The organism is Clostridium gelidum (assembly GCF_019977655.1).
Classification (GTDB): domain Bacteria; phylum Bacillota; class Clostridia; order Clostridiales; family Clostridiaceae; genus Clostridium; species Clostridium gelidum.
This window is the reverse complement of the sequence record NZ_AP024849.1, coordinates 1,276,372-1,330,000: the sequence shown is the minus strand read 5'-3', so window position 1 is coordinate 1,330,000 and position 53,629 is coordinate 1,276,372. Positions and strand designations below refer to the sequence as shown.

Annotated in this window: 48 protein-coding genes (1 of these 48 cut by a window edge); 8 read left to right on the top strand and 40 right to left on the bottom strand. The window is 28.6% G+C overall.

Annotated features, from left to right (window positions below; translation table 11 throughout):
* Positions 1 to 207 precede the first annotated feature (207 nt).
* The 24 genes from psyc5s11_RS06020 to psyc5s11_RS05905 form a co-directional block, all read right to left on the bottom strand.
* The gene (locus psyc5s11_RS06020; RefSeq protein WP_224036719.1) at positions 208 to 1,020 is read right to left on the bottom strand and encodes a hypothetical protein; all 813 of its coding nucleotides are present in this window, start codon (positions 1,018 to 1,020) and stop codon (positions 208 to 210) included.
* The gene (locus tag psyc5s11_RS06015; RefSeq protein WP_224036718.1) at positions 1,020 to 1,592 is read right to left on the bottom strand and encodes an RNA polymerase sigma factor; all 573 of its coding nucleotides are present in this window, start codon (positions 1,590 to 1,592) and stop codon (positions 1,020 to 1,022) included. Before psyc5s11_RS06015 ends, psyc5s11_RS06020 begins: the two co-directional genes overlap by 1 nt.
* A 121-nt stretch (positions 1,593 to 1,713) precedes the next feature.
* Entirely contained in the window at positions 1,714 to 2,397 is a 684-nt protein-coding gene (locus psyc5s11_RS06010; RefSeq protein WP_224036717.1) for a M15 family metallopeptidase, read from the bottom strand.
* A gap of 243 nt (positions 2,398 to 2,640) precedes the next feature.
* The gene (locus tag psyc5s11_RS06005) at positions 2,641 to 3,570 is read right to left on the bottom strand and encodes a DUF4367 domain-containing protein (protein WP_224036716.1); all 930 of its coding nucleotides are present in this window, start codon (positions 3,568 to 3,570) and stop codon (positions 2,641 to 2,643) included.
* A complete protein-coding gene (locus psyc5s11_RS06000) occupies positions 3,571 to 4,137 on the bottom strand; it encodes a sigma-70 family RNA polymerase sigma factor (protein WP_224036715.1) in 567 nt (188 codons plus the stop codon).
* A 280-nt stretch (positions 4,138 to 4,417) separates the two neighbouring features.
* Entirely contained in the window at positions 4,418 to 5,338 is a 921-nt protein-coding gene (locus tag psyc5s11_RS05995; protein ID WP_224036714.1) for an aldo/keto reductase, read from the bottom strand.
* A gap of 72 nt (positions 5,339 to 5,410) precedes the next feature.
* A complete protein-coding gene (locus tag psyc5s11_RS05990) occupies positions 5,411 to 6,262 on the bottom strand; it encodes a MurR/RpiR family transcriptional regulator (RefSeq protein ID WP_224036713.1) in 852 nt (283 codons plus the stop codon).
* 30 nt (positions 6,263 to 6,292) lie between these two features.
* On the bottom strand, positions 6,293 to 7,261 hold the full coding sequence (locus psyc5s11_RS05985) for a Gfo/Idh/MocA family protein (protein ID WP_224036712.1): 969 nt from the start codon (positions 7,259 to 7,261) through the stop codon (positions 6,293 to 6,295).
* A gap of 65 nt (positions 7,262 to 7,326) precedes the next feature.
* Positions 7,327 to 8,007, bottom strand: a complete 681-nt coding sequence (rpiA, locus tag psyc5s11_RS05980) for a ribose 5-phosphate isomerase A (RefSeq protein WP_224036711.1) — start codon at positions 8,005 to 8,007, stop codon at positions 7,327 to 7,329.
* 472 nt (positions 8,008 to 8,479) lie between these two features.
* Positions 8,480 to 9,364 (bottom strand): putative ABC transporter permease, encoded by an 885-nt coding sequence (locus tag psyc5s11_RS05975; protein WP_224036710.1) that lies wholly within the window; start codon positions 9,362 to 9,364, stop codon positions 8,480 to 8,482.
* Positions 9,365 to 9,469: 105 nt separating this feature from the next.
* Positions 9,470 to 10,540, bottom strand: a complete 1,071-nt coding sequence (locus tag psyc5s11_RS05970; RefSeq protein WP_224036709.1) for a response regulator — start codon at positions 10,538 to 10,540, stop codon at positions 9,470 to 9,472.
* A gap of 12 nt (positions 10,541 to 10,552) precedes the next feature.
* Positions 10,553 to 11,851 (bottom strand): response regulator, encoded by a 1,299-nt coding sequence (locus psyc5s11_RS05965; protein ID WP_224036708.1) that lies wholly within the window; start codon positions 11,849 to 11,851, stop codon positions 10,553 to 10,555.
* 25 nt (positions 11,852 to 11,876) lie between these two features.
* Positions 11,877 to 12,926 carry a sensor histidine kinase gene (locus psyc5s11_RS05960; RefSeq protein WP_224036707.1) on the bottom strand — a complete coding sequence of 350 codons (1,050 nt, stop codon included), beginning with the start codon at positions 12,924 to 12,926 and terminating at the stop codon, positions 11,877 to 11,879.
* 4 nt (positions 12,927 to 12,930) lie between these two features.
* The gene (locus psyc5s11_RS05955; RefSeq protein WP_224036706.1) at positions 12,931 to 14,070 is read right to left on the bottom strand and encodes an FIST signal transduction protein; all 1,140 of its coding nucleotides are present in this window, start codon (positions 14,068 to 14,070) and stop codon (positions 12,931 to 12,933) included.
* A gap of 47 nt (positions 14,071 to 14,117) precedes the next feature.
* Positions 14,118 to 15,314: an HDOD domain-containing protein gene (locus psyc5s11_RS05950; RefSeq protein WP_224036705.1), complete on the bottom strand. Its 1,197-nt coding sequence runs from the start codon at positions 15,312 to 15,314 to the stop codon at positions 14,118 to 14,120.
* Between the two features lie 261 nt (positions 15,315 to 15,575).
* Positions 15,576 to 16,811, bottom strand: coding sequence for a L,D-transpeptidase family protein (locus tag psyc5s11_RS05945; RefSeq protein ID WP_224036704.1), 1,236 nt, complete (start codon positions 16,809 to 16,811; stop codon positions 15,576 to 15,578).
* 223 nt (positions 16,812 to 17,034) lie between these two features.
* The gene (locus psyc5s11_RS05940) at positions 17,035 to 17,937 is read right to left on the bottom strand and encodes a chemotaxis protein (protein WP_224036703.1); all 903 of its coding nucleotides are present in this window, start codon (positions 17,935 to 17,937) and stop codon (positions 17,035 to 17,037) included.
* 312 nt (positions 17,938 to 18,249) lie between these two features.
* Positions 18,250 to 19,683: a 6-phospho-beta-glucosidase gene (locus psyc5s11_RS05935; protein ID WP_224038134.1), complete on the bottom strand. Its 1,434-nt coding sequence runs from the start codon at positions 19,681 to 19,683 to the stop codon at positions 18,250 to 18,252.
* 169 nt (positions 19,684 to 19,852) lie between these two features.
* Complete coding sequence (locus psyc5s11_RS05930) at positions 19,853 to 21,739, bottom strand: beta-glucoside-specific PTS transporter subunit IIABC (protein WP_224036702.1); 1,887 nt, start codon at positions 21,737 to 21,739, stop codon at positions 19,853 to 19,855.
* A gap of 126 nt (positions 21,740 to 21,865) precedes the next feature.
* Positions 21,866 to 22,693 carry a BglG family transcription antiterminator LicT gene (licT, locus tag psyc5s11_RS05925; protein ID WP_224036701.1) on the bottom strand — a complete coding sequence of 276 codons (828 nt, stop codon included), beginning with the start codon at positions 22,691 to 22,693 and terminating at the stop codon, positions 21,866 to 21,868.
* A 332-nt stretch (positions 22,694 to 23,025) separates the two neighbouring features.
* Complete coding sequence (locus psyc5s11_RS05920) at positions 23,026 to 23,535, bottom strand: P-loop NTPase family protein (RefSeq protein WP_224036700.1); 510 nt, start codon at positions 23,533 to 23,535, stop codon at positions 23,026 to 23,028.
* 158 nt (positions 23,536 to 23,693) lie between these two features.
* Complete coding sequence (locus psyc5s11_RS05915; RefSeq protein ID WP_224036699.1) at positions 23,694 to 25,394, bottom strand: ABC-ATPase domain-containing protein; 1,701 nt, start codon at positions 25,392 to 25,394, stop codon at positions 23,694 to 23,696.
* Between the two features lie 131 nt (positions 25,395 to 25,525).
* Positions 25,526 to 26,668 carry a toxic anion resistance protein gene (locus psyc5s11_RS05910; protein ID WP_224036698.1) on the bottom strand — a complete coding sequence of 381 codons (1,143 nt, stop codon included), beginning with the start codon at positions 26,666 to 26,668 and terminating at the stop codon, positions 25,526 to 25,528.
* Between the two features lie 30 nt (positions 26,669 to 26,698).
* Positions 26,699 to 27,934, bottom strand: coding sequence for a 5-bromo-4-chloroindolyl phosphate hydrolysis family protein (locus psyc5s11_RS05905; protein WP_224036697.1), 1,236 nt, complete (start codon positions 27,932 to 27,934; stop codon positions 26,699 to 26,701).
* A gap of 216 nt (positions 27,935 to 28,150) precedes the next feature.
* On the opposite strand from psyc5s11_RS05905, the gene psyc5s11_RS05900 reads away from it, so the two are divergent.
* Entirely contained in the window at positions 28,151 to 28,615 is a 465-nt protein-coding gene (locus psyc5s11_RS05900) for a GreA/GreB family elongation factor (RefSeq protein WP_224036696.1), read from the top strand.
* 186 nt (positions 28,616 to 28,801) lie between these two features.
* Here psyc5s11_RS05900 and psyc5s11_RS05895 read toward each other — a convergent pair whose 3' ends face one another.
* From psyc5s11_RS05895 to psyc5s11_RS05875, 6 genes are all read right to left on the bottom strand, one after another.
* A complete protein-coding gene (locus tag psyc5s11_RS05895) occupies positions 28,802 to 29,272 on the bottom strand; it encodes a MarR family winged helix-turn-helix transcriptional regulator (RefSeq protein WP_224036695.1) in 471 nt (156 codons plus the stop codon).
* Between the two features lie 21 nt (positions 29,273 to 29,293).
* A complete protein-coding gene (locus psyc5s11_RS28055; protein WP_311196441.1) occupies positions 29,294 to 29,578 on the bottom strand; it encodes a hypothetical protein in 285 nt (94 codons plus the stop codon).
* A 12-nt stretch (positions 29,579 to 29,590) separates the two neighbouring features.
* Positions 29,591 to 30,514: a cadherin-like beta sandwich domain-containing protein gene (locus tag psyc5s11_RS05890; protein WP_311196412.1), complete on the bottom strand. Its 924-nt coding sequence runs from the start codon at positions 30,512 to 30,514 to the stop codon at positions 29,591 to 29,593.
* A 51-nt stretch (positions 30,515 to 30,565) separates the two neighbouring features.
* Entirely contained in the window at positions 30,566 to 31,930 is a 1,365-nt protein-coding gene (locus psyc5s11_RS05885) for a TolC family protein (RefSeq protein ID WP_224036694.1), read from the bottom strand.
* A gap of 150 nt (positions 31,931 to 32,080) precedes the next feature.
* Positions 32,081 to 35,167, bottom strand: a complete 3,087-nt coding sequence (locus psyc5s11_RS05880; RefSeq protein WP_224036693.1) for an efflux RND transporter permease subunit — start codon at positions 35,165 to 35,167, stop codon at positions 32,081 to 32,083.
* Between the two features lie 11 nt (positions 35,168 to 35,178).
* Positions 35,179 to 36,396, bottom strand: coding sequence for an efflux RND transporter periplasmic adaptor subunit (locus psyc5s11_RS05875; RefSeq protein WP_224036692.1), 1,218 nt, complete (start codon positions 36,394 to 36,396; stop codon positions 35,179 to 35,181).
* A 369-nt stretch (positions 36,397 to 36,765) separates the two neighbouring features.
* On the opposite strand from psyc5s11_RS05875, the gene psyc5s11_RS05870 reads away from it, so the two are divergent.
* Both psyc5s11_RS05870 and psyc5s11_RS05865 read left to right on the top strand, forming a co-directional pair.
* Positions 36,766 to 37,443 (top strand): response regulator transcription factor, encoded by a 678-nt coding sequence (locus tag psyc5s11_RS05870; RefSeq protein ID WP_224036691.1) that lies wholly within the window; start codon positions 36,766 to 36,768, stop codon positions 37,441 to 37,443.
* Positions 37,436 to 38,467, top strand: a complete 1,032-nt coding sequence (locus psyc5s11_RS05865) for a sensor histidine kinase (protein WP_224036690.1) — start codon at positions 37,436 to 37,438, stop codon at positions 38,465 to 38,467. Before psyc5s11_RS05870 ends, psyc5s11_RS05865 begins: the two co-directional genes overlap by 8 nt.
* A gap of 225 nt (positions 38,468 to 38,692) precedes the next feature.
* On the opposite strand, the gene psyc5s11_RS28050 is transcribed toward psyc5s11_RS05865, so the two are convergent.
* The 4 genes from psyc5s11_RS28050 to psyc5s11_RS05845 form a co-directional block, all read right to left on the bottom strand.
* Positions 38,693 to 39,919, bottom strand: coding sequence for a cadherin-like beta sandwich domain-containing protein (locus tag psyc5s11_RS28050; protein ID WP_311196411.1), 1,227 nt, complete (start codon positions 39,917 to 39,919; stop codon positions 38,693 to 38,695).
* A 51-nt stretch (positions 39,920 to 39,970) separates the two neighbouring features.
* Complete coding sequence (locus psyc5s11_RS05855; RefSeq protein ID WP_224036689.1) at positions 39,971 to 41,275, bottom strand: TolC family protein; 1,305 nt, start codon at positions 41,273 to 41,275, stop codon at positions 39,971 to 39,973.
* Between the two features lie 156 nt (positions 41,276 to 41,431).
* Positions 41,432 to 44,518, bottom strand: coding sequence for an efflux RND transporter permease subunit (locus psyc5s11_RS05850; RefSeq protein ID WP_224036688.1), 3,087 nt, complete (start codon positions 44,516 to 44,518; stop codon positions 41,432 to 41,434).
* Between the two features lie 3 nt (positions 44,519 to 44,521).
* The gene (locus tag psyc5s11_RS05845) at positions 44,522 to 45,715 is read right to left on the bottom strand and encodes an efflux RND transporter periplasmic adaptor subunit (RefSeq protein ID WP_224036687.1); all 1,194 of its coding nucleotides are present in this window, start codon (positions 45,713 to 45,715) and stop codon (positions 44,522 to 44,524) included.
* A gap of 219 nt (positions 45,716 to 45,934) precedes the next feature.
* On the opposite strand from psyc5s11_RS05845, the gene psyc5s11_RS05840 reads away from it, so the two are divergent.
* Both psyc5s11_RS05840 and psyc5s11_RS05835 read left to right on the top strand, forming a co-directional pair.
* Positions 45,935 to 47,104, top strand: a complete 1,170-nt coding sequence (locus tag psyc5s11_RS05840; RefSeq protein WP_224036686.1) for a sensor histidine kinase — start codon at positions 45,935 to 45,937, stop codon at positions 47,102 to 47,104.
* Positions 47,105 to 47,127: 23 nt separating this feature from the next.
* Positions 47,128 to 47,796, top strand: a complete 669-nt coding sequence (locus psyc5s11_RS05835; protein WP_224036685.1) for a response regulator transcription factor — start codon at positions 47,128 to 47,130, stop codon at positions 47,794 to 47,796.
* A 122-nt stretch (positions 47,797 to 47,918) separates the two neighbouring features.
* Here the strand turns inward: psyc5s11_RS05835 and psyc5s11_RS05830 are convergent, their stop codons facing one another.
* From psyc5s11_RS05830 to psyc5s11_RS05810, 5 genes are all read right to left on the bottom strand, one after another.
* A complete protein-coding gene (locus psyc5s11_RS05830) occupies positions 47,919 to 48,968 on the bottom strand; it encodes an SH3 domain-containing protein (RefSeq protein WP_224036684.1) in 1,050 nt (349 codons plus the stop codon).
* Positions 48,969 to 49,088: 120 nt separating this feature from the next.
* Positions 49,089 to 49,394, bottom strand: a complete 306-nt coding sequence (locus psyc5s11_RS05825; protein WP_224036683.1) for a hypothetical protein — start codon at positions 49,392 to 49,394, stop codon at positions 49,089 to 49,091.
* Positions 49,387 to 49,911 (bottom strand): hypothetical protein, encoded by a 525-nt coding sequence (locus psyc5s11_RS05820; protein WP_224036682.1) that lies wholly within the window; start codon positions 49,909 to 49,911, stop codon positions 49,387 to 49,389. Before psyc5s11_RS05820 ends, psyc5s11_RS05825 begins: the two co-directional genes overlap by 8 nt.
* Positions 49,892 to 50,344, bottom strand: coding sequence for a hypothetical protein (locus tag psyc5s11_RS05815; RefSeq protein ID WP_224036681.1), 453 nt, complete (start codon positions 50,342 to 50,344; stop codon positions 49,892 to 49,894). The genes psyc5s11_RS05820 and psyc5s11_RS05815 overlap by 20 nt, the downstream gene beginning before the upstream one ends.
* Positions 50,341 to 50,853, bottom strand: coding sequence for an RNA polymerase sigma factor (locus psyc5s11_RS05810; protein ID WP_224036680.1), 513 nt, complete (start codon positions 50,851 to 50,853; stop codon positions 50,341 to 50,343). The genes psyc5s11_RS05815 and psyc5s11_RS05810 overlap by 4 nt, the downstream gene beginning before the upstream one ends.
* A 243-nt stretch (positions 50,854 to 51,096) precedes the next feature.
* On the opposite strand from psyc5s11_RS05810, the gene psyc5s11_RS05805 reads away from it, so the two are divergent.
* Both psyc5s11_RS05805 and psyc5s11_RS05800 read left to right on the top strand, forming a co-directional pair.
* Entirely contained in the window at positions 51,097 to 51,726 is a 630-nt protein-coding gene (locus tag psyc5s11_RS05805; RefSeq protein ID WP_224036679.1) for a TVP38/TMEM64 family protein, read from the top strand.
* A gap of 77 nt (positions 51,727 to 51,803) precedes the next feature.
* Positions 51,804 to 52,364 carry a class I SAM-dependent methyltransferase gene (locus tag psyc5s11_RS05800; protein WP_224038133.1) on the top strand — a complete coding sequence of 187 codons (561 nt, stop codon included), beginning with the start codon at positions 51,804 to 51,806 and terminating at the stop codon, positions 52,362 to 52,364.
* Positions 52,365 to 52,498: 134 nt separating this feature from the next.
* Here the strand turns inward: psyc5s11_RS05800 and psyc5s11_RS05795 are convergent, their stop codons facing one another.
* Positions 52,499 to 52,888 (bottom strand): DPP IV N-terminal domain-containing protein, encoded by a 390-nt coding sequence (locus tag psyc5s11_RS05795; RefSeq protein WP_224036678.1) that lies wholly within the window; start codon positions 52,886 to 52,888, stop codon positions 52,499 to 52,501.
* A 102-nt stretch (positions 52,889 to 52,990) separates the two neighbouring features.
* Here psyc5s11_RS05795 and psyc5s11_RS05790 point away from each other — a divergent pair, with 102 nt between their 5' ends.
* A protein-coding gene (locus tag psyc5s11_RS05790) for an MFS transporter (protein WP_224036677.1) crosses the window boundary here: on the top strand, positions 52,991 to 53,629 show its 5' portion. Its footprint extends 597 nt past the window's final position; the window shows 639 of its 1,236 coding nt (coding positions 1-639); it begins with the start codon at positions 52,991 to 52,993; its stop codon lies beyond the right edge, outside the window.

Here is a 53,629-nt window from a genome sequence, read left to right as displayed (position 1 = left end):
TTATCTTTGGCACCATCCTCATTTGGTACATCAATTGCAAGTCCAGTTTGATGCGTACTCGCACTTAGGATACGTTACATATTTATCAGTTTTTTTCAATATATTATCTATAATCTCTTTCATAAATAATAAAAGTGAGGCAAGTTATATTTTGTGTAACTTACCTCACTCTATTATCAATAACTTATTATGTTTATTAACTTAAACCTATTTATTTATAACAGTCTTAGCCATTTGAATCATTGCATCTCTATCTACATCATCATAAGAGTTATTTATAATGTTATATTCAATACCATTCTCATACCATTCAACACTTTGACTATTATATTCTTCAATTTCATCACTGCCAAATGCCATCTCTAAACGTCCCTCATTAATTAATTTTAAATCTTCTTCTGTTTGTTTGTAATCTTCTGGAACATCCTTACATTTAATACTATGATAATATATTTTAGTGTCATTATATTCAGTTCTATCCTTTATTTTTTCTATCATATTGTCAAACTCTGATTTATCAATTAGATCTACATACATATTTAAATTTCGATTTTTCTTAGCTCCATCTCTTTTATAAGCAAAATATGCACTTTTAGGTTTAGCGACTGTATTCCCATCATCATTTTTTAACGAATTCTCAATATAATTAAATTCATAAAATTTAAATCCGCCATTAAGGTTTTCTACATATTTAGGTAAAAAATTAACAGCACTTTTTACTATATCAGTGCTTGGAAAACTTTTAATTGCATTATTTTTGTTAGATCTTGAAACCAAAAATGCACCATTTGTTGCTGCCACAACAGTTACTGTTGTTACTACACATAGAATCCCTGCTATTATAGCTGTTCTTGCTCTTAAAAATTTAATTTTCATATTATAAAACACTCCTTTATTCTCCTTTAAGATTTCAGCTCTGATTTTAAAGAACATATCTTGTGAAGCTGAAATTTCTTCTGCTCTATTATTTAAGCAATTTTTAATTTTTTTATCTATATCTTCACTTAGTTGTTTTTTCATTAAACTTCACACTCCTTTGCCTTTACTTTGTTATATCCTTCATTATCCAATAAGCTTTCTTTTAATTTTTTTCTTGCACTATGAAGCCTTGACTTTACCGTACCCTCAAAGCATCCCATAACCTTTGCTATTTCTTTAATTGACAATCCATTGAAATAATAAAGTACTATAACTGTTTTCTGTTTTAAATCTAGATGTTCAATTTCAACATGGAGTGCTTCTTCCTCTTGATTTCTCATGTACATATTTATTGATTCATTAATACTTACATCATCTGCTTTTTCAAAAATATTTTCTATTGGCAATGCTTTCTTTTCTTTACCAACATGTTTCCAAGCAATTCTTGTAAGAATTTTAAAAAACCATGGTTTAAACTGTTCTAATTTTTTTAAGCTATTTACATTTATATAACATTTTATAAATGTTTCTTGTACAATATCTTCACTCGTAAATTTATTACCTGTAATAAGATATGAATATTTAAGTGCCCCATTTTTATATATTTCAAATATTTCACCTAAGGCATTCATATCACCAGACTGGATTTTTTTAACAAGCTCTATTTCACTCAACTTAATTTCTCCTTCTCTAAAGCTTTTTTAGATGCATCTATATATAAGAGCCTTTAACTTATCAATTGGTTCATTTATAATAAAAATTTATTTTAAAATTATTTAAGCACATGAATTCATCTTATTTATTTTTTAAATATTCTTCTAACACCATATGCTTATTATATATTTTCTTAGCTACATCTGCTCCAACATAGCGGATATGCCAAGATTCATAACTATACCCCGTTATATTTTCTTTTTCCATAGGATATCTCATAATAAATCCAAGATTTTGAGCATTGGATTTCAACCACTTTCCTTCTTTAGTTTGTCCAAAGTCTACTTTTAATTTATCTTTGGCACCATCTCCATTAGTTACATCAATTGCAAGTCCAGTTTGATGCTCACTAGCTCCAGGTTGTGCTACATATTTATCAGCTTGTTTTTTACCTACTGTTTTTACTCTTTTATCATAAACTTGTTTCTGTGTTTCATAAGATCTATAAGCTGATAACCCATATAAGTTTATCTTTTCCTTACTAGCACTCTTAAATAATTCTTCCAATGCTTTAGCCGCTTCACCCTGCATCATTTTTTCCTCATTTGATGCACATGATGCAAATTTAACATTAGGCATTATCAAATTTTTAGGTATGTAATCATTAGGTAATGTATTACTCTTATTTACTAAAATTAGGCAATCACCGGACTTTTCATTACTATTATAAGTCATACTCTTGTCCATTGGATTAGGTTTAAATATAACATAAAGTACTATTGCTACTATTAACAGTGGTAATAGTGTTACAAATAACTTCTTCAAAATTATATACCTCCATAATTTATAATTGTTATAAATCTCAAAAAATTCCCATGAGAAATTATTAGCCAAAACTTATAATAAAAGTATTCCATTATTTACAAACACCTGAAATTAAGTGTTAAAGAACAATTAAAAATAAGTCTGTAAATCCTATATCTTACTAGGATCTACAGACCTCTTAAATGTACATTTTCATGTATTTTATAATGTGTATACCTTTTATTTGGCTAACTAAATTTCTCCTTATTTAATTGATTCAGCAACTTTTATAGCTTCATCTTTACCAATGTTTTTACCAACTAAATTATATACAGTGTTATTAGCTTCCCAATCAATATTCTTACCGTCTGATAATATAGCATCTACACCATTAATATTAATTTTCTCAATATCATCTGAACCTCCTTCTGCCCTAGTTTCTTCACATGCAAATCTTTCTTGCATATATATTTCCTTTCCTGTTTTTTGATTTTTAAAATATAATTCTGCATATTTGCTATCTTTTACATTACCTGATTCGTCCTTAGTAAATTCTGCTCTATCAAATGTATATCCATTAGGTAAATATGAAGGCAATTTAACATCAAAGCAAGTGTATTGATTTAATGTACTGCTATCTGAAACACATAACGTATTCTCTTTTGCTTTCTCTTCAATTTGTTTAGCTTGTTCTTCTGTTACAATTGTTCCATTTTCGAAATCAATTTTGTAAATTTTTTCTCCATCCTTTGTGTATATACCTTGTGCATAAATATTCTTTGTTATTTTTTCAAGAGGATTTTTATTTTTATCAAGAACATTTCCTTTAAGTGAATCTGGCAACTCAACTTCCTTAAGTTCATCATCCTCTTCTTGTACCATTGTTATATGTCCTAAAGATATTGTTTTAATAATTTTGTTTACTGCAACTTGTGCAAAAGTTGTTTGCGCAAATAATGTTGATGCAATTAATAATGATGCTGCTGCGATACCTGTTTTCTTTATTTTGTTTATTTTTTTCATATTACTATCTCCTTCATTATTGAGATTTTTTAAATTGGTACTTAACACAGAATTTTTATTACTTTCTTTACTAAAATCCATATTACTTAATTGTCTAGCTAAATCTTGAAATTCATCATCTATACCTTCTATAAAATCTTCTCTTTTCCCTTGAAATTTAATTTCTTTCATTTATTTAGCCTCCTTTTCCATTTCAATTTTTAATCTTTTCATAATCCGGTGGAGCTTTACTCCTACATTACTTTCACTAATATTTAATATTTTTGCAATTTCTGTATTTTTAAGATCCCCACCAAATTTATATGCAATAATATTCCGTTCCTTTGCATCTAAAACATTTAGTGCATCTAATAATTTATTATTTCTTTCTTTATTAATCATTAAGTCTTCTGGACCTTTGTCCCTTGACATTAAATCAAGAATACTATCAATTGATATAATTTTATATCTTTTTTGTTTTCTAAAATAATCATTTATAGTGTTTCTAGCAATAGTAAACATCCAAACTTCAAATTTTGATTTTTCATTTTCATAAGTATTGAATCTTACTATAATTTTTTCAAATATATTACTAGTCAAATCTTCAGCTGCTTCCTGTGAATTAACTCTATAATAGGTATAGTTATACACTCTCTTATAATAAAGCTGAAAAATTTCTGTAAACTCTTCCCTTTTATCTATATTCTCATGTATTTTTTCATTTTGGTGTGAAAAATCCACAACGGTAACTGGTTCCACCTTATTAATCTCCTCCTCTTGCAATCTTATTTACTTAGCTAAGTTGCTTACATATGTTAATACGTTGTTTCTTACATTCCATTACAACTTTTTTAATTTGTTTGTATATTTTTAAAATTAATTCCCTTATTTCTAATATTATACATTATGATTTCTATAATATTTTATTTTTAATAATTAGCTAACTCCTATTATGCAATATATAATTACAATAAAATAAGCTATCATAAAATAGAATTTGATTCCACTTTATGATAGCTTATTATTTCTTTACTTACATTTATGGCAACTTATTACCTGCTGCTAAGTATATCTCATACCATTCTTGTCTTGTTAACTCTACATCTGATGCTTTGCATATTTCCTTAAGACGATTTGAGTTCATTGTACCTACTATTGTTTGGATTTTTGCTGGATGTCTTAATATCCATGCAGTTGCTATTGTATTATTAGTTACTCCCTTATTCTCAGCAATTTCATTTATTTTCTTATTTAATTCTGGGAATTTATCATTATCTAAAAATACCCCTTCAAAGAATCCATATTGATAAGGAGACCAGGCTTGAATTGTTATATCCTTAAGACGGCAATATTCTAATATACTTCCAGCTCTATCTATTGAAGGATCTATTTTCATATTCACATTTAATCCAGAATCTATCATTCCAGTATGCATTATACCAAATTGCAATTGATTGATAATTATTTTATTGTCTAAATATTTATTTAGCAATTCAATTTGCATTGGACTATGATTACTTACACCAAACTTTTTGACTTTGCCCTCTTTATATAATTTAGAAAAAGCTTCTGCAACTTCTTCTGGTTCCATAAGTGTATCTGGACGATGTAAAAGTAATGTATCCACATAATCTGTATTTAATCTTTTTAAACTTTTATCTACTGAATTTAAAATATGTTCTTTTGAAAAATCATACATTACTCCAGGCACTATGGCACATTTTGTTTGAATAATCATTTTTTCTCTTATAGTTGGATTCATATTAATTGCATCTGCAAAAACCTCTTCTGACTTTCCTCTTCCATATATATCAGCATGGTCAAAAAAATTAATTCCTTCATCTAGTGAAGTTTTAATTACCTTTTCTGCATCACTCTTTTCAAGTTCTGCCATTCTCATGCATCCAAGTCCAATTTCTGAAGCTTCAATTCCACTATTCCCCATATTTATATTTTTCATTTTTATCATCCTCTCAATTCTATTTCATATAAAATCCACTTAACTAATTGGTTTTACTTATTTTTCATAATTTTAAAGCTTATCATCTGCAATAGATTGTTCATGCTCACTAATCCAACTATAAGCATCTTTTTTATCTCTTGTTAAAAGTAAATATAAAGCTTCTATAACAACCATAGCAGAAACTCTTGAAAAGCTAAATTCATCTAAAAATAATTTTTCCCTTGTGGCTGTATTTATGTGATACTTACTTTCATTCGCCACTGGAGAATTTTCATGATTTGTTATAGAAATAGTAGTAGCATGTCTTTCATTTGCAATCTCTAGTAGGGTCACAAGTTTCTTTGAAGATCCAGAATTAGATATTACTATAACTACATCTTCATTAGTTAAGGTATATGCAAATGCAAGTTGAGTTTCCCATATGGTGTTTGTAACAGATGCTATTCCTAATTGATTAAATTTATAGGTTCCATCCATTGCTACAGGTATCGTATTTCCAACTGCTGCAAATTGCACAATCCTTGCATTTTTAATTGCATCTAATATGTTTTTAATATCATCTTCATTGATCATTGATATAGTTTGTTTCAATTCTTCAATTTTATTTGCTAATATATTTTGAAGCGATTGTGCTATATTATTAGAATCTAATTCATTAGATACCTTATCATTCTTTGAATTTACCATTTCCTTAGCAATATTTATCTTTAAATCGTGGAACCCTTTGAAATCACATTTTTTGCAAAACCTAACTATGGTAGCTTCACTTACATTACTTTGAGTTGCTAGTTCAGAAACTGTCATTTCAATGACCTTTTCCTTATTATTGATAACATAATCAGCAATTTTTTTTTCTGCTTCATACAAATTTTTATAAATACATAAAATCTTATCTAATACATTTTTCTCTATATCTTTCACCTGTTAATTACTCCTTTAACAACAAAGTGGCTACTCAAAAGAGTATTTTAATCCCCATTGTTTTCTAACTTCATCCATTATAGTCATTACATCAACAGATAAACCTAATGTATCATTGCTACTTTTCTTCATAATGCAATTATTCATATCTTCAACTTCATAAATTAAGGCTTTTGAAGTATCACCTTCTTCTATAACTTCTATTTTTCCGTCTGGGTAAGTAATAGTAGCAGTATCTGCCCTTGGAAAATTCCCCACAGTTATATACGCTAATTCTCCGCATACAATACCCTTCTTTGGTTGTTTTGCTCTCATAGTTAGTGAAATTACTGCCATTTCATCATCTTGATTTTTAAGTATTATACCAGATTGTTCATCTACTCCAGTCTCAAATTTTTTTACTGTAGTTAAAATTTCTTTTGGTTGACTTGAAAGGAAATATCTCGTAAATGATAAAGCATATGTACCTATATCAAGTAACGCACCTCCTGCTAAATCTGGACTAAAGAATCTATTTGTAACATCATATTCTTTAAGACTTCCAAAATTAACTTGAATCATTTTTATCTTACCAAGTTTTCCGTCATCAACAAGTTGACGTAACTTTTTATATAATGGCATATGATAAATAGTCATAGCTTCTGCAACAATTAAGTTTTTTTCTTTTGCCAAACTAACTATTTCACTTAATTGATTACCATTTACAGTAATAGCTTTTTCACAAAGCACATGCTTATTGTTTTTAAGGCTTTCCATTATATACTCATAATGATTAGAATGAGGAGTTGATATATAAACTACATCAATTTTCTCATCCTTTAGCATTTCATTGTAATCTCCATAAACTTTTTCAACATTATAATTACTAGAAAAATATTCTGCCTTTTCAAGACTTCTTGCGCCTACTGCATATATACTTCCATTAACTTCTGATATAGCCTTTGCAAAGTCTACTGCAACTGTTCCTGGACCTAGTATTGCCCAATTTATTTTATCCATATCTTTCACCTCATACTTATATTTTATTTTCTACAGCTTCAAGTTATTTATTTAATATATATAGTTTATCTTTTAGAAATTACTCTAATACCTTTTTCACCAGCAATAATTGCTTTAGTGATAACACTCGTAAACAGAGATGTTTCTATAACTCCACAAATATTTATTAAACTGTTATTAAGTTCATAAATATCCTTAACATCACTGAAATTTACATTCATCAGTAAGTTTCCATTATCGCTTATAGTAAACCCATCTTTTATATCACTGCTTCTAACTACTGGCTTTCCACCTAATTCTAATACTTTTTTTTCAACATACTTTAATGAATCCTCTAAAATTTCAAGGACAACTGGAGCTTTAAACGTTAATGATTTTTCAACTTTAGCTTCGTCTACAAGAAGAATATATTCTTCAGCCATACTAGCAATTAGTTTTTCTTTAGTATGAATTCCACCACCACTTTTTAATGCATTTAAATTTTCATCAACTTGATCACAGCCATCAAAAGCTACATCCACTTTATCCACAGAACAAGTGTGCATAACTTCTAATCCATTTTCTATGCAAAGAAACTTTGTTTTTGTTGAAGGTGTAACTATCTTAACTTTAATATTTTTATCTTCATTTATATGTTCTATTAAATATGCTATACTTCTACCTCCGCCAAGACCTATTATCATGCCATCTTTTATGTATTTCATAGCTTCTTTAGCACAACTTTTTTTTAAATCGTTATCATTCATAATGCAGCACCTCCTTATATGTATTTACATAACAAACTAATTTATTCTTTGATTAATAACAATACTATTGTATACTCTATTTTTATAATAATACGACATGTTTATTTCGTCAATATTTTTTTCACGAAATATTATTTCTCTATAGTAGGATCTATTGACACTTTCCCTTAAAATCATTAGATATAAAAAGGATGTTCTAAAGTAGTTTTAATCCACTTTAGAACATCCTTTTTCTCTTATATATTCTAAATATATTTCACATATTTTTAAGTACTTTTGCTATTGGTAATCTAATATTAATAAGTCAGTTGCTGCAATTTGCCTTTTTTATTCTTACTATTTTATTTCATGTCTATTATTATGAACAAACACATATTTTTTTGAATTAAAAAACTGAACAAAGAGAGAATTGATTCTGTTATGATTTTAGCTAACACTAAGTTAATTCCTATAGTGCATAAATAATTTAATATTATTTTTTTCTTTTAAAAATATACGCTTTTAATTCTTCTACATATTTATCTTTATCTTTTACTTTTAACGTTGGAAAGGCTTTTAAAAGACGATTATGTATTATATTACTTTTAGATTTTAAAGAATCATACTTATCGTTTAATATAATGAATTTTTCCGAAATTTTTTCCTTATAATTTTCTTTATTTACTTGAATAGATTCTGCTAATTTTTCTTTTATTTCATTAATAAGCTCAATTGGTTTACTTTTTTCTAAATATTCCATAACATCTTCTTTTGTTTCATACAGCTTACTCAAGTGAGCATAGGATACAAATTCATCCATTATATCTGACATATTGTTTAACTTCACCTTTAAATCCATTGCATAATAACTAGTTGTTCCATAATCTATAAAATAAGTTACTACTGCTATAATTGCAAGGGGCTTACCTACTGATACAGGATAAAGAGAAACAATGAAGTTAACAAAAGGTTGAATGACTAAGAATAAAGCTACTGTTAATAAACCCCAAATAATAGAATTAAATAAACAAATTCTGCCCTTAATATTGAACTTATAATTACTATAATCCCACCAAGTCGTTTTAAATATAACTTCCATTAACCATCCTGTAAAATATTCTAAAATAGACGGAACTATAATTCCCATAATAAATAATATTAAAATATTATTTTCGAATGGTTTTAATATAAAGTAAACAGCTAAAGCCCCAAATCCATAAATAGTACAAACCGGACCATTTACAAAGCCTCTATTTATAAACTTTTTATCCAAAATAGATACATAACAAGTTTCCATAACCCAACCTAAAAAGCTATACATAAAAAAACAATGAATAATATGATATAAATCAGTTCCTAATAATTCTAATTCCCACAAAAACTCACACCTCTTTTATACGTTATTTTTAATAATAGCATATAAAAGATATACTATTTATATTCATCAATTAATTTTAATATAAAATATATATTCTTCTTTATTTTAATTTGCATCTTTTATTAATTCAATCTTAATTATCAATCTATCATCAATCTTCTTTATTTTAAATGCTCCATTATATACTTTTAAATACTCATTCATAAATGTACTTACAAAATCGATTTTATCTCCATCTATAAAATGTATATCATTATCTGATGGCACTTTTTGATTTTTTAAATCCACTATATCAAATATAAATTCAATTATTTCTTTGTCCAGATTATACTTTATATCACCATAAATATTCATGGTGTAACTATTGTTAGAATTTATAATAGACATAATTATATACTTCATAAAGCAATCAACTATTATTTTGTTAGTTTTAATTTTATAGTTTTCTGGAAATTTAAGGTCCTCTTTAACTTTAAGTTGTTTATTATAATCTATTAAGGATGATGTGAAATTATCAAGTAAATTAACTACATTTAATTCTTCAATTTCAGAGGTTATATTTTGACTATAAAATTTACAAAAATCTCTTTCAAATTCATAATTAAGTTTAGTCTTATCCTCATTCATTTCATTATCAATTATTTTAAATAAATGTTCAAAAATAACCTTGCTTGTCTGCTTTATTATATTACTTTCATTTTTTGCCGATGCTATCCTATCTTCAATATTTTTTAGCATATTCTTATATGCAGCATTTTTATTTTCAAGCGCCTTTTTCAAATTTTCGCTTTCCATAACAAGAGTATAATATTGAAGGGCTTGCTCAATTACAACTTTAAATTCTTCTTCCAGCTTCCATGGTTTTGTTATAAATTTAAATATATCAACTTGATTTATAGTTGCAAGTATTTGTTGCAATTGAGTATATCCTGATAAAACTATTCTTACAGTAGTAGGAGATATTTTTTTTACCTCTTTTAACAGTGTAAGACCATCCATTTTGGGCATACGCATATCTGTAACAATAACGCTTATTGAATTATTTTTTATTATTTCAAGGGCATCTATACCATTTAAAGCAAATAAACAGTCATAGTCTTCATCAATTAGTCCACGTCTTATGGAGCTTAGAATATTTTCTTCATCATCTACAAATAAAACTTTTCTTGTACCCATTTAAAAACCTCCTCATAATTTACCTACTGGAAATTTAAATGTAAATATCGTCTTTTTACCAGGTATACTTTTAACATTAAATTCCCCATTATACTTTTCAACTATTATGTCATGTGAAATACTGAGTCCAACTCCTGTTGCACTTCCCACTTCTTTAGTTGTGAAAAATGGGTCAAATATTTTATTAAGTATATCCTCTTCTATTCCTGGACCATCATCACAAATTTCACAACACACCATATCTTTTTCCTTAAAAGTTTGTATAATTATCTCACCATCTAATCTATTTTGACTCCTTATTGCCTGTAGTGAATTTGTAATTAAGCTTAAAATCACCTGACCTATTTGACTTCTATTACATAATACCTGTGGTATAATACCATATTTTTTTTCTATTGTGGCTACGCTTTTCAAATCACAATTTAAGATTAATATAGCTTCATCAATAATCATATTTAAATCATTTATAGCCATTTCATCATCAAAACCTGTTTTAGCAAAGTTTTGAAGACTTTTTACTATTTTTGAGACACGATTTACTCCATCTGTTGAATCTTTAATAATTTCACCAATTTCAGCTATTACAAAGTTAAGCTTTAATTTCTTCTCCATATCTTTTATATTTAATATATTTTCACTGATATCAGCTTTTTCAATAGTTTTCTCCTTCGAATCTATATTATCAATTAAATCCCTATATTCTTTGATCATTTTTTGAATCCTTAATACAAAATTCGAGAGAGTTTCTAAATTACTTCCAAGATAGCCTAACGGGTTATTAATTTCGTGAGCAACTCCAGCCGCCAATTCTCCAATAGCTGCAAGTTTTTCCTTTTGTATCATATGAAATTGTGTATCCTTCAAAGTTTTATTGAGTTGTTTCAAATCTTTATTTTGTTTTTTTATTCTTTCAAACATCTCTTTTAACATAAGAGAATTATTTCTAGTTTTTACAGCTGCCTTAAATCTCGCATAAAATTCCACTTCCTTGATGGGTTTGTTTATATAATCATCGGCACCATTTTCAAAGCATTTCTTAAAACTATCACTATCTGTAAGTGATGTGAGCATAAGAATTTGAACATTATCATATTCAGAATTTGCCCTTATTTGCTTTAAAACATCAATACCATCCATCTTAGGCATTACTATGTCAAGAAGTACAATATCAAATTTATTTTCTTCCATTAATCTTTGAACTTCTGTTGGCTTATTGCAAAGAATAACTTCACATTCTATAGGGGCTTTTTTTATAAAATCATTTGCGATAGTAAGATTAAATTTATCATCATCAACAACAAGTATTTTCATAATTTCACACTCCTAAACTAATATTTCACTCATTGAAATTATCCTTACACTTTGGAATCTTTATAGGTAATGAAATAATAAATGTTGTGCCTTCTCCCAGCTTACTGTTTACCTCTATAGATCCTGAATGCTTATTTACTATTATATCGTGTGAAATACTTAATCCAAGACCGGTCCCCACGCCAACTGGTTTAGTTGTAAAAAATGGATTGAAAATATTATTTACATTTTCCTCAGAAATACCTGCTCCATTATCACTAATCTCACATTTTACATAGTCATTTTCATAATATGTATGAATTCTAATTGTACCTTGAATTCCCTTTGATTTTATTGCATGTGCCGCATTTACTAACATATTTAGAAGTACTTGATTTATTTCTCCCTCAAGTGCTCTTATTGTTGGCACTTCTTCAAGATTTTCTTCAACCTTTGCATAATACTTAATTTCATTATATGCTATAGTAATTGTTGATTTAATATTACTATTTATATCATATTCATTAAATTCTGAAGAAGATGCTTTTCTTGCAAAGCCAAGAAGGCTTTTTACAATATTTTCTATTCTATTTATACCATCTTTAGATTCGGATATAATATCATCTATATCATCAAAAATGAACTTAATTTTGTTTTTATTTTTATACTCAATAATTTCCGAAAAATTTGTTTCATACAAATTCTTATCAGAATTTTCTAAATCCTCTTCAATTCTAAAATACAATTCTAAAAGCTTTTTAATCTTATCTTTATAACCTTTCAAAGTATATATGTTACTTTTAACAAAACCTAATGGATTGTTAATTTCATGAGCTATACCTGCTGAAAGTTGTCCTATCCCAGCCATTTTTTCTTGATAAATAATTTGAGTTTGTAATTTTTCTATTTTTTGAATATTTTCTTTATATTCTCTAGAGCTTATATCCAGGCTTCTTTCCATTAAAATTTTATCTTTTTCAAATTCAATATACGCAGAATTTACTGCATCAATGAAAGGTATAAACTTTTCTGGTATTTCATCTTCACCAATATACTTTGATAATTGCCTTTTTAATAGTTTATGAAACTCCTCCATAATATCATTCCTCCCCAATAAGTGTGATAGTCATTGTTTGATTATGAAATTCAGTTACTTTATCTTTGCCTGAAGGTGCTATTTCTCCATTAGAATAAAACCCAGTAACTATGACATCACTACCGAATATACTTCTTACCACCTCAAGTTCTTCATCTATCATTTGATTTAAAATAACTCTTCTTCCACGACAACTTATTAAAATTGCAAGGTTTGGTTTTTCGTAATTGACAATATTAAGACAATTTTCTGCTGCTTGCATGGAGCCAGTTATAAGATTATTAAAATTTGCTCTCATAAGTCTTCCATGATAACCTTCTGGTATTTCTCCGGCAAATTTAAGACTTTTATTTTGTTCATCAACAGCAGAAACAGTTCTAACATAATTATATTTATTATCAGCAGACCTTATATTTAGAGGAAAGAACAGTCCACTAACTGGAAGTTTACTTGCATATTCACCTAAATACTCCTTATACAAATCTAATACAGGCTTTCCATCTAATTCATACAATATATTATCTTTTGACTTTGTAACAATTCTCTCTATTCCGAATGTATCAAATCCTCCTACCGAACCATATCCAATCCTAATTTTATCTCCATAAAAAGCTACCACTCCAATTAAATTGTTTTTAGCATAGTCATTGGCAATTACAAAAGTCTCTTTATATCCTTCATAGTCTCCCGCCAATCCACCTGTTATTTTCACATGTTCTGGAAGTCCATCTACTAACCCTTCTACTATTTTACTACCGTTTACATTTATTCCTTCAGCTATTAAAAACACATGTGCTAAATTCTCAGTTGGAATTGATTTTGCAATTTCTAAACCTTTTTCATAACATTTGTTGAATTCTACCATCTCTGAAGAAAAAAATTTTATTGTGGTATTTTCAAAAGAGATAGCCGTAACTGTTAATATGTTATCATTCACTTGATCTTTAAATATCTCTCCAGCAGTTGTACACCCAATTATACTTGCACAAGGATATTTAATTCTTATTGTATTAAATACGTCTTTATTACAAATAAATTCTTTTGAACCAAACATAAGAACTAAATTCGAATTTACCAACTTCCCCAATAATTCAATATTTTTTATTTCATCTAATTTATAAAAGGCAAACTGTTCAGTGACCATTATTTATACCTCCCCAAAAAAGCTCAGCAAATTACCTTTGATTGGCATTATGCCTTAACTAATCCACTTAATTCTAAAGTTTCTTTAATTGTCTTTTCAAACTCTTCTTTATTTATTTTCAACTCGCAGAAAACATTTTCGTCAAATTCAATATAATAATTTTCCCCAACTATATCCCAAGCATATTTTTCTGCAATATGTGCTGCAAATACAATTTGTTTATTAATTATATTATCATCAAAAGGATTATGATGATAAAGTGCTGCTTCAACAATTGGCAATGGAATATCCCACCACTGTAGAAGGTACCCTCCTATTTCTTGATGGTTTGTTCCAAAAGCTTTATTTTCAAGTTCAATTAGACTAGTATGTTGAATTTCAACTTCCTGTAATATCTCCATATATTTATCATGAAAAGAATGTATCATAAAAATAATCCCAACATTACTCAATAATCCTGCATTCATTTCAGTTTCTGGAATCTTCTTATTTAAAAATTCCTTATATATTATACTGATAATTCTATTTGCAATAAATGCATGTTCCCACAATACCTCTAATCTTTTATTATCCTTATCATTAAATGTTAATCCATCTATAAATGCTGATGCAATTACTATATTTTTTATATTATCTAAACCGAGAAACGCTACTACTCTCTTAATTGAGCCTGTTTTTACTGCATAATATGATGAATTTACAATATGAAGGAGTTTTATAACAATAGAGTTATCATATTCTATTGCCTCAACTATTTTATATATTTCTTCTTCACTTTCTATTACATTAAGAATCTTTTGGTAAGACGTCTTAATAGTAGGCAATTCTTCTGCATTGTTTACAAGCTTCAGAACATTCTTATTGTTCCTTAGTACATTTTCTATCTGAAACACTTTTTCTATAGTATTAATAAGAACATCATTCTCCCATGGCTTCAGAATATATAGTTTTGCTATATTCTTTTGCAGAGCATCAAATACAATTCTTTCATCAGAAAATCCACTTAGAATTATACGAACTATATTAGGAAATCGTTTTTTCGCTTGACTCAGTAACTCATAACCAGTCATATTAGGCATCTTCATATCACTGACAATTACATCTACTTTTTGATTTTCAAGAATGACTAAAGCTTCTTTTCCGCTTTCTGCTGTAATTATTTCATATTCTGTATCCATAAAAATTCTTGCAATAGATCTTAATATTTGTGATTCATCATCAACAAAAAGAATTGTTTTTAACATAAAATTCATCTCCTTATGTATATTATTTTATATCCAATTACTTACTTTTTCAAACTTGCTATACTCTTGTATTTCTACATTTAATTCCATAATCCTTTATTAAATTACCAAATTAATGTATAAATTTATTTATATTTCTGACTCTTCTAAAATTTCATAAAAATAAGCCTGCAAATCCTCATTTTATGATGATCTGCAGGCCTCTTAGTTATTTATATTTTTGTCCATGTAGCAATTTATTTATTGTTGCTTATATATTCACTAATTATAACAAATAATACTATCTCCTATATTAATATTTTCATATACTGCCTTTGCAACATAATATGGTGCATTTACACAACCATGTGAACCATCTGTCTTGTAAATTTCTCCACCAAACGTTGATCTCCAACTTGCATCATGAAGTCCAATTTGATTAACAAATGGCATCCAAAAGGAAACTGGTGCTTCATAATCTTCTCCTTTTAATACACTATCTTTTTGTTTACCGTAAAAATGATAGACTCCTTCCGGAGTTGAATGCCCAGCACTTACATTACCCGTAACAATATCTCCTTCTACAACAAGGTAACCATTTTTATAATACCATAGATGTTGTTTAGCCATATCAATTTCTACAAAGGTCTCACCAACATTGCTAAAATAGCTAGCTACTGAAGTTTGAGCATATATTGGTTGTTTTGTTATAGCTTGTCCATTTCTTATATTCTCAATTAATGATTTTGTTTCTTCTGTACTATCAATTATCCAACTATGATTATTACCCTCATAACCACCATTAACTTTTATGCTGATTCCTAATGATGAAGTATAAGCACTTGCTAAAGTATCTACATAATTTTTTACTTTTCCCGCATCAATTGTAACTTGAGAATTTCCATCAACTCCAAGCCAGTTCTTTATTACAGAACTATCTACATATTGTGTAAGTCCAGCAAAACTATAAGTTATTTTTGAAGATACATATTTATTTAATGTATCCTTAGCAGAAGCAACTTCTGAAGAAGTTGCAGTAAACTTAGGCTTTTCATAACAATTTGTTGATTCCAAATTTATTGTTGTATCTCCACTCTTAATTGCCTTTACCACTTGTTCATATAAAACATTCTTATTTATTTCATTTCCATAAACTTCTCTTGAAATTACATACCCATTATTTTGATAAAATAATGTAGCATTTTGAGATTTAAATATCTTACTGCTGTCAAGACAAGATAGTTTATTTATTCGTTTTTGTAACAGTCCATCATCATAAGTTATTACTCTAGGAGTTTCTGAATTATATTTCACCCCAATATCAGACCCACTAATTTTTTCTTTAACTCCGCCTAATTCTTCTAACGTCAAGGTATAGACTTCAGGTGTTATTTCTTTCTCAGTTTTAGCAGAAACACTAATGCTATTACTAACAGAAACAAACATTATAACAAGTAAAGTGCAAAAAGAAATTATAATACCTCGCATAATTTTATTAGAACTAATTTTTTCTTCCATAAGAACCCCCTAATTTAAGTTAATCTAATCACTTGTTTTACATTTTATATTATACAATATTTTCCACTTGTAAATCAATTGTTTTTTCTCTTGAATATTATTGATTAATCTAATAGATACGCCTTAAATGTACTCCATCCCCCTTGAGATAATAAATCAAACTAAAAAGGGTACGGAATTTCTTACCTATACCCTTGATATATACTTTTTATTATTAATTCTGTTAAATACTTAATAGCCTATCTATAGTATCAACAAGTTCGCTTATTTCAGGTTTACTTAATTGTGCATCAGCTCCTACAGATTCTCCCTTATGTTTTAACTCTGCTGTAATTAGTGATGAAAATATTACTACGGGTAATTTTTTCAAAACTACATCTTCTTTTATCATTCTTGTAAGTGTAAGTCCATCCATTTGAGGCATTTCTATATCAGTAATAAGTATTTGTGCATATTTATTAAAACTTTCACCTTTTTCTTCTGCTAATCTTGTTAGAAAATCTAATGCTTGTTTACCATCGTCAAAAATTCTTAAATTTTTAAATCCAGCTTTTGTGAGAGTATCTTTTAAAAGTCTTCTAATTAAGGCTGAATCATCAGCTAAAACTAATTTTGCGTCTGATCTATCTTTGTATTCTACTTCTATAAGCCTGTCCGCACTTATTCCCGAACTAGGGCAAATATCTGTAACTATCTTTTCAAAATCAAGCATAATTAGTACCTTACCATCTAAAAGTATATTCCCAACAGCTAATGAATTTTCTGATAAATCGTCAGGTTTTCTTATTTCACTCCATTTAATACGATGAACTCCTACTACATCATCAATATTAAATGAAACTTTAATTTTATTAAATTCACATATTATAATTTTAGTGCCAACATTTTCAGTTATTTTCTTAGTTATAATATATTTCAAATCAATTAAAGTAATAATTTCATCTCTACACAGTATAAGTCCAGCTATTTCTGGCTTAGGATCTGGTAATTTTGTAAGCCCATTCTTAGGCATTTGTATTACTTCTTTAACCTTTACTACATTAATTGCATAATGATTGCCATTAACAATAAACTCAATTACCTCTACTTCTCCAGTACCTGATTCTAATAATATATTATTATTCATAATATCTACCCCTCACTTCAACTTTATTTTTCCTTTAAACTAAACAGCTATTCTATAATTTCAATTGATCTTTATATTTATATTATCGATAATATTCATTATCTCTTTATTCTTATATATTATACCATTTGTCTACATTTAATTGTAACTTTTGCGTAATTAATTATTAATAAATAATTGCTGAAAAACTTCGTATTTTACTATTGCATCTGAATTTTTTTGTATATTTTTCATTACACTTAAAATGAAAAAACTCATATCACTATTATTAATGATATGAGTTTTTTCATACTATGGGATCTCTATATTATTTTATAATTGTTCACCATTACTTTCTATAACTTTTTTATACCAATCAAAACTCTTTTTCTTAGAACGTTTTAGTGTGCCATTGCCTTCATTATCTTTATCTACATAGATAAAACCATAACGCTTTTTCATTTCTCCTGTAGATGCACTTACTAAATCAATACATCCCCAAGGTGTATACCCCATAAGATCTACACCATCTTCATTTACAGCATCCTTCATAGCTTTTATATGTTCTCTTAAATACTCAATACGATACTCATCTGCTATATTTCCATTTTCATCAGGCATATCTACAGCCCCTAATCCATTTTCAACAATAAATAAAGGTTTTTGGTATCGATCATATAACGAATTCATAGTAATTCGCAGTCCAAGTGAGTCAATTTGCCAACCCCATTCACTTGCTTTTAAATATGGATTCTTTAATGTAGCAAATACATTACCTTCTGTTTCTGCATTTATTTTTGGATCTGCACTAGTCAATCTTGAAGCATAATAACTAAATGAAATAAAATCAACTGTGTTATTTCTTAAAAGGGCCTCATCATCATCTTCCATTTCCAAAGTAAAGTTCATTCTTTCAAACATTTTCTTTGCATAGTTTGGATATTCTCCACGAGATTGTACATCTATAAAGAAATAGTTTTCTCTATCTTTCTCCATAGCTTTCCATACATCTTCTGGAGCACTTGTATTTGCATACGTATTCCCCGCCGCTAACATACAACCTATTTTAAATTCCGGATTTATTTTATGTGCTATTTCTGTTGCTTTTGCGCTTGCAATCAACTGATTATGTGCTGCTTGATATTTGGTAGTTTCTTCATTTTCCCCTTCTTCAAATACCAAACCTGCACCAATAAATGGCAAATGTAATAGCATATTAATTTCATTAAATGTAAGCCAATATTTTACTTTATTTTTATATCGATTAAAAATTGTTTCACAATATATTACATAATAATCTATCATTTTGCGACTTCTCCATGAACCAATTGTTTCTACTAAATGCATTGGCACATCAAAGTGAACTATTGTTACTAATGGTTCAATACCATACTTTAAACATTCATCAAAAACATCATCATAAAATTTTAGACCTTCTTCATTTGGATTTATATCATCACCATTTGGAAATATACGTGTCCATGAAAGAGATAAACGAAAAGTCTTAAAACCCATTTCTGCGAATAATGCTATATCCTCCTTATAATTTTTATAAAAATCAATAGCTTCATGACTTGGATAAAAATGTTCATCATCACATTTCAGCATTTTCATTTTTCCAAGCATTACAGGAAAACGATCTTTCCCTGCTGGAATTACATCAACTGTAGATAATCCTTTATTGCCGTCAAGATATCCACCTTCACATTGATTAGCTGCAGTAGCTCCTCCCCAAAGAAAATTTTCTGGAAACGTATTTTTATTCATCACTTTCTCTCCTCCATGCATCTCCTGTAGCATATGCTACATAAATTGCAGTTTATTATTTTATACATATACTACCATATATAAAGACTACAGACTACATCTAAAAAATGTAGTCTATAATCTTTCATACAATTTACTCGTAAGAACCTATAAATGTTTTAAATATGCTTTATATCATTATTGTTAATAAATCTTCTTTATAGTTAATTGCTTTTTTATCAGTCTCAATAACGTCTAAGTAACTGTCAGAATTCGTAATTATTACAGGTGTTATTACTGAATACCCTGCTTCTTTTATAGCCTTAATATCAAATTCTAATAATACATCTCCTACTTTAACAACATCCCCTTGTTTGGCTTTAGGAGTAAAGTGTTTACCTTCTAATTGTACTGTATCCATTCCTACATGAATTAATATTTCAGCACCATTATTACTTGTAATTCCCAACGCATGGCATGTTGGAAAAAATGTTGTTAATACTCCATTTACTGGAGCAATTACTTTACCTTCTGTTGGTTCTATTGCTATACCCTTTCCGAGTGCTCCTTTTGAAAATGCTTCATCTTTTACTTCTGATAAAGGTTTAATATCTCCTTTTAATGGGCTAACTAATATTTCTTGTTTAACTAAAGGACTTTCTGTTTTTTCTTCTTTAGCTTCTTCTTCTTCTAGTTTACTAAAGAACATCATTACGAAACCTAAAATAAAACTTACTATCATACCAATTATTGCACCATAGAATCCTGTATCTAATCCATTTGGTCCTAAATAAGATGGTATACCAAATATACCAAATCCCCCAATCATGTACCATACGCTTCCCATAGACCCCATGATACCACCACCTATTGCCGCTGCAATACAACTTATAACAAATGGTTTTTTACGTGGTAAAGTTACTCCATATATAGCCGGTTCTGTAATACCAAAAAATCCTGAAATAAATGCTGGTATAGCAATTGCTTTTAATCTTTTATTTTTTGTTTTAATAATTATAGCTCCTACTACACCTATTTGAGCAAAAGAAGCTGCAAATAATGATGCTATAACTGGGTCGTAATGAAGTACTGCAAAATTGTTAATTGCTATTGGTACTAACCCCCAATGTAATCCAAACATAACAAATACTTGCCAGAATCCACCTAATAATATACCTTCAAGCGTTGGACTTAAATTACAAATGTAAAGTGTTCCTGCGCCTAACAATTGCCCTGCCCAAGTTGCAATAGGTCCAATGACTATAAATGTTAATGGAACAATAATTAATAATGTAAAAAATGGAACTAAAAATGTCTTTACCATGTCTGGCACTATCTTCTTGAATGCCTTTTCGATTTTAGCTCCTACATATGTAGCTAAAACAATAGGAATAACACTTGATGCATAGCTCATCAATATAACCGGAATACCCAAGAAAGTTATATAAACTGGTGATTGGAATATTGTACCTGCAAACAATGTATATAATGGTTGCGCCGGAGCTGCTGTTATCCCTGCTAATGATGGATAAACAAGTGCTGCACCTATTACCATACCCATAAATTTGTTAGCTTTGAATTTATTAGCTGCTGTATACCCTAGAAAGATAGGGAAAAAATTAAATAAAGCATCGCCTGTTGCATTTAAAATTTGATATGTTCCATCAGTATTATTAAGTATATGCAATGCTACAAATAATGCATTAAATCCTTTAATCATACCAGTTGCACATAATACACCTAAAATTGGTGTAAATACGCCTGAAATAGTGTCTATAAATTTATTGAATGCACTCATTTTTTCTTCTGTTCCCTCTGAAGTAGCTGTTTGAAAACCACCTATAGTAGTAACCTCATCATAAACATCTGGTACATGATTTCCAATAACTACTTGATATTGTCCACCACTCTTTACAACAGTTACAACACCATCCATATTTTTTAAAACTTCTGTATTTGCCTTGCTTTCATCTTTTAGCTTAAAACGTAAACGTGTAACACAGTGAGTTAAACTATTAACATTTTCCTTACCACCGACATTTTTTATTATGTCTTGTGCTAACTTTTCATATTTCATATATATCTCTCCTTGTTTAATTTATTTTTATATAAAAAAGCGAGACTCAATAATAGATAGTAAGTATTTTAATACTATCTATATTGGTCTCGCCTGCTTTACCAGTAACAATCCAAATTATTTAATTTATCTTTGAGTAACACGTTGAATATGAATAGTCAGATATAATTGTTCTTCATCTGATAATTCTATTTCTAAATATTTCTCTATTTTCTGCATACACTCATAAGCCTTTTTATATTTTACTTGAACTTGCTTTAATAAAAAATCATCTTCTGATTCTATTTTTTCATTTTTATTTAATCTCTGAAAAAAGAATCTTAAATGTGTAATAAATCTTCCATAGTTAAGAGACTTTTCGTCAAGGGTAATATTATATGTATATTTAACAATGTTTAAAATATCTTGTAGCATTTTTGTTTGATGAGTGATATCTTCTACTTTATTACTAGAGTTATTAACTTGTGCATTTATTAAATGAAGTGCTATATTACCTGCCTCATCTTCTGGCAACCTCTTATCTGTTTCACTTTCAATAAACTCTAGAGCTTTTAATCCAATTTCAAATTCCTTAGTATAGAACTTCTTAATTTCCCAAATTAATGCGTTTGGTCTATTAAGTCCTTCATCGAATAGTTTTAATGCATAGCTAATATGATCAGTAAGGGTAACATATATATAGTCATTTAATTCAACACCTAATATGTTTTTTGCATATTCAATAATGTCATAACATAGTGATACATGTTCTGTAGGGATATCTTCTAATAATAACTTGAATTTTTCTGATGCATCTTTTTGTTTAAGAATAAAGGTTTTTTCTATTAAATTTTCTTCTACTTTATCTCCTACATTCCTTTTAAATGCAATTCCACATCCCATAACAACAAATTCATGTTTATCTGAATCTTTAGCTAATATGGCATTATTATTAAATATCTTTTTTATTATCATCCCTAACCCCCGATCTATTCAATTATGGTACTTTAGAGTATAAAAACCCTAATTAATCAAAAGAGATCAAGAATATCTCTTCTCATTAATTAAGGTTTCGCCTGATCTAGTCAGTAACAATCACAATATTCATTTGTAAGCGTTTAATTTATATGTTTATAATATCTTCTTCACGCTTATCTGTCAATACCTTTTTTTATTTTAGCCTATGTTTTAATATAGCACACAAAAAATATAGGTGAATTATCCACCTATAATGCTCAATAAAAGAAAACTGAGAATTAACCTATGCTGTGTAAAAACTATTTCTTTGAGTTTTCGCACAACTAAACTCATTTTATTTCGTATGTATTATAACAGAAATTCATAGCACCATTTGCATCTTTAAACCTTTTATATCTTGATCCACATTGTAACAATTCACATAATAACTGTTTTTTATCTTTATTAAATTCATGATGCCACTTTATATTCATCCATAAAAATTTTAATGTTGGTTTGGTGTTATATAATTCTTTTCCCGTTCGTTGCCGAATCCATCGTCTTAAAATTCTATATAATCTTATAAAATAATGTGTATCTAAAAAAATAATATAATCGCAATATTCATAACGTTTTTTTAGAAGTTTTCTTGGTGAACCTTCCATTACCCAATTTTTACTCATCAATATATCCATGAACATTCTTTCTATTTCTTCATCTGTACGCCTAACATCACCGTCTATTGTCCTAATCCAAACTACATTATCTTGTTCATAACAAGGAATATGAAATTCTTCTGCTATCCTATGTGATAACATGGTCTTCCCACTACCAACAGCTCCAATAATATCAATTTTCAAAGTACACCTCCAAATAAATAACCAGATAATTCTTGCATCACAATTTTTTACTATTATTCATTAGAATATAGTTTTCACAACGCTTATTATAACATATTTTACAAAATGCTTAGATTTCTAAATGAATTATACGGATGTAGTGAAAATGATAATTATGCTTAGATTTTTAGATTTCTATATCTATTATATGTAGCCATTATTTCTTGCTTCCTAGGCCTAGCTAGACTTCCGCTTCCACCTTTTACTCTTTCTATAGATAATAATCCACTTTTCTCTACTTCACAGATTATATTATCCACCATATTTTCAAAACTTAAACCTTTATCCACAATGTTATTCTCTGCCCATTTCATAATTGAGCCTATAGCATTTAATTGCTCATTATCAACTATTTGTTCCACAGATCTTAAATTTATGTCTTCTTTATTTATACTTATTGTGTCTATTCCTATTGTTTTTATTTTAATGCCCTTTTCTCCAGCTTGAATAGTTCCAGCCTTAACTACTCTATTAAATGTAATATCTATTTTTAGATTTTTATCATTAATTCTTTTTATAATATGACCATTACTAAGTTCTTTGGCTTTTTGTGTAACGTCTTTAGTCTCATAATTATCCATTTGTATTACACAATCTGCTACATCAAAGAAATCTCCACAGCTTCCTACTACTATTATTGTTGAAATGTCTTTTTGCTCATATAAAGGCCTTACTATTTCAATAAATGGTGTAATTGGTTCCTTTTCTTTAGAAACTAATTTTTGCATCAATTCATCTCTCATCATAAAATTAGTAGCTGAAGTATCTTCATCTATTAAAAGTACCTTAGCGCTAGCTTCTATTCCTTCTATTATATTAGCAGCTTGTGATGTACTTCCACTTGCATTTTCGCTGCAAAATTCTTTAGTATCTTTTCCATTAGGTAAATTACTTATAAATAAAGTTATATCTGTTTTAGTTACACATCTACTATCTTCTGCACGTACTTTTAAAGCTGATTCATCCGTTATAACAAATTCTCTACCATCACCTTCAATATGATTATAAACTCCAAGCTCTAAAGCTTTTAATAATGTAGATTTACCATGATATCCTCCACCTACTATAAGCGTTATACCTTTCTTAATACCCATACCTTTGATTATACCTTTACTCTGAGTATTAAATTCAACTTGTAATTCCTTTGGTGAAACAAATGTTTTACCATTTCTTAATGCTTTTGTTGATATTCCACTTTCTCTAGGCAGCATTGATCCATTAGCTACAAATGCAATCAATCCTTTAGCATGTAATTCGCTTCTTATATACTCTTGATCTTCAACAAGCTTTACTCTATTTATTAATTTTTCACTATTAATATTCTTGTATATTAAAGTTTTCTCCACAATGTTTGGTATAACATTATATAAAATTTTTTCTAACTCTCTAGACAAAACACTTCGCCCTCTAGCTGGAAATCCAACATAAAATCTTGCTTCAATTTTATCCTCATCTATAATTATTGAAGTTCTCTCTAATATTTCTTGTGGACATTTACTTATAGCTATTAAACCACTTTTTCCAGATCCAAAAACTCTTTCACTGCATCTATTTATATTGGAATAAAATTCTCTTGTTAAATAATCTGCCACTGCAATATTCTTGTTTTTATTATTAAAAAGTTCCCTTGGAAATTTCGCCACGTTTTGATTTACTATTACTCTAATTCTTGATGGTGATGCAAAAGGATCTCCTTGAACATGATCTATGCTAAGTGTGTAATTATGGAAATCATATTCTCCTTCTAACTCCTTATATAACCTATAACTTTTCCCATCAATTCTATCTAAATCTTTTTTTAATGCTTGTGAATTTTTCATATAAATCTCCTTTTTATTTTTATAAAATATACATATCTGTTATTGTTTTGAATTGCTAAAAGAGCAAATATCTTAAGACATTTGCTCCTTCTCCCTCATCTTTTATATTTATTATATAATCAATTTTCTTATTACCTAATCTGTAAAAGTTTATTTTTTAATTGTTCCTCAATATTTTTTAATTCTACTTCAGCAGCTTTACGTTTTTCACGACCGTCTGTTTGTATACGAAGTACTTCATCAAGTGTTGAAATTAATGACTCATTTGTAATACGAAGAGTATCAATATCAACAATTCCACGTTCAGACTCTTTAGCAGTTTCTATAGTTGACATTTTCAGTGTTTGTGCATTCTTACGTAGAAGTTCATTTGTCATATTTGTTACTTCATTTTGAACTTTAGCTGCATTACTAGAATGCGCAACTCCAAGAGCCAGAACAATTTGACTTTTCCAAAGTGGAATAGTATTTACAATTGTAGACTGTATTTTCTCAGACATTAAAGAATCATTATTTTGAATCAAACGAATTTGAGGTGCCATTTGAAGAGAAATCATTCTCGTTAACTCTAAATCATGGATTTTTTTCTCAAAGCGGTTACAAAGAGATACAAAATCATTTGTTTCCTGTGCATCCTCTGGAAGTCCACTCATCCTTGCTCTTTCTGCCAAAATAGGAAGTTCTTCTTTTTCTAATTTTAAAAGCTTCTTTTTTCCTGCTAAAATATACATTGAAAGTTCTTTAAAATATACTTTATTTATTTCATACATTTTATCAAGCATAGCAATATCTTTTAAAAGTTGTATCTGATTTCCTTCAAGCATAGTACAAATTTTATTTATATTACCTTCAACTTTGTCATATTTTACTCTCATTGCAGAAATCTTTCCTGTAGTTTTCTTAAAAAGACCTAAAATTCCTTTTTTCTCATCTGGAGCTTCAAAGCTCTTCAACTCACATACTACAGTAGAAAGCATTTCTCCTATTTCGCCTAAATCCTTAGTCTTTACATTATTTAAAGCTGATTCAGAAAAATCTGCAATTTTCTTTTGAGCACCTACTCCATATTGTAGAATTGAATTTGAATTAGTTATCTCAATTTTCTCTACAAATTGATCTACCATCTTTTTTTCTTCTTCTGTAAAATTACTATCATCAATTACTTCTGTTTGCTTAATTTCTTCTTTTACTTTAGTAACAGAAACCTCATCTTGAAAAGGCTCAAATGTTAAACTTGGCATTACATCAGTACTTTCTTTAAATTCGTTATTCACTTTAATATCCTCCTTGCTTTTGTTTCTAAATTACTTTTTAAAATCATTATTAGTTAATCCTTCTTGTGTAAACAAAGTTTCAAGAACAGAAATATCCGTAGAAATATCCAACGCTATTTCTTCAAACAAATCATCTAATAGCTTTTCAAAAGCAATATTTATTATATCAATGCTTTTTTCAATTTCATTCTTTGCACTCTTTATATTCTCTCCCTGAACCATCTGATCATTTAACTCTTTATATGAATTAACTAACTTTAAAGTAATAGGAAGATAATGGTTTGTAAATTTATTAACTTCTGCTAACTTTTTAGGATTATTCTCTATATAATCTAGTATTTGAGTCACAATATTTTCAAGCCTATACAATTTTTTCGAGATTTCTTCTTCTGGTATAGCATCATTTACACTTTTTATCTGATTAATATAGTTTTTTCCCATCTCAATTGTATCTCTTAATTCTCTTTTTTTAGGATCATTTATTTCTTCGTTTAATTTTTCTTGTCTTTTTAATTCTTCCTCATTACGCTGTTTTAAAGATTCTTGTGACTTTATATAATCATCATAAACTTCATTGCTGAGCATAAAATGGGTCTGTTTATCATCAATATGTACTTCTTTAAACATGCCTAATTTAGACATTTTCCTCAAATCTTTTACAACATATTTATTCTTTCTCTCAATTGAAGTAGCCAATTTTTCAATTGAGCAATAATTCTGACCATCAAGTGAACTTACATATTTCTTAAAACGCTTTACTCTTCTTCTTAAATATCTGCCTCTTAAAAATAAAGCTATGCTTGCTACAAAAAAAGCACCTAAAACGAAAACGCCTCTAACAACCTTCATTGATAAAGATTCACTAGGAGAAGAATTGAATATTAGATATATAATTAGCAAAACACCAAATAGTCCACTTCCACCAAAACCAAATATGGTATAAAGTATTCCTGATATTCTTCCAACTGGTCTTTTACTAATATACATTGGCGCTTTATTTTTATCTTTTTTAGTTATTGGACTAGTATTTCTATATTTATTTTGTATTGAATCTTCTATTTTTTCACTAAATTCTTTTGACTTATCTTTTATCTTTACATTTACTTCATCTGATTTATATTTCAACTTTGATTTTACGTCATTTAAAGTATCATCAGCTTTACTACCAATATCTTTTTTTAACGTAGCAAAATCTATAGCATTTAATGCACTTTTTACTGTATCTCTAATTTGATCTTCTAAATCAAAAAAATCTTTCTTGTCCATGTTCATGCCTCCAAATTGTTTTCTTATAATTCATCATAACATAAAGGATATTAAAGAATATTCCTTATGTAACTGTAATAAGGTTTTGGCTTTATTATATCTTACTCTTGTATTAATTACAATTTGTAACAACTCTATAATTTTAAAATATCTTTCATTTTTTTCTATATACTATATAATATTATTATCATATGCTCAGGGGAGGTTTAGTTTTTTATGAATAATAAACTAACAGAAGAAAATATTAAAAATTTAAAAGAAGAATTAGAATATAGGATGACCGTAAAAAGAGCTGAAATAGCAAAGGAAAAATTAGTAGCTGCTGCCCATGGCGATAGGTCAGAAAATGCAGAATATAAAGAAGCCTGTGCAAACTATAGAGAAAATGATAATAGAATTCAATATTTATTAACTATGATTTCAACAGCAACATTAATAGATGATACAAATGTAGATAAATTAACACTCGGAATTAATAGTAAAGCTAGAATTAAATTTATAGAGGATGAATATGAAACTATTGTAACATTGGTAACCACTATGGATTTAGATCCCGAAAATATGTATATAAGTATAGAATCAGATTTAGGAAAAACATTACTTGGCAGAAAAGTTCACGATATAGTTGAAGTTAATGCTCCAGAAGAAAACTATACAATAGAAATATTAGAAATGTTATAAGAATTTATCAGTTTAATTTTTTAATTTAGATTATTCGAAACTATCTGCAAACTTCGAATACTGTGAATTTTAGTAATTTCAATTAAATTAACCCATTAGAATATTTTGATTCTAATGGGTTTCATGATAAAGGTGAAATTGTAATAGCACCAATATGTAATAATTATTTAAAACTCAAGATAATTTTTATACCATAGATACTTTACTTACTAATTTTTCTTTTGTTTTTATTATTAACTTGCATAAAAGTTCTTTTTCATCTTGTTGCATAAAATCTAATGAAGATACTTTAAAAATCTCATCACTTGGGAATATCTCCTTCATAATTTCATTTCCTTTCTCTGTTATCATTACTTTTATGATTCTTCTATCCTCTACATCTGCACGTCTTTTAACCAATCCTGCTAATGCCATTTTATCAACTAAGAGTGTTACTCCTGATCTTGCCATCTCTAACTTATACCCTAATTCAGACATTTTTAAACCATTATCTCCACTTATATGTAACAAATATAGTACTTCAAATTGCATTTCTGTTATATTAAATTTTTGGCATAATATACGGTAGTACTTATTTGTTAATTTTAATACTATAAATATTTCTTTAAGTATATCCAAATCATTTTCTAATTTATTATTTTGATTATCCTTTTCCATAAAAACTAGCTCCTAAAAAATTTACTTATTAATCATTTTTCCAGCAAAGTCTAAGTAATACCACTTTCCTGCAGAGTCTTGCAACCAGCCTGTATGCATAACTCCACTTTTATTTAAGTAATACCAGTTTCCATCTAAAGAAATCCAACCAGTTTTCATTTCTCCATTTTCACTAAAATAGTACCAGTTATTGTTGATATAAAGCCATCCTGTAGCCCTATATCCATCTTCATTAAGATAATAATCTTTCCCAGTATTTTTATCGAACCACCATTTATCTTTTAGAACTTCTCCAGTACCATCTATGTACTTCCACTTTCAATCAACGCTTTGCCATGCATTAAACTTCTTTATATCACTTTGTACATTAAAATTTTGAGTATTTGTTGTTGAGCTTGTACTTGTTTGAGTTGAAGAAGTAGTTGAAGTCGATGGTTTACCTCTATATACATTTAATGTATAAGTTTCCTTATCATCATTATTTTCAACATATACTTCTATGATATTCTTTCCTTTATCTAAGCTTACTGTCTTCTCGTAGTTATTATCTTCTTCTACAGATTGACCATTGATTTCAACTAAATCATTACCATCTTCTGGCGTTGCTCTGATAATTATTTCTTCAACATTTTCGTCAACATTTACATCATAAGAATACTTACTCTTTAAAAAATCAATATCTCCATCACTTAAATACATACTTTTTAGATATGCGTGGTCTGTATCTTCCTCTTCTTCAGAATTAACAGCTGGCTTTTTCACATGAATAACATATGTTTTTTCACAATCAGTTACATCATCGTCATCATAAGCTTCTTTATATGCATCTTCGCTTTCATAAGTTCTTAAATAAATATTTTCAGAAGATGAATTAATTTTTACATATTCTCCAATATCTTCTCCTTTTTCTTTCTTATCAGCAGAAGTAAATTGTTTAACCACATATCCACTTCCTTTAACATCTGCAGATATTTCAAACCCATCAGTACCTGTAAGTTCTACGTAATAATCTTTTTTTGAACTTAATGACACCTCATTACCATAATAACTATCAAGTAGTTCAATTTCACTTCCTGTACTTCTTGTTATAGTTAATGAACTTAATTCTCCCTCACTTGCACTTTCATATGTTGATGCATAAGCCTCAATACTTCCAGGTATAAAGCTATTAGCTGGCAATATACATGAAAATGCTCCTATTATAAGCGTTACAGCAATTATATTTTTAATCTTTTTATGCATTATTTTCCTCCTCGTAGATTACTCATTTTATATAATCTTTATGTGATATTGTTAATTTGAAAATGCAATCCAAGGTTTTTGAATCTTTTCTTTTGTGATGTTATAGTTAATAACTTCAGCTCTTAAGTCAAGATCTGACTGCTCACTTTTTATAGCTTCAGTATTATAAGCTGACTCAGTAATCATTCCTAAATCATATTTAAGTTTTGAGTTACTAAGGTTCTCATTAGTTATTTCTATATTCTTCTTATAATAATTAATATTATCCTCTGCTGTAAGAAGATTTGTATATAATGTTTTTAATTGATCTTTAAAGTCCTTCTTGTTTTTATTTAGATTAGTTTCATCTTGATAATTACCTAGTTTAGTATTTAAATATGTTAATCTTGATGCTAAAATTCCTGTGTATTTATTTACAGTATTATTATAGGTATCAACTGAATCTGTATATGCTTTATATTTAGTAGCAAAATCAGGATCAGTAGTATCTACCGGCATCGGAAGCTTAGTAGCAGATTTTGCCGCTGTCTCTGCAGTATCCATATCATCTGTAGTTATTCCATTATCTTTCTCATAATCCTTATCATAATAATCCTTATTAAGCTTAACTAATTGTTCAGTATATTTTAAATAAGAATCTATAGAATTATCTAAATATTCATCTATAGAACCGTCTATTTTCAAGGGCTCAAACTTAATATCCTGTTCCAAACTATATTGATTTACATCTTTGCCTGTTAATACTTTAAAACTATATTCTAAATCCTTTAGCTTATTTTGATTTGTTTTTTGTTCATTTTGAAGTTTTTGAACTTCAAGTTGAGTTGACTTTACATCAATTAATCTTTTCATTCCTAAACTTTCCCTTGTTTCATCATCCTCAAACCCTTTATTTTTAACTTCTAATTCTTTAGCTGCCTTATTTATTTGAATTTGACTTGTAACAATGTCATTATATTTGTCATTAACTTTTTTTCTTAAGCTATCTTCATCAAAGTCTCTTTTTTGTTGTGCCTTTTTTAATTGAATATCAGCAGTATCATTGTGAAAGTCCTCTACATCGCCACTAACATTATTAGAGTCATCTTGTTTTTCCTTAAGATCATTGGTTTTATTTTGATAACTAATTGTTTTATCATCAAGTGCTAATGTATCACTAATACTAATTGCTGATTTTATAGCATCCTCTAAAGTAAGAAGAACCTTTTGATTTGTTATTGTCTGTATATTATTTGTTTTTACATTAGTAGTAGAAGTACTCTGAGTAAGGGTCTTTTGTGTTGTATTACTTTGTGCAACGCTACTTTGTGCAATATTGCTTTGTGTAATATCTGCTGCAAATACTGGCATAATACTCCCGCTCATTATACTAATACCAATTGCAAATGCAACTATCTTATTTATATTCTTTCTCATGTAAATTCTCCTCTTCATTAAATTCATCTCAATTTGTACTGATTTGAATGTATCTATAATTGTGCATTGTTAATTGTAAATTTAGCTATATATTTAAAAGGACTATCTAAAATCAAATTTTAGTATAGTCTCTTTAAATTTTTGCAATATCTATAAGTTTAAATCAGACTCAACATTAATCTTTGATGATTCTTTATGAGTAATCTTACTAAATTTTCTTTTCAAATCATCAAGTATTGTATATGCAATTGGCACTACAAATAAGGTTAATATTGTAGCTGTAATTAATCCTCCAATTATCGCTTGTGACATTGGTGCACTCATTTCCGAACCCGAACTTGTAGAAACAGCTGACGGTATCATACCAAATATCATTGCTAGCGTAGTCATTATTATTGGACGTAATCTTACGAGTCCAGCTCCTTTTAATGCTTCTCTTATAGGCATACCCTCCTTCATTCTTTCCTTGGTAGCATCTATAAGCAATATTCCATTTTTCGAAACTAATCCCATAAGCATTACAATACCTATTAACGCGGTCATACTTATCTCACTTCCGAAAATAAATAATCCAATCAATGCTCCTATAATCGCAAGTGGCAATGCAAACATTATAGCTACCGGATCAATGAAGCTTTCAAATTGTGCTGCCATAACTAAGTATAAGAAAAGAATTGATAATACTATCGCTTGTATTAAACTAACCATACTTTTTTGCATCATTTGATTCATTCCACCAAGGGATAATGAAATTCCTTCTGGTAGCTGACTTTGGATTTTTTGTAAATATTTACTTTGGAAAGTCCCTGATGAAATACCTGAAACATTACATGATATTTCAATTTGTGCTTGTCTACCATATCTATGCAATTCTGATGATGTTGTTCCTATAACTTTCTTAGTTACTTGTGTTATTGGAATTTGACTGTTATTTGTACCAGAAACATAAATTCCATTAAGATCTCCAAGATTTTTACGCTGACCTTCATCAAGATATGCTTTAACGTCATATCTATCTTTTCCTCCATCATATTTTGTTACTGTTGATCCATTGAATAGTATACTCAATGTATTAGCCACATCTGAACTATTAACACCTAGATCAGCTGCTTTATCACGATCTACATCCATTTTAGCTATAGGAGTACCTGATTTATCATTACTGCTAACATCTCTCGCATTTGGATCTTCATCCATTTCCACTTTTATTTTTTCAGCAAATGCCTGGAGCTTGTCTCTATCATCACCAACTAGATTGTAAGTAATATCTTTTGAGCTTCCTCCACCTCCCATTGATGCTGCTGATACTGTAACTTGCGTTCCTGGAATTTCATTCAAATCTTCTCTAAGCTTTTCAGCTATTTGTCTTGAACTATCCTTACGCTGCTTTTTATCAACTAACTCAAGTTTAATTGATGTTTTACTTTTACTTACATTAGAATACATGTATTTTACTTCTGGACACTTGCTCTTTATAATTTCTTCAAATTGCTTATTTTTTTGTGTTGCTGAATCCAAAGTTATTCCAGCATCAAAATCAGCACTAACTGTCACTTGACCCTTATCAGTTGATGGCATCATTGTGAATCCTAAAGTACTAGCTAATCCTATACTAAAAACAAGCATAATTGCACAAGCAACTAAAATTATTAATCTATGCTTAAGAGCTTTTACTAATAAATGTGAATATTTTTCAGATATATTATCAAATTTCTCATTAAATAATTTAAAGAACTTTCCAATAAATGTTTTACTCTCTTTTTTATTTACCTTAAGCATTTTAGCTGACATCATAGGCACTAAAGTAAAAGATACAAATAAGGAAACTGCCATACTAAATACAATTGTCATTGCAAACTCAATAAAGTATTTTCCAAGCATTCCTTGTATCATTGCTATAGGCAAGAATACTGCAATAACGGCTGAAGTTGTTGCTATTACTGCAAATCCAATTTCAGAGGTAGCATCTCTTGCTGCTTCTATTGGACCTTTTCCCATATGCAGATGCCTTACAATATTCTCTATAACAACTATAGCATCATCAATTAATAATCCTACGGACAGTGATAAGCCCATTAAAGACATTGAATTTAATGAAAAGTTCATCATTTTCATACAAATGAAAGTAGTTATAATTGAAATTGGAAGTGACAACGCACTTATAAGAGTACTTTCCCATTCATTTAAGAACAAGAATACAATTATAACTGCCAATATACATCCTTCTATGATTGTTTCTTGAACACTATCTACTGTATTTTGAATTGATTGTGAATTATCACTAACAATTTCAACATGCACACCTTCTGGTAAAGAACCTTTAATTTGACTTATAATATTTTTAACATTTTCCGCAACTTCAACAGTGTTAGCCCCTGATTGCTTAACTATATCTATACCAATAGATTTATTTCCTTGGTAATATGCTTGACTAGTCTTTTCTACAATTGAATCTTCAACTTTTGCAATATCTTTTAATCTAATTTCTGTTCCTTTGTTATTTTTTATTAATATATTATTAAAATCTTCAATTTTTTGTATCTTACTATTTGTTGTAATTGAAATTTCATTATCTCCATCAACAACTTTTCCGCTAGATTGATCAATATTATCATTTTTAAAACTATTTACGACTTGACTTGCTGTAAGACCATAAGAAATCAACTTATCATTATCTAATTTTATATGAATTTCTCTTGTATCTTCACCTGATACATCCACTGATCCAATACCAGATACTGTATATAATTTTGACTTTATAGTATTATCTACAACATTTGATAATGCTTGATTATCATCTAATCCATAAACTGCAATAGATAAAATAGATGATGCTGACATATCAAATTTAGAAATAACTGGATCATTAGCATCAGTTGGTAACTCCCCCCTAATACTTGAAACCTTATCTCTAACTTCTTGGGCTGCCACTTCAGTATCTTTACTTAATTCAAATCCTATAGTAGTTTGTGACATACCTGATGTTACAGTCGTAGTTATAGTATCTACACCTGAAATTTTTTGAACTGCATCTTCTATTTTTTTTGCTACTTTTGTTTCAAGTTCCTGCGGCGTTGCTCCTGATTCCGTTACTACTACTGAAACATATGGTATATCCGCATTTGGCATATCATTTAGTACTAGCTTTTGATAATTCGTATAACCTAAAATAGTGAGGACAATCATAATAACTGTAATAAATACTGGTCTTTTAATACTCATATTTGCTATATTCATTTATATCCCCCCTACTTATTAGCGGTGTCTTCTGAACCGCCATCTTGTTTAGAAGTTACTTCTATTTCATTACCATCTTGTAGCGAACTTGTATTAGAACATATTACAATATCTCCATCTTTCACACCTGATGTTATTTCAACGTTATTTTCATCAGTTTCTCCAATGGTAATTTTTTGCTTTTTAGCTTTTCCATTATCATTTATAAAAACAGAGTAATTACCTTCACTTCCAACTAAAGCATTAATTGGAATAGTTATAATTTCAGTCTTTTGTTCACTAATAAGTTGTACTTTCCCGAAAATCCCAGGTAATAGTGATTTATCACCATTATCTATTTTTATCTTGCAATTAAAAACTCTAGAAGAAGTATCCGCTGATAAGTCCATATTTTGTATAACACCATCATATGTTTTGTCGATTCCATCAACTGTAACTGTAGCTGCTTGTCCTATTTTTACGCTGCTTATTTTATCTTGTGGTACTTGTATTGTTGCATATACAGATGATATATCATTAGCCTTTGCAAGTACTGTACCAGGAGATGTCATTTGCCCTATATTTAAAGCTTTATCACTTATCACCCCACTTATAGGTGATTTAATTACTGTATTAGTCAAATCACTTTGATACTTTTGTATGCTTACTTTTTGTGCTTCTATATTTGCTTTTGATGTTTCAATATTAGCATTTCCTGAATTATAATCAGCTTGAGCAGTATTTAAAGTTTTCTCAGCTGTTTCAAAATCCATTTGTGATATAGCCTTTTTTTCCAAAAGAGCTTTTTGCCTATCATAATTACGTTTGGCATCATCCACATTAATTTTAAATTTTTCCATGGATACTTGTGCTGAATTTAATTGTTGTTCATTTATTTGCAATTGAGCTTGTGCAGTATTTATATTATTTTGAATATCCTGATCATCTAATGTAGCTATTGTATCTCCTTGATTTATATATTGACCATTTTCAACTGATACCGAAACTACCTTTGCTGATATCTTACTGTTTATAATGCCTTGTTGATACGCTTCCAAATTAGCTTTATATGTATCACCAGAATTTTTTTCTGACATTTTTGCATTTTGCCCCTCCACTGCCGTTTTACTTACAGTCACTGCGACATTTGCAGTTTTTGCATTTGATGATATCTTATTTTTAACTACTATAGCACCTATTACTGCGATAATAACAACAGCACAAATAACTATTTTTTTTACATTTTTCATTTTTGCCCTCCTATTTTATAACACTAAATATTTATTTTATTCATCCGATAATTATTAATGACAGAATTCTTTTTCTGAATTATACTTTCAGCTGAGAACTTCCATTGGATACTCTTTCATTCTTCACTTATATTTACCATTAATAAGTATTTAATATGGAGTGTAGCATATGATTGTTAACTCAATTTAAACTTTCTAGTTATTTTTAATTTTAGTAATTGAACTTTTTTCAAAAATTCTATGTATATATGATAGTATGAGTTTATATTCAATTCATATTTGTTAGTTATAATAATATATGCTTTAATTTATGATACTAAAAAACGATTAAAACATAGCATAATTAATACAACTAAGGAGGTAATTCAAATGTTTCATATTTTAATTGTAGAAGATGATAAAGAACTTTCTGAATTATTCAGCACCGTTTTGGTCAAAAATGGATATAAGACAACTAGAGCAAAAGATGGTGTTGAAGCACTTGATGCTTTGGATAAGAAATATATTGACATAATTATTTCTGATATTATGATGCCTAATATGGATGGCTTTGAACTAATTCAATCTATTCGAGATGTACAATTTAATCTTCCAGTATTAATGATTACCGCTAAGGAAAGCTTTCAAGATATTAGGCGTGGTTTTTTACTTGGAATCGATGATTATATGATTAAACCAATTAATGTTAATGAAATGGTGCTAAGGGTAGGAGCATTACTTAGACGAGCACAAATTATTAATGAAAAAAAACAATGTATTGGTGAAACTTTATTGGAATATGATTCTTTGTCTGTGTATCAAAACGGTGAAGCAATGATGCTTCCCCAAAAAGAATTCTATATTTTATATAAACTTGCCTCTTACCCTAATCGTATATTCACTAGACAAGAACTTATGGATGAATTTTGGGGACTTGATTCAGAGACAGATATTCGAACAGTAGATGTACATATTAATCGTCTGAGGGATCGTTTTAAAAGTAATAATGATTTTGAAATAATAACTGTAAGAGGACTTGGGTATAAGGTGGTAAAGAAACATGAATAATAAGAACACATTTAAACCAATATTTTTTTCTTCATTAATCATTTTTTTAATTATGTTAGTATCAGCAATAATCTCAATTATTATAAATGTAAAATTTAATTTAGTTCCTACCTTACCCAACAATAAAATACTTTGGCCAACTATTAATTTATATATTGTTAGTTTGTTTGTCGGAACAATTATTTCAGTTATCCTAGTAAAGATAATATTACCTCCAATTATAAAAATTAGTGAAGCATTAATGGAAGTCGCAAAGGGTAATTTTAATATCAAAATAAATCAAGAAAAGCATCCTGTAAAAGAACTAGAAAAAATGTCACACAATTTTAATATTATGATGAACGAACTCAATAATATTGAAACTTTTCGTAGTGACTTTATTGCTAATGTATCCCATGAATTCAAAACACCTCTTGCATCTATCGATGGCTATACAATGCTACTTCAGGACAGTGATCTGACAGAAGAAGAAAAAAATGAATATATTGATAAAATACTTAACAATACAAAAAGGCTATCCAAATTGGTCTATACTATTCTACAGATTTCAAAACTTGAAAATCAAGGAATCATAGTAGAAAAAAGAAACTTCAAATTAGATGAGCAAATCAGACAAGCTTTACTATTTCTCGAACCAAAGTGGACTGAAAAAAATATTGACTTAGATATTAGTTTAGATGAAACTACTTTCTATGGAAATGAAGAATTACTAGATCAAGTATGGGTAAATATATTAGATAATGCAATAAAATTTACTTCAGATAAAGGAATAATTTCATGCACTTTAAGATACTCTTCTGGCTGGATTACAGCAATCATTTCAGATACTGGTGTTGGTATGCCCGAAGATGTACAAAAACATATCTTTGACAAGTTTTATCAGGGAGATAAATCACATTCTTCTGAAGGCAATGGCTTAGGACTAGCTCTTGTAAAAAGAATTATCAATTTATGTGGGGGCATAATAGACGTGAATAGCGAATTGGGGAAAGGCTCTACTTTTACTATTAAATTGCCATATTAAATAGGGTTTGCTCAGCAAACCCTATTTTTCAAATTGAAATAAATATCTATTATTTTTTTTAGTTCTCCCAGGGGCTGGGCCAATATCATCAAGTTAAAATGCAAAAACATAGTAAATTTTAAATTTATACATTACTTCCAAATTTTATTCTATATTCTGCATCTGGACGTCTTTTAACTACTCCTGCCAATATCATTCTATCAACTAAACTGGCTCCTAAAAAATTTACTTATTAATAATTTTTCCATCAAAGTCTAAGTAATACCACTTTCCACCAGAGTCTTGTAACCAGCCTGTATGCATAACTCCACTTTTATTTAAGTAATACCAGTTTCCATCTAAAGAAATCCAACCAGTTTTCATTTCTCCATTTTCACTAAAATAGTACCAATTATTGTTGATATAAAGCCATCCTGTAGCCCTATATCCATCTTCATTAAGATAATAATCTTTTCCAGTATTTTTATCGAACCACCATTTGTCTTTTAGAACTTCTCCAGTACCATCTATGTACTTCCACTTTCCATCAACGCTTTGCCATACATTAAACTTCTTTATATCACTTTGTACAACAAGATTATTATTATTATTATTTACTGTAGAGCTTGTACTTGTTTGAGTTGATGAAGTAGTTGAAGCTGATAATTTACCTCTGAATACATCAAATGTATAAGTTTCTTTATCATCATTATTTTCAACATATACTTCTATGGTATTCTTTCCTTTATCTAAGCTTACTGTCTTCTCGTAGTTATTATCTTCTTCTACAGATTGACCATTGATTTCAACTAAATCATTATCATCTTCTGGCGTTGCTCTGATAATTATTTCTTTAACATTTTCGTCAGCATTTACATCATAAGAATACTTACTCTTTGAAAAATCAATATCTCCATCACTTAAATACATACTTTTTAGATATGCATGGTCTGTATCTTCCTCTTCTTCAGAATTAATAGCTGGCTTTTTCACATGAATCACATATGTTTTTTCACAATCAGTTACATCATCGTCATCATAAGCTTCTTTATATGCATCGTCATTTTTATAAGTTCTTAAATAAATATTTTCAGAAGATGAATCAATTTTTATATATTCTCCAACATCTTCTCCTTTTTCTTTCTTATCAGCAGAAGTAAATTGTTTAATTACATATCCGCTTCCTTTAACATCTGCAGATATTTCAAACCCATCAGCACCTGTAAGTTCTACATAATAATCTTTTTTTGCACTTAATGACACCTCATCACCATAATAACTATCAAGTAATTCAATTTCACTTCCTGTACTTCTTCTTATAGTTAATGAACTTAATTCTCCCTCACTTGCACTTTTATATGTTGATGCATAAGCTTCAATATTTCCAGGGATAAAGCTATTAGCTGGCAATATACATGAAAATGCTCCTATTATAAGAGTCACAGCAATTATATTTTTAATCTTTTTATGCATTATCTTCCTCCTCATAGATTATTAATTTTATATAATCTTTATGTGATATTGTTAATTTGAAAATGCAATCCAAGGTTTTTGAATCTTTTCTTTTGTGCTGTTATAGTTAATAACTTCAGCTCTTAAGTCAAGATCTGACTGCTCACTCTTTATAGCTTCATCATTATAAGCTGACTCAGTAATCATTCCTAAATCATATTTAAGTTTTGAGTTACTAAGGTTCTCATTAGTTATTTCTATATTTTTCTTTAAATAATCAATCTTGTCTTCAGAAGTAATGAGATCTGTACAATATCCTTTTAAGCTATCTTTAAATTTTTTCTTATTTTCATTTAGGTTAATTTCGTCTTGATAATTAGTTAGCTTAGTATTTAAATATGTTAATCTTGATGCTAAAATCCCTGTATATTTATTCCTAGTAGCATTATAGGTACTCAATGCAACCGTATAATTTTTATACGCATTAGGATCAGGATCTGTAGCTAATGGCTCCGTAGGCTTAGTAGCTGATTTCTCATTATTTTCTGCTGTTTCCATATCATCTGTAGTTATTCCATTATCTTTCTCATAATCTTTATCATAATAATCTTTATTAAGATTAACTAATTGTTCAGTATATTTTAAATAAGAATCTATAGAATTATCTAAATATTCATCTATAGAACTATCTATTTTTAATGGTTCAAACTTAATATCTTGCTCCAAACTATATTTATTTACATCTTTGCCTGTTAATACTTTAAAACTATATTCCAAATCAGTAAGTTTATTTTTATTTGTTTTTTGTTTATTTTGAAGGTTTTGAACTTCAAGTTCAGTTGATTTTACATCAATTAATCTTCTCATCCCTAAACTCTCCCTTGATTTATCATCCTCAAGTCCTTTATTTTTAACTTCTAATTCTTTAGCTGCCTTACTTATATTTATTTGACTTGTAACAATTTCATTATATTTATCAGTAACCTTTTTTCTTAAGTTATCTTCATTAAAGTCTCTTTGTTGCTTTAGCTTTTTTAGAGTAATATCTCTAGTATCATCATTAAAATCTTCTTGGTCCCCACTAACATCATTGAAGTCATCTTGTTTCTCCTTGAGATCATTAGTTTTATTTTGATAACTTATTTTCTTTTCATCAAGTTTTAATGGATCACTAATGCTAATTGCTGACTTTATAGCCTCATCTAAAGTAAGAACAGCTTTTTGATTTGTTTGTGCTTGTATATTATTTGTTTGCACATTGGTAGTTGCCGTAGAAGTGCTTTTTATAGTATCTGCTGCAAATACTGGAATAATGCTTCCACTCATAATACTAATCCCAATAGCAATTGCAACAATCTTATTTATATTCTTTTTCATTTAAATTCTCCTCTTCATTAAATTTAACCTGACAAATATTCATCTTCATAACATATAATTATAATTTAAATTCCAAATTGTTAATTATCCATTGTGAATTGAAAGGGACTATCTAAAATTTAATTTTAGTATAGTCTCTTTAAAATTTCATAAGCTCTATAAATTTAAATTTGATTCTTCATCATCATCAATTTTTACTGACTTTTTATGAACCAATTTTCCAAACTTATTTTTCAAATCATCAAGTATTGTATATGCAATCGGTACTACGAACAAAGTTAAAATTGAGGATGTAATTAATCCACCAATTATTGCCTGTGACATAGGTGCACGGGATTCCGAACCTGCTCCTGTAGCTACAGCGGCTGGAATCATACCAAATATCATAGCCAAAGTAGTCATTACTATTGGACGTAATCTTACAAGTCCTGCTTCTCTCAAAGCTTCCTTTATAGGAATACCTTCTTTCATTTTTTCCTTTGCAGAGTCAATAAGCAGAATCCCATTTTTAGCAACTAGACCCATAAGCATAATAATACCTATCATACATATCATACTTATAGCGCTTCCAAAAACAAATAATCCAAGTACAGCTCCAATAATTGCAAGTGGCAGTGCAAACATTATAGAAATTGGATCAATAAAACTTTCAAATTGTGCTGCCATAACTAAATACAAGAAAAGTATTGATAGAAATATAGCTTGAATTAAACTCTGCATACCTTTTGCCATCATTCCACTGATTCCTCCAATAGATAATGAAACTCCATCTGGCAGTTCGCTTTGAATCTTTGCCTTATAATTACTTTCGAAAGTACCTGAAGATACCCCTATAACATTAGCAGAAACTTCAACTTGTGGCTGCTTATTATATCTATGCAGCGATGAAGAAGTTGTTTCAATAACTTTTTTAGTTACTTGACTTAAAGGAACTTGTTGATTTTTTGTTCCTAAAACATAAATATTATCAAGATCATTAAGGCTTTTACATTCGTTATCATCTATAGATACTTTTACATCATATCTATCTGTTCCGCCATCATACTTACTTACAGATGAACCATTAAATAATGTTGACAACATACTTGCAACATCTGAACTACTAACACCTAAATCTGCTGCTTTATCACGATCCACCTCAATCCTTACTTGTGGTGTACCAGATTTACTGTTTGTACCAACATCTCTTGCATTAGGATCTTTAGACATCTCCTCTGCTATCTTATTTGCAAAGGTTTGAAGCTTTGATCTATCATCTCCAACAATATTGTAAGCTACATCTTTTGAAGCTCCACCGGCTCCTGATGCAGCAGCTACTGTAACTTGAACTCCGGAAATACCTTGCAAATCTCCTCTAAGCTTTTCTGCTATTGCTTTTGATTTTTCCTTACGCTCACTTTTATCCACCAGCTGAATTTTAATTGATGTACTAGCTTTTTTCACTGTGGAATACATAAACTTTACTTCCGGATATTTACTAATAACATCTTCAAGCTGCTTAGTTTTTTGCGTAGCAGTATCTAGTGTTATCCCTGAATCAAATGTAGCACTAACACTAACCTGACCATTATCAGTTGCAACCTGTGATTCAAATCCTAGTGATGTACCGAGTCCAATGCTTCCTACAAACATAGCTGCACAAATACCTAAAACTAGCAATCTTTTATTAAGACTTAAAACTAATAACTGTGAATATTTTTCAGCAAAAATATCAAATTTCTCATTAAACCACTTAAAAAATTTACCAATAAATGTTTTACTTTCTTTTTTCCCTGGCTTAAGCATTTTTGCTGACATCATAGGTACAAGGGTAAATGATACAATAAGTGAGACTAACATGCTAAATACAACTGTAAGTGCAAATTCAATTGTATATTTTCCTATCATCCCCTCTACCATTGCTATAGGGAAAAATACTGATATAACAGCTGAAGTTGTTGCTATTACTGCAAATCCAATTTCTGATGTAGCATCCTGTGCTGCTTGTATTGGAGATTTACCCATATGCATATGCCGTACAATATTTTCTATAACAACTATAGCATCATCTACTAAAAGCCCTACGGACAGTGATAGTGCCATTAATGACATTGAGTTTAATGAAAAGTTCATCTGTTTCATACATATAAAAGTACTTATAATTGAAATTGGAAGAGATATTCCACTTATAAGTGTACTTTCCCATTCATTTAAGAACAAAAATACTATAATAACTGCTAATATACACCCTTCAACAATAGTTTTCATAACATCATTAACACTATCTTCTATTGATGTAGAATTATCACTAACAATATCAACCTGTACACCTTCTGGCAGAGAAGATTTAATTTCATTTACTATTGTCTTAACATTTTTTGCTACTTCAACAGTATTAGCACCAGATTGCTTAACTATATCAATACCAATTGCTTGATTTCCTTGATAGTATGCAATACTGCTTTTCTCCTCAAGTCCATTTTCAATTTTTGCAACATCTTTTACTCTAATTTCTGCATTATTCTTTTTAGCTACTAAGATATTTTTAAAGTCTTCTACTTTTTTTATCTTACTATTTGTAGTAATAGAAATTTCATTATTTTCATCAACAACCTTTCCGGTTGATTGATCGATATTATCTTTTTTTATGCTGTTTACAACATCACTTGGCGCTAAACCATAAGATAATAACTTGTTGTTATCAAGTTTTATATGAATTTCTCGTGTATCCTCACCAGATACATCTACTGAACCAACACCAGATACTGTATATAACTTTTTATTTAAAGTATTATCTATAAAATCCGTCATTTTTTGAGTGTCATCTGAGCCATAAACAGCAATAGATAAAATTGATGAAGCTGACATATCAAACTTAGAGATAACTGGATCATTAACATCCGTTGGCAATTCTCCTCTAACATTTGAAATTTTATCTCTAACTTCTTGTGCTGCAACATCGCCATTTTTACTTAAATCAAAAGCTATAGTAGTTTGGGAATAACCTTCGTTTACAGTAGAAGTTATAGTCTCAATTCCAGAAATCTTCCCTACTGAATCTTCTATTTTTTTTGTTACTTTTGATTCAATTTGTTCAGCTGTTGCTCCTGGCTCTGTAACCATAACTGAAACATAAGGCATATCCACATTTGGCATTTCATTAAGTACTAGTTTTTGATAGCTAGTATAACCTAAAATAGTAAGGGCAATCATTATTACTGTTATAAATACAGGTTTTTTAATACTAATATTTGCTATATTCATTTATTATCCCTCCAATGCCGAAACTGCTTCTACTTCAGCACCATCTTGCAGTGTACTCGTGTTTGTACAGATTATTTCATCGCCATCTTTTATACCAGATGTTATTTCTACATTATTTTCATCAGTTTCTCCAATTGTAACTTTTTGTTTTTTAGCCGTTCCATCATCATTTATGAATACAGAATAGTCACCTTCATTTCCAACTAAAGCATTTATTGGTACAGAAATCACTTGAGTTTTTTCTAAGCTTATAAGTTCTGCTTTTGCATAAACACCTGGATATAATGTTTTATCAATATTATCTATTTTAATTTTGCAATTAAAAACTCTAGCTGTGGCATCCGCTGACAAATCTATATTTTGCATAACTCCATCGTATGTTTTATCGCTTCCCTCAACAGTAATTGTTGCTGCTTGTCCTATTTTTACAGTGCTTATTTTATCTTGCGGTATTTGTATTGTTGCATATACAGACGATATATCATTAACCTTTGCAAGTGCTGTACCTTGAGATGCCATTTGTCCTATATTGACAGCTTTATCACTTATTGCTCCACCTATAGGCGCCTTAATAATTGTATTATTCAATGAATCTTGTAAATTTGCTATACTTACATTTTGTGTTGATATATTTGCTTGAGCTGTTTGAATACTTGCATTTCCTGAATCATAATCAGCTTGAGCTGTATTTACAGTTTTCTCTGCAACTTCAAAATCTGTTTGTGCTATAGCTTTTTTTTCAAAAAGAATTTTTTGCCTATCATAATTGCGCTTAGCATCATCCAAATTAACTTTTAGTTTTTCCATAGCCACTTGTGATGAATTTAATTGAGCTTGATATGTTTGTAACTGAGCTTGTGAAGTTTTTATATTATTTCTTATATCCTGGTCATCTAATGTAATTAATGTATCTCCTTGATTTACATATTGTCCATTTTCAAACGCTACTGAAACTACCTTTCCTGATATTTTACTGCTTACAATCCCTTGTTGATATGCTTCTAAATTAGCTTTATATGTATCACTCGAATTTTTTTCTACTGCTTTTACATTTTGTACCTCAACTGCCATCTTACTAACAGCAACTACAACATTCGTACTTTTTGCATTTAACGATATCTTATTTTTAACTACTATAGCACCGATTACTGCTATAACAATAACCGCACATATAACTATTTTTTTTACTTTTTTCATATTTCCCCCCTAGTTTTTAATATATTTAATTTTATAATTATATTTAATTGTTAATTATGAATATTTTCCTAGTACATTTTGGTAATTTATCCATGAGTAAATTTTATATTTAAATCATAGTTAATCATAGTTACTTTAGTTATTAAACATCATATGACTTTAGTCACATACTTCTATATGGAAACGATGATATAATATAAATAAAATATCTGTATTGAAATGAGTGATGTTAATAAAATGGAAAAACATAAAAAATATAGTACAGCCTTAATGCTTATAATGTTAATAACAATAGTTATCAAGATTTATTTTCAATATAATAATCGCCCATTAATAATGATTCCACTGTTAAGTCTTATTGCTGTAATGATTATTAATGGCTATATAAGAAATGTAAAATTAAAAAATGAAACTAAATATATTTGTATATCACTATTATTTAATATTTGTGCGGCGTCAATACTCCAATACCTTATTCTTGGAGTAAGTACTACTATTTATATGTACTGTGTCATATTTCAAATTTTGGAGTTAGAAAAAAAATTTTTAAAGATTTTACTATCAGTACATGCATTACTATATTTTTCAGCTGCTATTTTTAATGGAATACTTTCAGGCAGCGAAAATTTCTTATTTAATTTAGTTATTCAAATATTAGCTTATTCAGCTACAACGGGTATGCTTTACAACTTAAAGAAACTTGAAAGAGAAAAAGAAGAAATAAAACAGCTAAATGAAAAATTAAAGTTATCAAACATAAAACTTCAAAAATATGTACTAGAAGTAGAAGAAGTTACTATTTCTAAAGAGAGGACAAGAGTTGCTCAGGAACTTCATGATTCATTAGGCCATTCCTTAATGGCTCTCGCTATGCATTTAGAATTTGCTAAAAAGATATGTATTACAAAACCTCAAAAGGTAGAAGAAGTATTAGAACAATCTGAAAAAATAGCAAAATCAAGTATTAATGACCTTAGAAAAGCAGTTACGCTTCTTAATTCAGAGCTTGAAATAGTAGATCTTGATACTTCAATAGAAAAACTTATTAACAATTTTTATTTAGTTAGTAATCTTAAAATTACTTATACTAAAAATAGAAGTATTAATGACTTAAGTTCAATTGTTAATACTTCAATATATAAAACAATACAAGAATGTATAACTAATAGTCTAAAGCACGGTAATGCAACAGAAATTAATATTAAAATTACAGCTTCTAATGAAAATGTAGAATTTATTGTTACTGATAATGGAAAGGGCTGTAACAATATTGTTAAATCAAACGGATTGAATGGAATTGAAAACAGAATACATTCATTAGGAGGTACAACATACTACTTTAGTCATAATGATTTAGGCTTTGGTATAAAAGTATTAATTACAATATAAATGAAATGGGGTAAATATAAACTATGATAAATGTTATATTAGTTGATGATCAATTAATTGTACGAGAAGGGATAAAAATGATTTTAAGCTTAGATGAGGAAATAAATATTATAAAAGAAGCTGAAAATGGAAGACAATTATTAGAACTTCTAAGCACTGGACAACTTCCCGATGTAATTCTTATGGATGTTAGAATGCCAATAATGGATGGCGTTGAAGCTGCTAAGATTGTTAAGGAAAAATATAAAGATATAAAGGTAATAATATTAACTACCTTTAACGAAGATGAATATATATTTGAAGGAATTAAAAATGGCGTTGATGGATATATATTAAAAGATGCTGGTTCTGACTATATAATCAAAGCTATAAAAACAGCCTATAATGGAAATATGCTTCTTGATCCCGAAGTAACAGCAAAAATAGTCAGAGCCTATAATTCAATTGCTAATGATAGACAAACTCCTAATCAACTCAATGAATATAAAAAGAAATTAGAAATGCTTACTCAAAGAGAAATTGATGTTGCAAGACTCGTAGCTCAAGGTAAGAGTAATAAAGATATTTGTAATATCCTATTTCTAACAGAAGGTACTGTAAAAAATTATTTAACAAAAATATTTGAGAAATTAGAATTAACCAGTAGAACAGAATTAGCATTATTTATTAATCAATTAGAGCTATCAAAATAATAAATTTTTTGAATTTATTTTTATCTCATTAGTTTAAACTGAGATATTACAAGGAATATTAGCTCAAAAAAACGCTGTGGATCAAGTTTTCTCTTAATCCACAGCGTTCCATACTCATTTTTTTATCTCCAGTTGTTATCGCTTAATCCATAATTCTTATCTAAATAAAACATCGAACTGTGAACAGTCCCATTTCCATTAACTATAGCCATTTTTCTTGAACGAATATCTTCAGCATTATTAGTTGAAGTATCTGCTATAGCATTTGCAATAACCTTAAGTAGATCTCTTTCAATCATATTAGGATTTTTCTTAAGGGCAGTATCAATATTTTTTGCTGCTTCTGAGCTTATACTTCCATTTTGTACAATAATATCAAAAGCAAGTGAAAATCCTCTTACTGTTTTTAAATTGTACTTATCACAAATAAGCATTGCTTGTCCAATATAATAAGATTCAGCATCACTTTCAATATTTATAAAGTGCTGATTATTATATAAACTAACAAACTGTGATTCCCAAGGTTGAGCAATTGTATTTGTTGAAGTATTAATAGTTTTAGCCCATTTTAGTTGATTTTCTTTTGTATCAAGTATCATGTTATGAATGCTATCATAGTTTGTTCCGAAAATACTTTTCATTTCAGCATTATATTCTCTATCCATTCTATTAAGCAGTGGTTGCAACGTACCTTGACCTACACACCATTGAAAATATCCCAAAGATAAGCCTTGTCCATCAAAATTTCCTGCGATTTGAGTAGAATCTCCAACTTCAAATTGCTTACTTATATTTCTTGCAACATTGACTACACCACCTGTTGGAGAAGTATACTGTTGTACATATGCATCGGATACATATGCTATGTTATTATTATATGTAATTTTATCCCACACAGTACCATTAGTATTTACGGTGTCCAAAATTTCAACATTGTCATAATTATATAAATATCCTTGGATATCTCCATTTAGGTCAGGAACTGCTCTTACTTTTAGATCAGTTTCAAGCTCTGGATTATACACATATGCTTTTTTATTATTAACCGTATATTTTTGAGCTTCACTTTTATCTACTGTTGCTGCACTTGCACTAATTTCCAAAAATGAAATGTTACTTGCAACAATTGATATAATCAGTAAACTTAATAATACTTTTTTCTTACTATTCATCTAAATCCACCTCATATTATAATTTATTTATTAGTTTTGCTTATATTATATATTACAGGATAAATGTGTCAATATTGTGCCAAATAAAATTTACACATTACATGTAAATTTTATTCTTAATTAAATTCTTCCTTTAAGCTCTGACAAATGAGTAATTATAAATTCTACTCCCCCCATACCCATAGCAAAGAATACTAAAATAATAACTAATATTATTGCACTAAAATCATATTGCATTTTTTCTTCTTTGTTTATTATGCATGCTATAATAATTTCTATTCCTACACTCACTAAGATAAGAGGCCATAGAGATGCGATTAGAAGAATATTAATACTCGTTGTAATTAATCTAAGTAAGAACATTATTCCAAACATAACTAAAACAATTCCTGCTGTTAATGTACCTACTCTACGTCCCTTAATCATCTATTTCGTACTCCTTTTTCTTTCCTTGAATAAGCTTTACACCAATTACAACTATTGCTATTCCTATAATTAATTGAGGAACCTGTCTTGTACAATAATATATAACTTCATAAATTTCATATGGAATATATCGGTGTATAACATTCATTATATTTTCTGATAACAAATAAATGCCAAAAAACAATAATAATACACCTGTAGCTAATCTACGTTTCTCAAATACCTCTTTATCTAATTTCACTAACTTATCAATAGAAAATAGATACTTATCTTCTAAAAGTAAAAGCTTATCATCATCTAAACTTGCTCTATTTGTACAATCGAAAAACGAATAAAACCAAATAAGTGGTGCTATAAATAACAATGGTCCTATATCAAGCCAAGTAGAAAGAAATATTAAAAAGAAAAACACAGACATAAAAGATACTCCTATCTTCATAAATCCCATATACATATGCCCTGCACCAGGTAACATTGAAAAAACAAAAGTCAAAAATTTACTTTTTTTCCTTATCATTATTGAAAACCTCCAATTTAATTATTTTTTGAGAAAAGGTATTAAGATTTGCATTAACTGAATTTACAATGCTTAAATCTAGTGGTTTTACATAGTTTGTTTTTGTACTCGCTAGAGAATTTAATCCATTTGAAAAAACCATCATTAATGCTATGCTAGCTGCAACTGCAACTTTAACACAGTAAACACTAAATTGAATATTACTTTGTTTCGTGCCTTTTATTTTAATTTGTACTTTCTCTTCAAAACCTAAAGGAGCGTCAGTAAGTTCATCATCCTCAAAACTGTCTGCAAAGCTACCTGCACACTTTTGACAATCACTAATATGCGTAAGTACACAAATCAATTCCTCATCTATTAAAATATCAAATTTTAGCGCCTTTAATGTCTCTTCAGCTAAATGTCCTTCTTTATTAAATAATGTACCCTTCACATAAACTCCTCCTTCCATAAATCCTTTAATAATTTTTTTGACCTATAAAGTTGCGTTTCCAAAGTTTTAATGTTCTGTCCCGTTTCCTTTGCCAAATTTGAAAGTTTAATATCTTTGCAAAAATAGCTTATAGCTACAGTTCTGTAAGGTTCTTTTAGCTTATTACATACACTTTGTATTCGCTCCATAGTGTTCTTTTTCACTACTGTCTCCTCTGGTGAATCTCCATCATCCTTCAAACCTTCATACTGCTCGTCCGATAAACTAACTGTTGTCCTTGCTTTACTCTTAATGTAGTCCCTGCACTTATTTGCAGCAATTGTAGTAAGCCAAGCCTTAAGGTTATTACCATCAAAGCTTTCACAGTTTTGATATGCAGCTAAAAAAGTTTGCTGCGCCAAATCTTCAGCATCAAAGTAATTTTTGGTAAAGGATAGACAAATAGTGATAATTAATCGTTCATATTGTTTTATATAACTTGCAAATTGTTCTTTTTCAATAATTATCACCCCTTATTTTTACCCTTACATTTAATATAACGATTGAAAAATAAAAAACACTTCAATAAAAAACTTGTCTTGGAATTTGCTCTAGGTAGTATGATTAAAAAATTATTAAGAATTCTTAAGATTTTTCATAACTTATATTTAACATTTAATTTATATAATAAATTCATAGATTAAGTAAAGTGTTCTAAATAATGGTTTACTTTTTCCATTTTACTATATAACTATATAAAGTAGAGGTGTATAATGAATAAACTATTTAAAATTATTATTTTTGTATTTTGGGTATCAATTTTATTTATATTTTTCAAGTATCAATTATATAATAATGGAACTTATAAAATTATAAATTTTTTAAAGATTTATCCACAATATAGCGTATTATTGTTTCTTATAATTGCATCTTTAAGAACTATTACACTTATTCCCTGTACTGTTTTTATTATTATTGGATGTCTGTTATTTAGTCCTTTAGAAGCATTTGTTTTAGCTACAATAGCTAATTTATTAAGTGAAATTTTATTGTTTTTCTTTACAAAGCTTACATTGAGTATGAACTATCAAAATAAGATGATAGCTAAATATCCTAAGATATACAATGTTATTGAAAAGAACACTGTTCAAATATTAGCATTAGGAGTTTCTTCGCCTGTAGTTCCCTCAGATGTTGTTTGTTTCTTTTCTTCTTTAACTGGAATCAGTTTCAAGAAATATGTTTTAACAATATTTTTAGCTGATACACCTATAATTCTTCTATATACATTCTTAGGAATAAGTGTAAAATATTCTATATATGTATTTATTGTTACGCTTATAGTTATCCTTGTACTTAGCTATTTTAATTTTAAGAAATGGAATAATCAAATCAGCGAATAAAATTAAATTGATTTTTACGAATTGAACATTGTCAAATTTTTATGATTATAATTAAAAGGAGATATTTTAATATGAATATGAAGTTTACTAAATTTTTATTTGAATACATAAAATCACCAAGGAAGGTAGGAGCTATAGCACCTAGTTCAGAAAAACTTGCTGAGAAAATGGTTGAAGGTATTGATTTTCAAAATGCAAAATGTATAGTTGAGTATGGACCTGGAACTGGGGTTTTTACGGACAAGCTTGTGAAAAGAAAAACGAAGGATCTAATATTATTATTAGTAGAAAGTAATGAAGAATTTTGCAAACAACTGGAAGATAAATATAATGAAAATGATAATGTTATAATAATAAATGATTCTGCTGAAAATGTAGATCAATATTTAGTGAAATATGATATAAAAAAAGTAGATTATGTAATTTCAGGTTTGCCCTTTGCTAGTCTTCCAAAAAGTGTTTCAAATAGGATTTTAAATAAAACTGGAAATATACTAAAAAAGAATGGTTTATTTATAACATTTCAGTACACTCTATTAAAAAAGGAATACATTGCTAGCTATTTCAAAGATATAAGTCTAGAAAAAGTACTTTTTAACATGCCACCTGCTTATGTTTTGAAATGTTCTAACACTTAACAGAATGAAGATTTGTGAATCACGACCTTTACCTTTAACCCCCCATTTAAATTATTACATTAAATATGGCTTAGCATACATAAAGAAAGTCCCTTTAAATTAAAAATCTAAGGGGACACAAAACTTATTGTATTCTATTTAAATGTAATAATATTAACCTCATTTTTATCCATAAACATAAAATTATTTTCTAAATTTTCATCATTACCCGAGAAAAATAATATTTTTTTACTGTCTCCGCTCCACTGAACAGCATTATTAATTGCCCCTGAAATATTTGTTGAACCTGAAAAATGAATATCTTTGTATATACATATCTTACTTGTTAAGCTATTACCATTAATTTTAGCAGCATATAAATTTAACTGTTTTTTATTATTCTCAACTTCTCCTTGCGTATAAATCACCTTTGTCTTATCTGGTGATACCCAAATCGATGAACCATGTGAAATTACATTATGAAATTTCTTGTTATCTACATCATAAATATATAATCCACTTTGACCTTCTATGGAATTTTTCAAAAATAAATTGAATATCTTAACTTGATGAAATTTTAATTTATGATATAGTAGTATAATGAAATATTTAATATAAATTTTATGAATTAAAAGAGGAGTAATTTTATGACAGAATCTTCAATGTCAATGTCTTCATTTTTTCGGAATCGATTTGTTCGAGTAATTATGGCTTCTTCTATTTTTTTACAAATAGGAATATGGGTCCGTAACTTTGCTATATTGTTATATGTAATGGATAAAACAAATAACAATCCAATTGCAGTTTCTTTAATTTCAGTTGCTGAATTTGCACCTATATTCATATTCTCATTTATAGGAGGAACTTTTGCAGATAGATGGCGTCCTAAGCGTACTATGGTTTGGTGTGATTTATTAAGTGCCATTTCGGTTTTTGCAGTTTTGCTTACAATAATATTTGGAACCTGGCAAGGTGTATTTTTTGTGACCTTTGTTTCATCAATTCTATCTCAATTTTCTCAGCCTTCTGCCATGAAATTATTTAAGATTCATGTTCCAGAGGAATATATGCAAACAGGAATGGCTATTTTCCAAACTGTTATGTCTATTTTTATGATTATAGGTCCAGCTTTAGGTACCATCGTATTTCAAAAGTTTGGAATAAACATTGCTATAGCAATCATGGGAATAGCTTTCCTTCTCTCAGCTTCAGTATTAACGCTGCTACCAGCTGATCAGATAATTGAAAGAGAAAATATTACAACTAACTTCTTTGAAGAATTAAAA

Excerpts from the sequence above, each read along its gene's own strand:
- psyc5s11_RS05880 (WP_224036693.1), bottom strand. The coding sequence starts at position 35,167 with ATGAATATAGCAAATATGAGTATTAAAAGACCAGTATTTATTACAGTT.
- psyc5s11_RS05900 (WP_224036696.1), top strand. The coding sequence starts at position 28,151 with ATGAATAATAAACTAACAGAAGAAAATATTAAAAATTTAAAAGAAGAA.
- psyc5s11_RS05930 (WP_224036702.1), bottom strand. The coding sequence starts at position 21,739 with ATGAAATATGAAAAGTTAGCACAAGACATAATAAAAAATGTCGGTGGT.
- psyc5s11_RS05940 (WP_224036703.1), bottom strand. The coding sequence starts at position 17,937 with ATGAATAATAATATATTATTAGAATCAGGTACTGGAGAAGTAGAGGTA.
- psyc5s11_RS05875 (WP_224036692.1), bottom strand. The coding sequence starts at position 36,396 with ATGAAAAATGTAAAAAAAATAGTTATTTGTGCTGTTGTTATTATCGCA.
- psyc5s11_RS05855 (WP_224036689.1), bottom strand. The coding sequence starts at position 41,275 with ATGAAAAAGAATATAAATAAGATTGTTGCAATTGCTATTGGGATTAGT.
- psyc5s11_RS05935 (WP_224038134.1), bottom strand. The coding sequence starts at position 19,683 with ATGAATAAAAATACGTTTCCAGAAAATTTTCTTTGGGGAGGAGCTACT.
- psyc5s11_RS05915 (WP_224036699.1), bottom strand. The coding sequence starts at position 25,394 with ATGAAAAATTCACAAGCATTAAAAAAAGATTTAGATAGAATTGATGGG.
- psyc5s11_RS05895 (WP_224036695.1), bottom strand. The coding sequence starts at position 29,272 with ATGGAAAAGGATAATCAAAATAATAAATTAGAAAATGATTTGGATATA.
- rpiA (WP_224036711.1), bottom strand. The coding sequence starts at position 8,007 with ATGAATGATAACGATTTAAAAAAAAGTTGTGCTAAAGAAGCTATGAAA.
- psyc5s11_RS05840 (WP_224036686.1), top strand. The coding sequence starts at position 45,935 with ATGAGTGATGTTAATAAAATGGAAAAACATAAAAAATATAGTACAGCC.
- psyc5s11_RS05800 (WP_224038133.1), top strand. The coding sequence starts at position 51,804 with ATGAAGTTTACTAAATTTTTATTTGAATACATAAAATCACCAAGGAAG.
- psyc5s11_RS05960 (WP_224036707.1), bottom strand. The coding sequence starts at position 12,926 with ATGGAGGAGTTTCATAAACTATTAAAAAGGCAATTATCAAAGTATATT.
- psyc5s11_RS05965 (WP_224036708.1), bottom strand. The coding sequence starts at position 11,851 with ATGAAAATACTTGTTGTTGATGATGATAAATTTAATCTTACTATCGCA.
- psyc5s11_RS05950 (WP_224036705.1), bottom strand. The coding sequence starts at position 15,314 with ATGTTAAAAACAATTCTTTTTGTTGATGATGAATCACAAATATTAAGA.
- psyc5s11_RS05970 (WP_224036709.1), bottom strand. The coding sequence starts at position 10,540 with ATGGGTACAAGAAAAGTTTTATTTGTAGATGATGAAGAAAATATTCTA.
- psyc5s11_RS28050 (WP_311196411.1), bottom strand. The coding sequence starts at position 39,919 with ATGCATAAAAAGATTAAAAATATAATTGCTGTGACTCTTATAATAGGA.
- psyc5s11_RS05845 (WP_224036687.1), bottom strand. The coding sequence starts at position 45,715 with ATGAAAAAAGTAAAAAAAATAGTTATATGTGCGGTTATTGTTATAGCA.
- psyc5s11_RS06005 (WP_224036716.1), bottom strand. The coding sequence starts at position 3,570 with ATGAAAGAAATTAAATTTCAAGGGAAAAGAGAAGATTTTATAGAAGGT.
- psyc5s11_RS05905 (WP_224036697.1), bottom strand. The coding sequence starts at position 27,934 with ATGGACAAGAAAGATTTTTTTGATTTAGAAGATCAAATTAGAGATACA.
- psyc5s11_RS05890 (WP_311196412.1), bottom strand. The coding sequence starts at position 30,514 with ATGCATAAAAAGATTAAAAATATAATTGCTGTAACGCTTATAATAGGA.
- psyc5s11_RS05955 (WP_224036706.1), bottom strand. The coding sequence starts at position 14,070 with ATGGTCACTGAACAGTTTGCCTTTTATAAATTAGATGAAATAAAAAAT.
- psyc5s11_RS05995 (WP_224036714.1), bottom strand. The coding sequence starts at position 5,338 with ATGAAAAATATAAATATGGGGAATAGTGGAATTGAAGCTTCAGAAATT.
- psyc5s11_RS05985 (WP_224036712.1), bottom strand. The coding sequence starts at position 7,261 with ATGGATAAAATAAATTGGGCAATACTAGGTCCAGGAACAGTTGCAGTA.
- psyc5s11_RS05830 (WP_224036684.1), bottom strand. The coding sequence starts at position 48,968 with ATGAATAGTAAGAAAAAAGTATTATTAAGTTTACTGATTATATCAATT.
- psyc5s11_RS05865 (WP_224036690.1), top strand. The coding sequence starts at position 37,436 with ATGAATAATAAGAACACATTTAAACCAATATTTTTTTCTTCATTAATC.
- psyc5s11_RS05885 (WP_224036694.1), bottom strand. The coding sequence starts at position 31,930 with ATGAGAAAGAATATAAATAAGATAGTTGCATTTGCAATTGGTATTAGT.
- licT (WP_224036701.1), bottom strand. The coding sequence starts at position 22,693 with ATGATAATAAAAAAGATATTTAATAATAATGCCATATTAGCTAAAGAT.
- psyc5s11_RS05945 (WP_224036704.1), bottom strand. The coding sequence starts at position 16,811 with ATGGAAGAAAAAATTAGTTCTAATAAAATTATGCGAGGTATTATAATT.
- psyc5s11_RS05850 (WP_224036688.1), bottom strand. The coding sequence starts at position 44,518 with ATGAATATAGCAAATATTAGTATTAAAAAACCTGTATTTATAACAGTA.
- psyc5s11_RS05825 (WP_224036683.1), bottom strand. The coding sequence starts at position 49,394 with ATGATTAAGGGACGTAGAGTAGGTACATTAACAGCAGGAATTGTTTTA.
- psyc5s11_RS06020 (WP_224036719.1), bottom strand. The coding sequence starts at position 1,020 with ATGAAAAAACAACTAAGTGAAGATATAGATAAAAAAATTAAAAATTGC.
- psyc5s11_RS05870 (WP_224036691.1), top strand. The coding sequence starts at position 36,766 with ATGTTTCATATTTTAATTGTAGAAGATGATAAAGAACTTTCTGAATTA.
- psyc5s11_RS05820 (WP_224036682.1), bottom strand. The coding sequence starts at position 49,911 with ATGATAAGGAAAAAAAGTAAATTTTTGACTTTTGTTTTTTCAATGTTA.
- psyc5s11_RS05835 (WP_224036685.1), top strand. The coding sequence starts at position 47,128 with ATGATAAATGTTATATTAGTTGATGATCAATTAATTGTACGAGAAGGG.
- psyc5s11_RS05805 (WP_224036679.1), top strand. The coding sequence starts at position 51,097 with ATGAATAAACTATTTAAAATTATTATTTTTGTATTTTGGGTATCAATT.